Source organism: Pseudodesulfovibrio senegalensis (assembly GCF_008830225.1).
Lineage (GTDB): Bacteria > Desulfobacterota > Desulfovibrionia > Desulfovibrionales > Desulfovibrionaceae > Pseudodesulfovibrio > Pseudodesulfovibrio senegalensis.
Genome location: NZ_WAIE01000001.1, coordinates 1,138,054 through 1,194,768 on the forward strand (window position 1 = coordinate 1,138,054; position 56,715 = coordinate 1,194,768).

At 53.6% G+C, this 56,715-nt stretch carries 56 protein-coding genes and 2 tRNA genes (2 of these 58 cut by a window edge); 39 read left to right on the top strand and 19 right to left on the bottom strand.

The genetic code is table 11. The features are described 5' to 3' along the window. The 3 genes in view from F8A88_RS16035 to F8A88_RS05365 are tightly spaced (at most 6 nt apart) and all read right to left on the bottom strand, a layout consistent with a single transcriptional unit that may run on beyond the window. Positions 1–39, bottom strand: the 5' end (the start) of a protein-coding gene (locus F8A88_RS16035) for a J domain-containing protein (protein WP_151150039.1). It extends 750 nt beyond the left edge of the window; only the first 39 of its 789 coding nucleotides appear in the window; it begins with the start codon at positions 37–39; its stop codon lies off the left edge, out of view. A 6-nt stretch (positions 40–45) separates the two neighbouring features. Continuing rightward, positions 46–492 (bottom strand): YkgJ family cysteine cluster protein, encoded by a 447-nt coding sequence (locus F8A88_RS05360; RefSeq protein WP_151150040.1) that lies wholly within the window; start codon positions 490–492, stop codon positions 46–48. Next, on the bottom strand, positions 489–908 hold the full coding sequence (locus F8A88_RS05365; protein ID WP_151150041.1) for a CoA-binding protein: 420 nt from the start codon (positions 906–908) through the stop codon (positions 489–491). The genes F8A88_RS05360 and F8A88_RS05365 overlap by 4 nt, the downstream gene beginning before the upstream one ends. Before the next feature lie 79 nt (positions 909–987). Between F8A88_RS05365 and F8A88_RS05370 the strand changes: the two genes are divergently transcribed. Then, entirely contained in the window at positions 988–2,208 is a 1,221-nt protein-coding gene (locus F8A88_RS05370; protein WP_151150042.1) for a M24 family metallopeptidase, read from the top strand. A 52-nt stretch (positions 2,209–2,260) separates the two neighbouring features. Here F8A88_RS05370 and F8A88_RS05375 read toward each other — a convergent pair whose 3' ends face one another. Next, on the bottom strand, positions 2,261–3,451 hold the full coding sequence (locus F8A88_RS05375; RefSeq protein WP_151150043.1) for an iron-containing alcohol dehydrogenase: 1,191 nt from the start codon (positions 3,449–3,451) through the stop codon (positions 2,261–2,263). 31 nt (positions 3,452–3,482) lie between these two features. Further along, complete coding sequence (locus F8A88_RS05380) at positions 3,483–5,285, bottom strand: protein-disulfide reductase DsbD family protein (protein WP_151150044.1); 1,803 nt, start codon at positions 5,283–5,285, stop codon at positions 3,483–3,485. A 97-nt stretch (positions 5,286–5,382) separates the two neighbouring features. Between F8A88_RS05380 and F8A88_RS05385 the strand changes: the two genes are divergently transcribed. Beyond that, positions 5,383–5,458 (top strand) — tRNA-Lys (locus tag F8A88_RS05385). A gap of 431 nt (positions 5,459–5,889) precedes the next feature. Then, positions 5,890–7,956 carry a methyl-accepting chemotaxis protein gene (locus F8A88_RS05390; protein WP_151150045.1) on the top strand — a complete coding sequence of 689 codons (2,067 nt, stop codon included), beginning with the start codon at positions 5,890–5,892 and terminating at the stop codon, positions 7,954–7,956. A gap of 80 nt (positions 7,957–8,036) precedes the next feature. On the opposite strand, the gene F8A88_RS05395 is transcribed toward F8A88_RS05390, so the two are convergent. The 5 genes from F8A88_RS05395 to F8A88_RS05415 all read right to left on the bottom strand — a co-directional run bounded on the left by F8A88_RS05395 (position 8,037) and on the right by F8A88_RS05415 (position 13,565). Beyond that, positions 8,037–8,813 carry a putative metalloprotease CJM1_0395 family protein gene (locus tag F8A88_RS05395; protein WP_151150046.1) on the bottom strand — a complete coding sequence of 259 codons (777 nt, stop codon included), beginning with the start codon at positions 8,811–8,813 and terminating at the stop codon, positions 8,037–8,039. Positions 8,814–8,939: 126 nt separating this feature from the next. Beyond that, positions 8,940–10,316: a rhodanese-like domain-containing protein gene (locus F8A88_RS05400; RefSeq protein WP_151150047.1), complete on the bottom strand. Its 1,377-nt coding sequence runs from the start codon at positions 10,314–10,316 to the stop codon at positions 8,940–8,942. Between the two features lie 85 nt (positions 10,317–10,401). After that, positions 10,402–11,484 carry a hypothetical protein gene (locus tag F8A88_RS05405; protein ID WP_151150048.1) on the bottom strand — a complete coding sequence of 361 codons (1,083 nt, stop codon included), beginning with the start codon at positions 11,482–11,484 and terminating at the stop codon, positions 10,402–10,404. Further along, a complete protein-coding gene (locus F8A88_RS05410; protein WP_151150049.1) occupies positions 11,481–13,157 on the bottom strand; it encodes a Na/Pi cotransporter family protein in 1,677 nt (558 codons plus the stop codon). The genes F8A88_RS05405 and F8A88_RS05410 overlap by 4 nt, the downstream gene beginning before the upstream one ends. A 186-nt stretch (positions 13,158–13,343) precedes the next feature. Further along, positions 13,344–13,565 (bottom strand): hypothetical protein, encoded by a 222-nt coding sequence (locus F8A88_RS05415; RefSeq protein WP_151150050.1) that lies wholly within the window; start codon positions 13,563–13,565, stop codon positions 13,344–13,346. A gap of 96 nt (positions 13,566–13,661) precedes the next feature. Between F8A88_RS05415 and F8A88_RS05420 the strand changes: the two genes are divergently transcribed. Continuing rightward, positions 13,662–14,336, top strand: a complete 675-nt coding sequence (locus F8A88_RS05420) for a Crp/Fnr family transcriptional regulator (protein ID WP_151150051.1) — start codon at positions 13,662–13,664, stop codon at positions 14,334–14,336. A 55-nt stretch (positions 14,337–14,391) separates the two neighbouring features. Here the strand turns inward: F8A88_RS05420 and F8A88_RS05425 are convergent. Next, positions 14,392–14,467: transfer RNA gene (locus F8A88_RS05425), tRNA-Asn, on the bottom strand. Positions 14,468–14,742: 275 nt separating this feature from the next. On the opposite strand from F8A88_RS05425, the gene lysS reads away from it, so the two are divergent. Genes lysS through F8A88_RS05470 form a run of 9 tightly spaced genes read left to right on the top strand, consistent with a single transcriptional unit; the run spans position 14,743 to position 24,591 of the window. Continuing rightward, entirely contained in the window at positions 14,743–16,257 is a 1,515-nt protein-coding gene (gene lysS, locus F8A88_RS05430; protein WP_170283774.1) for a lysine--tRNA ligase, read from the top strand. Between the two features lie 42 nt (positions 16,258–16,299). Next, the gene (locus tag F8A88_RS05435) at positions 16,300–17,529 is read left to right on the top strand and encodes a lipoprotein-releasing ABC transporter permease subunit (RefSeq protein ID WP_151150052.1); all 1,230 of its coding nucleotides are present in this window, start codon (positions 16,300–16,302) and stop codon (positions 17,527–17,529) included. Beyond that, entirely contained in the window at positions 17,522–18,208 is a 687-nt protein-coding gene (locus tag F8A88_RS05440; RefSeq protein ID WP_151150053.1) for an ABC transporter ATP-binding protein, read from the top strand. Before F8A88_RS05435 ends, F8A88_RS05440 begins: the two co-directional genes overlap by 8 nt. After that, on the top strand, positions 18,195–20,915 hold the full coding sequence (bamA, locus tag F8A88_RS05445; RefSeq protein ID WP_241667349.1) for an outer membrane protein assembly factor BamA: 2,721 nt from the start codon (positions 18,195–18,197) through the stop codon (positions 20,913–20,915). Before F8A88_RS05440 ends, bamA begins: the two co-directional genes overlap by 14 nt. A gap of 17 nt (positions 20,916–20,932) precedes the next feature. After that, the gene (locus F8A88_RS05450; RefSeq protein ID WP_151150054.1) at positions 20,933–21,451 is read left to right on the top strand and encodes an OmpH/Skp family outer membrane protein; all 519 of its coding nucleotides are present in this window, start codon (positions 20,933–20,935) and stop codon (positions 21,449–21,451) included. A gap of 4 nt (positions 21,452–21,455) precedes the next feature. Beyond that, positions 21,456–22,502, top strand: coding sequence for a UDP-3-O-(3-hydroxymyristoyl)glucosamine N-acyltransferase (gene lpxD / locus F8A88_RS05455; RefSeq protein WP_151150055.1), 1,047 nt, complete (start codon positions 21,456–21,458; stop codon positions 22,500–22,502). Further along, complete coding sequence (fabZ, locus tag F8A88_RS05460) at positions 22,483–22,950, top strand: 3-hydroxyacyl-ACP dehydratase FabZ (RefSeq protein WP_421958077.1); 468 nt, start codon at positions 22,483–22,485, stop codon at positions 22,948–22,950. The genes lpxD and fabZ overlap by 20 nt, the downstream gene beginning before the upstream one ends. Beyond that, positions 22,950–23,759, top strand: coding sequence for an acyl-ACP--UDP-N-acetylglucosamine O-acyltransferase (gene lpxA, locus F8A88_RS05465; RefSeq protein ID WP_151150057.1), 810 nt, complete (start codon positions 22,950–22,952; stop codon positions 23,757–23,759). Before fabZ ends, lpxA begins: the two co-directional genes overlap by 1 nt. Positions 23,760–23,763: 4 nt before the next feature. After that, positions 23,764–24,591 (top strand): LpxI family protein, encoded by an 828-nt coding sequence (locus F8A88_RS05470; RefSeq protein ID WP_151150058.1) that lies wholly within the window; start codon positions 23,764–23,766, stop codon positions 24,589–24,591. Positions 24,592–24,645: 54 nt separating this feature from the next. On the opposite strand, the gene F8A88_RS05475 is transcribed toward F8A88_RS05470, so the two are convergent. The 4 genes from F8A88_RS05475 to F8A88_RS05490 are packed head-to-tail and all read right to left on the bottom strand — an operon-like array spanning position 24,646 to position 27,022. After that, the gene (locus tag F8A88_RS05475) at positions 24,646–24,891 is read right to left on the bottom strand and encodes an FmdB family zinc ribbon protein (RefSeq protein ID WP_151150059.1); all 246 of its coding nucleotides are present in this window, start codon (positions 24,889–24,891) and stop codon (positions 24,646–24,648) included. Positions 24,892–24,900: 9 nt separating this feature from the next. Continuing rightward, positions 24,901–25,266 carry a CGGC domain-containing protein gene (locus tag F8A88_RS05480; protein WP_151150060.1) on the bottom strand — a complete coding sequence of 122 codons (366 nt, stop codon included), beginning with the start codon at positions 25,264–25,266 and terminating at the stop codon, positions 24,901–24,903. A gap of 2 nt (positions 25,267–25,268) precedes the next feature. After that, the gene (locus F8A88_RS05485; RefSeq protein ID WP_151150061.1) at positions 25,269–26,141 is read right to left on the bottom strand and encodes a 4Fe-4S binding protein; all 873 of its coding nucleotides are present in this window, start codon (positions 26,139–26,141) and stop codon (positions 25,269–25,271) included. Then, positions 26,138–27,022, bottom strand: a complete 885-nt coding sequence (locus F8A88_RS05490; protein WP_151150062.1) for a nucleotide-binding protein — start codon at positions 27,020–27,022, stop codon at positions 26,138–26,140. Before F8A88_RS05490 ends, F8A88_RS05485 begins: the two co-directional genes overlap by 4 nt. Positions 27,023–27,307: 285 nt before the next feature. On the opposite strand from F8A88_RS05490, the gene F8A88_RS05495 reads away from it, so the two are divergent. From F8A88_RS05495 to F8A88_RS05505, 3 genes are all read left to right on the top strand, one after another. Continuing rightward, positions 27,308–28,168 carry a damage-control phosphatase ARMT1 family protein gene (locus F8A88_RS05495; protein WP_151150063.1) on the top strand — a complete coding sequence of 287 codons (861 nt, stop codon included), beginning with the start codon at positions 27,308–27,310 and terminating at the stop codon, positions 28,166–28,168. A 19-nt stretch (positions 28,169–28,187) separates the two neighbouring features. After that, positions 28,188–31,298 carry an AsmA family protein gene (locus tag F8A88_RS05500; protein WP_151150064.1) on the top strand — a complete coding sequence of 1,037 codons (3,111 nt, stop codon included), beginning with the start codon at positions 28,188–28,190 and terminating at the stop codon, positions 31,296–31,298. Positions 31,299–31,369: 71 nt separating this feature from the next. Then, a complete protein-coding gene (locus tag F8A88_RS05505; protein ID WP_151150065.1) occupies positions 31,370–32,770 on the top strand; it encodes a YhjD/YihY/BrkB family envelope integrity protein in 1,401 nt (466 codons plus the stop codon). Positions 32,771–32,806: 36 nt separating this feature from the next. Here F8A88_RS05505 and tgt read toward each other — a convergent pair whose 3' ends face one another. Further along, entirely contained in the window at positions 32,807–33,922 is a 1,116-nt protein-coding gene (tgt, locus tag F8A88_RS05510; protein ID WP_151150066.1) for a tRNA guanosine(34) transglycosylase Tgt, read from the bottom strand. Continuing rightward, the gene (nth, locus tag F8A88_RS05515) at positions 33,923–34,558 is read right to left on the bottom strand and encodes an endonuclease III (protein WP_151150067.1); all 636 of its coding nucleotides are present in this window, start codon (positions 34,556–34,558) and stop codon (positions 33,923–33,925) included. Positions 34,559–34,698: 140 nt separating this feature from the next. Between nth and cutA the strand changes: the two genes are divergently transcribed. The 12 genes from cutA to pal all read left to right on the top strand — a co-directional run bounded on the left by cutA (position 34,699) and on the right by pal (position 44,445). Next, a complete protein-coding gene (cutA, locus tag F8A88_RS05520) occupies positions 34,699–35,022 on the top strand; it encodes a divalent-cation tolerance protein CutA (RefSeq protein WP_151150068.1) in 324 nt (107 codons plus the stop codon). Positions 35,023–35,101: 79 nt separating this feature from the next. Beyond that, the gene (locus F8A88_RS05525; protein ID WP_151150069.1) at positions 35,102–36,034 is read left to right on the top strand and encodes a carbohydrate kinase family protein; all 933 of its coding nucleotides are present in this window, start codon (positions 35,102–35,104) and stop codon (positions 36,032–36,034) included. Between the two features lie 29 nt (positions 36,035–36,063). Then, positions 36,064–37,146: a phosphotransferase family protein gene (locus F8A88_RS05530; RefSeq protein ID WP_151150070.1), complete on the top strand. Its 1,083-nt coding sequence runs from the start codon at positions 36,064–36,066 to the stop codon at positions 37,144–37,146. 2 nt (positions 37,147–37,148) lie between these two features. Continuing rightward, entirely contained in the window at positions 37,149–37,721 is a 573-nt protein-coding gene (locus tag F8A88_RS05535) for an adenylyl-sulfate kinase (protein WP_151150071.1), read from the top strand. An 80-nt stretch (positions 37,722–37,801) separates the two neighbouring features. Beyond that, positions 37,802–39,151, top strand: coding sequence for a tRNA (N6-isopentenyl adenosine(37)-C2)-methylthiotransferase MiaB (gene miaB, locus F8A88_RS05540; protein WP_151150072.1), 1,350 nt, complete (start codon positions 37,802–37,804; stop codon positions 39,149–39,151). Further along, a complete protein-coding gene (locus F8A88_RS05545; protein WP_151150073.1) occupies positions 39,145–39,639 on the top strand; it encodes a bifunctional nuclease family protein in 495 nt (164 codons plus the stop codon). Before miaB ends, F8A88_RS05545 begins: the two co-directional genes overlap by 7 nt. A gap of 8 nt (positions 39,640–39,647) precedes the next feature. Further along, entirely contained in the window at positions 39,648–40,298 is a 651-nt protein-coding gene (locus F8A88_RS05550; RefSeq protein WP_151150074.1) for a histidinol phosphate phosphatase domain-containing protein, read from the top strand. Positions 40,299–40,424: 126 nt separating this feature from the next. Next, on the top strand, positions 40,425–41,114 hold the full coding sequence (locus F8A88_RS05555) for a MotA/TolQ/ExbB proton channel family protein (protein ID WP_151150075.1): 690 nt from the start codon (positions 40,425–40,427) through the stop codon (positions 41,112–41,114). Between the two features lie 12 nt (positions 41,115–41,126). Continuing rightward, a complete protein-coding gene (gene tolR, locus F8A88_RS05560) occupies positions 41,127–41,543 on the top strand; it encodes a protein TolR (protein WP_151150076.1) in 417 nt (138 codons plus the stop codon). Between the two features lie 45 nt (positions 41,544–41,588). After that, entirely contained in the window at positions 41,589–42,449 is an 861-nt protein-coding gene (locus F8A88_RS05565) for an energy transducer TonB (protein WP_151150077.1), read from the top strand. 4 nt (positions 42,450–42,453) lie between these two features. After that, a complete protein-coding gene (locus F8A88_RS05570) occupies positions 42,454–43,770 on the top strand; it encodes a DPP IV N-terminal domain-containing protein (protein WP_151150078.1) in 1,317 nt (438 codons plus the stop codon). A gap of 123 nt (positions 43,771–43,893) precedes the next feature. Then, positions 43,894–44,445, top strand: coding sequence for a peptidoglycan-associated lipoprotein Pal (gene pal, locus F8A88_RS05575; protein WP_151150079.1), 552 nt, complete (start codon positions 43,894–43,896; stop codon positions 44,443–44,445). A 68-nt stretch (positions 44,446–44,513) separates the two neighbouring features. Here the strand turns inward: pal and F8A88_RS05580 are convergent, their stop codons facing one another. Continuing rightward, the gene (locus F8A88_RS05580) at positions 44,514–44,993 is read right to left on the bottom strand and encodes a phosphatidylglycerophosphatase A family protein (protein WP_151150080.1); all 480 of its coding nucleotides are present in this window, start codon (positions 44,991–44,993) and stop codon (positions 44,514–44,516) included. A 2-nt stretch (positions 44,994–44,995) separates the two neighbouring features. Continuing rightward, entirely contained in the window at positions 44,996–45,646 is a 651-nt protein-coding gene (locus F8A88_RS05585; protein ID WP_151150081.1) for a Maf family protein, read from the bottom strand. A gap of 198 nt (positions 45,647–45,844) precedes the next feature. Between F8A88_RS05585 and F8A88_RS05590 the strand changes: the two genes are divergently transcribed. The 11 genes from F8A88_RS05590 to dgt form a co-directional block, all read left to right on the top strand. After that, on the top strand, positions 45,845–46,570 hold the full coding sequence (locus F8A88_RS05590) for an OmpA/MotB family protein (protein ID WP_151150082.1): 726 nt from the start codon (positions 45,845–45,847) through the stop codon (positions 46,568–46,570). Positions 46,571–46,583: 13 nt separating this feature from the next. Further along, positions 46,584–47,447 (top strand): motility protein A, encoded by an 864-nt coding sequence (locus F8A88_RS05595; RefSeq protein WP_151150083.1) that lies wholly within the window; start codon positions 46,584–46,586, stop codon positions 47,445–47,447. A gap of 197 nt (positions 47,448–47,644) precedes the next feature. Beyond that, complete coding sequence (locus F8A88_RS05600; protein WP_151150084.1) at positions 47,645–48,589, top strand: glucokinase; 945 nt, start codon at positions 47,645–47,647, stop codon at positions 48,587–48,589. Between the two features lie 94 nt (positions 48,590–48,683). Further along, complete coding sequence (gene gpt, locus F8A88_RS05605) at positions 48,684–49,166, top strand: xanthine phosphoribosyltransferase (protein WP_194163269.1); 483 nt, start codon at positions 48,684–48,686, stop codon at positions 49,164–49,166. Positions 49,167–49,280: 114 nt separating this feature from the next. Beyond that, on the top strand, positions 49,281–50,414 hold the full coding sequence (locus F8A88_RS05610) for a BMP family ABC transporter substrate-binding protein (RefSeq protein ID WP_151150085.1): 1,134 nt from the start codon (positions 49,281–49,283) through the stop codon (positions 50,412–50,414). Between the two features lie 16 nt (positions 50,415–50,430). After that, complete coding sequence (locus F8A88_RS05615) at positions 50,431–51,501, top strand: ABC transporter permease (RefSeq protein ID WP_151150086.1); 1,071 nt, start codon at positions 50,431–50,433, stop codon at positions 51,499–51,501. 16 nt (positions 51,502–51,517) lie between these two features. After that, positions 51,518–52,435, top strand: coding sequence for an ABC transporter permease (locus F8A88_RS05620; protein ID WP_194163270.1), 918 nt, complete (start codon positions 51,518–51,520; stop codon positions 52,433–52,435). Between the two features lie 3 nt (positions 52,436–52,438). Continuing rightward, the gene (locus tag F8A88_RS05625) at positions 52,439–53,983 is read left to right on the top strand and encodes an ABC transporter ATP-binding protein (RefSeq protein WP_151150088.1); all 1,545 of its coding nucleotides are present in this window, start codon (positions 52,439–52,441) and stop codon (positions 53,981–53,983) included. 33 nt (positions 53,984–54,016) lie between these two features. Beyond that, positions 54,017–54,784 (top strand): basic amino acid ABC transporter substrate-binding protein, encoded by a 768-nt coding sequence (locus tag F8A88_RS05630; RefSeq protein ID WP_241667350.1) that lies wholly within the window; start codon positions 54,017–54,019, stop codon positions 54,782–54,784. Positions 54,785–54,863: 79 nt separating this feature from the next. Then, on the top strand, positions 54,864–55,571 hold the full coding sequence (locus tag F8A88_RS05635) for an amino acid ABC transporter permease (RefSeq protein ID WP_151150089.1): 708 nt from the start codon (positions 54,864–54,866) through the stop codon (positions 55,569–55,571). Positions 55,572–55,655: 84 nt separating this feature from the next. Continuing rightward, a protein-coding gene (gene dgt, locus F8A88_RS05640) for a dGTP triphosphohydrolase (RefSeq protein ID WP_151150090.1) crosses the window boundary here: on the top strand, positions 55,656–56,715 show its 5' portion. It continues 221 nt past the right edge of the window; only the first 1,060 of its 1,281 coding nucleotides appear in the window; the start codon lies at positions 55,656–55,658; the stop codon falls past the right edge of the window.

Sequence of the window (56,715 nt, forward strand, 5' to 3'; positions counted from 1 at the left end):
AGCGACATTCAGTATGCGGCGGCATTCTTGCGGTTTCATGAGCGCCTACGATGCTTCCTCTTCAGACAAAAGGGCATTGGGATCAATGTCTGGATCGTGGCGCAGGATGTTTTCCCTGCGCAAGTATTCCTTGCCCTGACGAACGAATTCGGCATGACCGGCATCCGGATTGACCCCGGGACAGTATTCCTGAATCATCTCCCAACTCAGAGAGTCCACCAAGTTGCCCCGGAAGAATGGCCATGCACGGCAGATGTCCGGTCGTCCCGGATGCACGCTGCATCCGTTTTCGTAGAAGATGCAGTATCCGTCTTCGCCTGTTTTGAGGTTGTATTTGCCGTTGGTGAGCTGGGCGTATTGCTCCAGCATTTCATCGATTTCGAGGCCAAGGTGCTCGGCAAGGCGTTTGCGGTCCTTGGCGGACATGATGATGCCACCTTCTCCATGGCAGCAATGGCCGCACATGTGGCATTCGAATGCTGGCGCGCTCATTTTTTTACTCCAAGCAGGCTGACTTCCACCATGAGGCAGCGGTCTTCGTATACGGCAATGTCCTTGTCCTGAAGAATCTCACGCGCTTCCGGGCTGGTGATGCCCGATTGCATCCAGAACATTTTGGGCAGGGTGTCGAGTTCCAGCACCTCACGGGCGTGGCCCGGGCACCATTGGGAGGCCCGGAACAGGTCCACGCAGTCAATGGCCACGGGAACGTCTTTCAGTGAAGCGTATGTGGTCAGCCCCCAGACGTCTTGGCGTTTGGGATGCACGGGGATGACCGTGAAGCCGCGTTCGATGAGCGCCCGTCCCACGCCATCCACCGGACGGCCGGGCTTGTCGGACGCCCCCACGATGGCGATGGTCTTGACCTCGTCAAGCAGGGCGGCTAGCTCTTTATCTTTATTCTTCATGTAATCAGCCCTTTGTTTTTTAGGGATGGTGTACAGCAAATGCCTCCGGTTGCCTAGTGCCGGAACACGAGGAGTGTACATGTTTGAAGCGTTGTCCACGATTCCGAAAGAGGAGTTGGTCCGCAGGCATGAGGCCTGCCGTCATCATTTGCAGGCCGTGGCCCCCGGGGCGGGCGGACTGTTAGTTTTTTCACGTCTCAACATCTATTATCTGACCGGAACCATGGGACAGGGCGTACTTTGGCTGCCCCTTGAGGGCGATCCTGTGCTGATGATCCGCAAGGGAGTGGAGCGTGCACGGCTGGAGTCCGGGTTGAAAAACATTGTCCCGTTTCGTTCCTATTCGGACCTGCCCGGGCTGGCCGGGGATGCGGGCAGCCCGTTCACGAAAACCATAGCTGCCATCATGTCCGGGCTTACGTGGCAGCTTGGTCAGCTTTTGGCCGCCAAGCTCAAGGATTATTCCATCGTAGCGGGCGATCATGCGTTGACCCTGACCCGTTCGGTCAAGTCCGAATGGGAGCTTGAGATCATGCGCCGTTGCGGAGAACGCCATCACCGTTGTCTCTACGAACTGATTCCGGCCCGCATTCGTCCGGGCATGACCGAGCGGGAAATTTCCCATATTTGCTGGCAGGTGTTTTTCGAGAACGGGCATCAGGGGTTGCTGCGCATGCAGGCCCATGGCGAAGAGGCGTTTCTCGGCCATGTGGCGGCCGGGGATTCCGGAAATTATCCCAGCAGCTTCAACGGGCCGCTTGGACTGCGTGGCGAGCATCCCGCCGTACCTGTCATGGGGTATGCTGGCAAGATTTGGGAGCGGGGCGAGCCTTTGGGGTTGGACATCGGGTTTGTGGTGGACGGGTATCAGACCGACAAGACGCAGGTCTGCTGGGCCGGTTCATCCTCTGATGTTCCCGCAGACGTGCGCAGGGCGCAGGATACATGTATGGAAATACAGGCACGCACTGCGGCAATGGCTTGCCCCGGGGCAACGCCGGAAGAAATTTGGCTGGAAAGTGTGGTCATGGCGGAAAAGGCCGGTTTTGCCGAAGGATACATGGGGCTGGGCGGCAACAAAGTGCCGTTTCTCGGTCACGGCATCGGCCTGAATATTGACGAATACCCGGCCTTGGCCCGTGGATTCACCGAACCGCTTGAATGCGGCATGGCCTTGGCACTGGAGCCCAAGATCGGTATCGAGGGGATAGGCATGGTCGGCGTGGAAAATACGTTTGAGGTCACGCCAGCGGGGGCCAAAAGCATGACCGGCGACACGTTTGATATGGTTTTTGTATAGCCAAAAAAAGGGGCTCGCAATGAGCCCTTTTTTTTTGAATTGGTTTTTTCCGTTAGCTGTACGCGGCTTCGAAAATCGTAATCACGTCCTCGCGGGTCATTTTTACCGGGGATATCTCGAACAGGCGGCCCATTGTATCCAGCGCGTTGTCGGCAAGGGCCGGAATGTCCTCGGGCTTCATGCCGTAGTCCGAAAGATTCAATTCCGCCAATCCAACGGCACGGATCAATTCTTCCAGCATGGGGATAAATGCATCCATGAGCTGGTCTTCGGGAATGTCCACCTCCAGTGCATCGGCCATGGCCATGGCCAGATCTTCGATCCGTTCCACTCCCTGTTCCGCCAGAAAACTGAAATAGGCGTTGGAGAGCATGGTCAGTCCTGCTCCATGTGGCAGTTCCGGGTAAAATCCGGACAGGGCGTGCTCCATGGAGTGTTGGGATATGGCCACGGCTTGCGAAAGACTTATTCCTGCAGCCGTACTGGCCCAGGCGAGTGCTATGCGGGCTTCCATGTCTTCGCCGTCCGCAACGGCCCGGGGCAGGTAGTGGCAGATGAGGTGAATGGTTTCCAGTGCCAGCAAATCGGCATTGGGGCTTCGGACCGTGGAAAGATACGACTCCACGGCGTGGAAATAAGCGTCCATGCCTGTGCAGGCGGTCAGGAAGGGGGGCATGGAGAGCATGAGGTCCGGGTCCACCACGGCCATGATCGGATACATGGATTCGTGCCGGATGCCGATCTTTTCATTGCCGCCTGACTTGGTGATGACGGCCGAAGGTGTGACCTCCGATCCTGTGCCTGCGGTTGTGGGGATGGCCACCATCGGCAGGGCCGGGTTGTTCGGCTTTTTGTTTTTTCCGGTTCCTGCGGCAACGTAGTCCCAGAGATCACCGTCGTTAGCGGCCATGAGTGCAATGGCCTTGGCCGCGTCCAGAGTGGAGCCGCCGCCGAGTCCCACCACGAGATCGATTTCCTTTTCCTTGCAGATTGTGGCCGCTTCGGCAATGGAATCGGATTCCGGATTGGGTTTGATTCTGTCGAATACGAGCGATTGGATGCCGTGTTCGGACAGGAACCCCTGGGTGCGAGCCAGATAGCCGTTCTGGAGCATGATGCCGGATTCGCCGATGACGATCATGGCTTTTGTCCGGCCAGGCAACGCTTCGTGTGTACCAAGCTGTTTGAGTTCTCCGGGGCCGAAAATGATTCGTGTAGGCATATAGTGATTGAAGTGAAGCATTTCTGATTGTCCTCGTAAAAATGTTGATTGGCTATTTTGTATACGATTGCAGCAAGTTTTCAAGTTGCGTTTTCGTGAAAAGGTCTCGGAGTACGTGTGGCCGTTTCCCTTTGTCCTGCGTTGGGAAGACCGCGGCCGTGGGAATGCTCTTAGCCCCGAGTTCGTGCAGCAGACGCTCACCGTCCTGGTTGGGTTCGGTCAGGTCCACTTTGATGAATTGCACGTCGTAATCCGTTTGCCAACGGGTGATGTTCGATTCCGTCAGCACGGTACGTTCAAGCACCTTGCATGTAGGGCACCAATCAGCCGTGAAATCGACTACCATGACCTTGCGTCCCAGTTGTCGTGAGAATCTATGGGCGTCAAACGTCTGCCAGTGTTCGGTTTCGGAGGCAGGGACAAAGGCCCATGCTAGGGAGGCAGCCAGAATGCCGATGGCCGCTGCTCGAAGGGCAAGACGTTGCAGGCCGGTCTTGGCCGGGTTTGCCAAACCGAGAAGCCATGCTGCCGGCGCTGCAACCCACAGGATGAGCAGCGTTGGCAACACCCTGTCCTGCGGGAGAATGTTGATCAGGTAAATGCAGGTCCCGATCAGGAAAAAGCCCACGCCTTTTTCAACCAATGCGACCCATGGTCCGGGTTTGGGCAGGAAACGAACCAACCCGGGGCGAGCAGCCAACAGGACATACGGAACGGCCATTCCCATGCCTATGCTCAAGAAGACAGCCATAATTACCAATGGCGGCTGTGTGAGCGCCCAACCGAGAACGCCGCCGAGAAATGGCCCGCTGCATGGTGTGGCCAGCAGTGTGGCCAGCACGCCGGTGAAGAACGCTTGTGCACGTGGGTTTTTGCTATGTGTGCCTATTTTGAGATCAATCACCGGAAGGGAAAAAAGGCCGAAAAGGCTCAGGCTGAGCAGAAAAACCATTGCCGTGAGCGCTATGACCACTTCAGGGGTTTGGAAGATGACACCCCATGCCTGTCCTGTCAGGCCGAGCAGCAGGGCCAGGGCCGTAAACCAGGTCAGTATGCCGGCGGAAAAATACAGGTTGTGTTCACGAAACGCTTTGTTTTTGTTCTGTTCGTCATGGTGCGCGCTACTGGCCATCAGGCTACTCAGCTTGATGCTGACTACAGGAAGAACACACGGCATGACATTGAGTATGAGGCCTGCCAAAAGCCCCAGCAATATCGAGGAAAACATGCCGGTCACTTCGAGTCCCGGCTGTTGGTATACAGGCTCAAAACTCCATTGCCCGGTTGTTTTGGCCGCGGCTGGCTGTTGTGCAAGCAGTTGTTGGTATTGTGGCCACCATGGCATGTCATGGGCATCGGGCAGTTCTTCTGTCGCAATGCCCGTGTGCAGCGGGATATCGATTGTGCCGGGCATGCAGCTGGTGTCCGAGCAGAACAGGAGTTTGAGTTGTGCCTTCATTGTCAATGGTGTCGTCGTGCCTTGCGGGAGGGGGATGAACAACGCAAAGGATGTGTCATAGGTGTTGACCGTGAAATTCGGGTTGAGTGCGTCTTTTCCCGTTTTGCCTTCGGGGTAAAGAACCCGCAGTGCTTTCTGTTCTCCGGTGAGCTGTGCTTCAAGGGTGGTGGGAGTCCCAAGGTCGCCTGGAATGTGGGCATAGGTATGCCATCCGTCATGAAGGGTCACGTGCAGTACGGCAAGGAGTTGCGAGGAATCTGTTTTACTGATGGAGGCAACTTCCCAGCGGGTGTCTGCGGGTAATGAGGCCGGCTGGAATTGCGCTTGGGCATCGATGATGAAGATCACCAGCAAACATGTTGAAATAAAAATTGAAAAGCCGAATTTGCGAATCATGAAAAAAACTCCAAAAAAATTATTTTTCCTGTTGACAGGCGCAGGGCAGAAGCGTAGAAACTTTTTCTCGCGACGGGGGCGACTCCATAGCGACTTCGGGTCACTAGCTCAATTGGCAGAGCAGCGGACTCTTAATCCGGAGGTTCAAGGTTCGATTCCTTGGTGACCCACCACGAAGATTGGCCCGGCAACGAAAGTTGCCGGGTTTTTTCGTGTCTGCGAACATGCAGTTTGGGCGCGATGTGTATGAGTGCATTCTTTTTTCCATTCTCATTTGTTATAGCAAACAAAAATAAGTCAGGCATTATCATGCGTCAATGATCTTCATCCCCTTCCTTTTTCGTTCCGCCGCCTTGACTCCCTGAAATTGAAAAAAAATGACTTGCGCGATTCGCGCATCGTCATGTCCTGAAGTGGTTTGGCGCTTCAGTGGGATTTTTTTGCGTGATTGGCTGATTACGTATTTGATGTTTGCACGGATCTCGTAATGTGTCTTTTTATCAATTTATTCAGATGATTATTTAATATTTTTTTGTGGCACGGCCATTGCTTTGTATGGAGCTGTTGCGTGAATTGAATGAAAAACGCAGGAGTGAAGTGATATATGTCCGTCCGAAACAAACTGGTCGCCATTCTATTTGTCTGCATTGGCTGCTTTCTCATGATATTGACTGCATCCCAGATCGGGAAAAACATATCGGATAAATATACCGGCCTCATGGCGAATGCGCGTGATGCTTATGACGAAGTACTGCATGCAAGGTTCGACGAAAAAAGCTTTCAGATATTCAAGCAGCAAACGTACGAGGCAAACGCATATGAGCATGTGGACACGGCCATCGATTTGATGAAGTCCATTGCCATGCGCGACCCCGCAATGCAGTCGCAGTGTGACAACGCATTGCGACTGCTGGCGAAATACAGGGAAAATCTGAAACGCATGGTCGACGCAAACGTGGCAATCGGCCTGACTGAGGATACGGGGTGGCGCAACAGGTTCATCATATCCGCCCGCGAGCTTGAGGCGATATTCAAGGAAGTCGACAGCCGTGAGATCACGATCATTCTTTTGCAGATACGGCGGCAGGAGAAAAATTTCATTTTGCGCCGCACGGAAAAGTATTTGGAACGAATGAATGGCTGGGTCCATGCCATGCGTTCCGCTGTCGATGCCTCCGTCTTGTTTGACGCTACCCAGCGGGCCGCTTTCAACGCGAAACTGACGGAATATGAGCAGGCCTTTGAAGGGTACAGGGAAAGCCTGAATACCGAGGAATTCGCCCAGAGAGGTTTGCAGGCTTCCGCCGAGGCTCTTGAACCTGTGATCGTTTCTGTTCGGGACCACTATAAAACCGAAAGCGCAAGCGTGAGCCGGAATGCAGAGTTGGCTGTCTTCGGCATAGAGGGTGTGGCCTGTATCATTGTTCTTTTGGGTATGTTCTGGGTGCTGTTTTCCATCACACGGCCTCTTGCGGCCCTGCAGGCATATTCCAGAGCGGTTTCACAAGGGGATCTTGAAGCAAGCCCACAAGGTTCTTTCCGCCATGAGTTTAAAAGATTATGCGATGACATCATGGGCATGGTGTCCATGCTGCGTGAGCAACTGGCTGCGGTGCGGCAGAAGGAAAAAGAAGCACTGGAACAGGCCAAGGCAGCAGAGTCGGCCATGGTGGAGGCCCGACAGCAGGAAGAACGGGTTAAGGCCTTGTGGGAACAAATGGCGGAGGCCGGTCATCAGGCTGAAGGCATTGCGGACCGCGTGTCCGTGGCCACCGAGCAGGTTGCTTCCATGCTTGTGCGAATTCGTGAAGGCGCGAGGAGCCAGCATGAGCGGGTTACCGAGACAGCTTCGGCCATGGAACAGATGAGCGTCGTTGTGCTGGAAGTTAGCCATAATGCATCGCAAGCCACGGAGAGGGCCTCTGATGCGCGCGACAAGGCGGTCGAAGGGGCCGGACTGGTACGTGGGGCGGTTTCATCCATTGAGGATGTTCGCGGCTTTACAGACAGGATTAGCCAAGGGCTGGAAAAACTCGGTGTTCAGGTCGAGTCTATCGGTCAGGTCATGGACGTTATCAATGAGATAGCGGATCAGACCAATCTGCTGGCTTTGAATGCAGCCATTGAAGCGGCAAGGGCCGGGGATGCCGGGCGGGGGTTTGCGGTTGTTGCCGACGAGGTTCGTAAGCTCGCGGAAAAAACCATGGCGGCCACACAACAGGTCGAGCAGCACATCGTTTCGATTCAGGATTCGTCAGCACGCAATATCACCAGGTTTCGTGAGGTGGTTAATGTGGTTGAGCAAAGTGCCGTGCAGGCGCGTTCTTCGGGGGATGCTCAGGATAGGATCGTCAGTCTCGTTGAGCAGAATGTGGTCAATGTCGAGAGCATAGCCTCGGCTTCCGAGGAGCAGAGCACCGCTTCCGAACAGATCGCACGATCCACTGATGAGGTTCGCGAAATTGCGCAATCCTTTGTGACAAGCGTGGAGGAGGCCCATGAGGCTGTCGCTGAGTTAGTTGGTCTTTCTGATCAGCTGCGGAGTGGCATGGGCGAAATGCTTGCTGGAGGTGAATCCGCACAGGGAAGAGGTGACGCCGTTTCGGAGAACGTGATTCCTGAAGGCGGTCCTGTTGTTAGTGGTGTTTCGGGTATTACGAATATGCAATGATTCCCGCCTGATTTGGGCAGGAACATATGATAGCCGGTGCAGCCTCCGCCTTGGCTGCACCGGCACTGTCATGGATTTTTTTAGCAACAGGAGGAAAGGAACGAGCCGGGAAGTTGCAGTTCTGAAAAAGAGTAGGCCTGGGCAGCCCGTGCAAAGCGCTGGTTCGGAGCATCGGGGCCGTTCTGTTCCGTTTTTTCTTCCCTGTTTTTGTCTTCGGTTATGTCTTGTCGTGCCTCGGATTCCATTTGTGTGGCCTCGCTGGCCACTTTCTGGTCTTGGGCGGACGGCGTTGCCGGAGCCAGTGCTGCCTTGCGCACGATTTGTGCTTTTTCCAACGTGGCTTCGGGGTTGCCCGGAACAGGGGACGTGTCGATGTTTACTGAGCCACCTGTGGCGTATTGTTTGCCGTCAGGGCCGTCTTCATATGAGTAGCTTGCGCCGCCATGCACATGGGGGCCCCCTGCTGAAATATGGGCCTGTTCATGCGAACGGACTTCCTGATCCCTTTGTTGCAGTTCTCGAACGATCTGTTTTTGTTCAAGAGTGAGTTCCTGTTCCGATTTGGGGACGGACTCGTTCTTGGGTGAGGTCTCGTTGTCCTTTTTGTCCTGGCGGTCTTCCGTTTTACCGCTGGTGGCAACTTTGAGAGAGGGAGTGTCCTTTTGAGCGTCTGTCATTGTTGCGGCCGAACTATATTCCGGGCCTTGTTCATCGGACTTTGGCGATGTTTGACGCGTGGCGGCTTCTTGAGAAGCCGTCTGGATGGGGCGAGGGGAGCTATGCAATGTTTCCAGGCTGTTGAACAACGTGCCGGCCAGGGATGCGGTAAAGTTGTTTATTGAAGTGAACATGCGCATTTTCTCCGTTAAAATACTCCTTTTACGTCCTTCTTATCGGCAGGCTTCAGGAAATCTTTAGGGTTAATGCAAAAAAAAAGGCGCCTTTTTGCAAAGACGCCTTTGATGTGTGTGAATGTGGCGGAATCAGGCAAAGGGAAATCCAGCCTGGAGCCAGGCCATGGTGCCGCCCGCCGTGCCCCTGACGTCGGTGTAGCCGAGGTTCTGGAGGTGCGATGCGGCAATGTTGGAGCGGTATCCTGAACCGCAGTACACCACGTATGATTGGTTTTTGGGGCCATCAAACTTGTTGTCCATGATTTGCGGGAGCGGGACATGAGTAGCCCCTGCAACCATGCCGCCCTCGATTTCCGCAGGGGTACGTACGTCCAGAATTTGTACCTCCGGGGAGCCGATCAGGTCATGGAGTTCCTGCACAGAGACTTGGCCGAGCTTCTGGACAGGGCGGCCGCTGTATACCCACCCGGCAATGCCGCCGTTCAGGTAGCCGTGGATACGGTCATATCCGATGCGATGCAGCTCCGTGCACATGGCGTCGTAGTCCTGGCGGCTGTTGACCACCAGCAGGATGTCCTTGTCCGGTGCGACCACCATGCCCACCCAGTTGGCCAACTGTTTTTCAAAACCGATATTTACGGAGCCGGGAATGTGGAAGCCGCTGAAGGCCGCCGAGTCGCGAGCATCGATGATCACGGTATTGTCGTCAATGCTCTGCTCGAACAGGGGCGGATCCATGGCCTTGTCCATGGGACAGCTTTCCAGCAGCGGCGCGCCGTCCATGTTGGTGGTGATGATGTGCGTGAAGCTTTTGGGGCGTGTCGGGAAATTCTGGCTCATTTCCAAGGCAAAGGATTCGTAGCTGTCGAATCCGAGCATGGGGTTGTGGCGGCGTTCGAATCCAAGGGTCGAGCTTGGCTTCGAGCTCATGCCTCTTCCGCAAAGGGAACCTGCTCCGTGAGCCGGAAAGACTTCAAGGTGGTCAGGGTATTTTGCCAATTTAACGTACAGGCTGTTGTAGAGGTTATGCACTTGCTCGTCGAGTTTGGCTTCTCCCACAAGGTCGGGCCTGCCGATGTCGTTGACGAAGAGCACATCTCCCGTGAGGACCATCCACGGTTCGTCGCCGCGGGTTGAATCGGTAACCAGCAGGGAGAGAGCGTCCGGAGTGTGTCCCGGGGTGTGCAACACCTCAAGTTTGGCGTTGCCTACTTCAAAAGTGTCTCCCTCGGAAAGGGGAGTGAACGGATAATTGACCGGAGAGGACTCGTACATGCAGAGTTCACATCCGGTCAGGGCACGCAGTTCCTGATTGCCGCTGACGTGGTCGGCGTGTACGTGCGTGTCAACCACCCGCACTATCTTCATGCCTTCCTCGCGAGAGATGTCCAGATAGTCCTGCACGTCGCGTTTCGGATCAACGACGATCATTTCCTTGGCTCCGGGGCAGCCGATCACATAGGAAAAACACCCGAGTCCCGGGGTGAGGATTTGTTTGAAATACATATTGCCTCCGAAGAATATTAATTAGGATTCATTCCTATTAATAAGCCATTCTCCGGAAAGAAGCAATAGGGTTACGAAAAAAACACTATTGTTCGATCTGAATCAATTGCACGGCTTTTTTCTTGAAGCGGGACGCCAGATCCAGCAGACAATCCCCGGCAACGTCAAACGACGTCAGCTTGTCGGTGTTCCCGAGTGTTCTTCGGTATGACCACAATGATATGTAAAACATATCTTCGTCCGAGCAGTTCGTGCAGTTGGCGTGAACCAGATCGATGATGTTTTTTCTGATGCGTTCCCGTTCTCGTATGGCGTTTTTGAGCCTGTCGCTCGCTGCAGTTTGTATGGATTTGGGAGAGCGTTCAGCCAGAGATTCTTGAAAAAGTACGTTTGAGCGCTCAACAGCCCGGAGCGACTGTATATATTTAGCTGTCTGTTTGGTGATCTCGGGGTCGGCCGCAATGGCCTTGAAGATTTTACCCACATGCGAAAGCTCGGCAGCATTGACCCGATACATGTCCGAAAGATCGGCCTGATCCAAAGGGTGGGGCAATTTGTCGGCTGCATCGTTCACAGCGTCACCGAGTTGTTCGACGAAAAGGTCGGCATAGAGCGTGTAGAGGGCTTTGAGCGAAGCCGGGGTGAATACGTAGTCCAGAACTTGTGCGCGGGCTTCTCGCGGTTCCGTTGCAGAAACATCGATGCCGTCGAGGTTGCGCCCGAAGTGCATGTTCAGGTCGCGGAACGAGGTGCGCGTAAATGGAGCGTTTTCATCCTGTGCTGGCTGAAAGCGTTTGACAACATATTTGGCGAGGTTATCGATGAACGCAAACGTTATGGTGCCGTCTTCTTGTATGATTACAGGGCCTTCGTCCACAGTTGTGGTCGTGCCGTTGCCCTGGCCGGATTTTTCTGCGGCGGTGTTGTCTTCGTTGACAGCGCGGGTTGCATTGTGCGGGACGGAATCGCGAGCCGAATAGTCGGCCTCGGCTTTTTGTCCGTCCATGGTCCATTGGGGAGCGGCGTTGGAGGGGTGTTGTACCTGTGACCTGAATTCGGTGCTTTTCGTTTTTTCACGGTCCTTCGTGAACAGGTGCACGGCAAAGGCAATTGCACCAAGTGCTACAACAGCAAGAATTGCGGCCAGAATGCGTTTGGTGGCGTTCATGACTTCTCCGTCGCTTCAAGCGGTTTCCAGGTAAAGTTGTCTTGTTCAGCCTCATGGCGGCATGTTTCTGATATGTCACGTGTCTCAGCCCAATAGATGGAGCCCTTGATGGCCTGTTCGACCATGCGGCGTATGCTTGAATAATATTCAAGCAACTCTGCCATGTGGTCTATTTCCAGGGTCCCATTGGCGCCAGCCTCGAGCAGGGCGGATTTGAGTTCCTGGTATTTGTCCTGAAGTTTGCCCAGCAGATGCTCCAGGGATTCGAATTCTTCGGAGCAGGGAGTATGCGCCACATTGAGCATATCCTTGGCCTGTGTCTTGAATTCATAGACGAAGTCGTCGACTTGCCCCGGTATGATGTGATTGAGGGTCGGATGTTCACGCGATGTCCTGTGAATGATTTCCAGCACCGTGGAATAATATTGAATGACGCGAAGCATGCGCGGCAGGCCTTCTGCCGTCGGCAGCTGGAGATCCATTTTCTGAACATTTATGGCATAGGCTCGAATGGCTGCAATAAGCCCTTCCACGGCGGTGAGTTCCTTGAGAAGCGAGGAATAGCGGCAGCTGCTTGCAAGCACATGCTGGGCCATGGCCCGTGTTTGTTCACCGAGTCTGCCGAGTTCCAGATACAGGGCTTCCACAGCCAGAACCGGGGTGCTGGCAATATTCATGTCCAGATATTTGGGGACGGACGTTTCCGGAGCGTGGGTTCCGACCTTGCGGTTCAGCAGGTTGGTGAGTTGTTGTATGAACGGCGTGAACAGGCAGACACCCAATATATTGAATATGGTGTGAAAAAGGGCCAGCGTCATGGTGATGGACGGCTGATCCGACACGGCGTGCTGTACTGTTTGTATGATCCAGAGCAGAACCGGTAACAGCACAAGAGCCATGATTCCGGTGCCGAGGTTGAAAATTATATGTGCGGCCGCGACCTTCTTGGCATTGTTCGTCGCGCCGATGACGGATATTGCGGCTGTTGACGTTGTGCCGACATTGGTGCCTATGACGGCTGCGGCAGCGCATAACGGTGTGGTTATTCCCGAGGCCGCGGCCGTGAGCACCAGAGCCATGGCCGCGCTGGAACTTTGCATGATCAGGGTGAGCATGAAGCCGATTACGAGGAACAACAGGACGCTCAGAATTCCTTCGTTGCTTATTGTTCCGAGATCTATCATCGGCTGTACGGCATTGAAGGAGTCCTTGAGTACCTCGATACCGAGGAAAAACAAGCCAAAACCGGTAAGAGCGTCGCCAAAAGATGCCCGCCTCGTCTGATTTCCGCTGAGACGAAGAATGGCACCAATTCCTATTAACGGCAATGCAAGGGCTTTGATTTTGATGTCAAAACCCACAAGGGTTACGAGCCAGCCCGTTACCGTTGTGCCTATGTTGCTTCCGAAAATAACGCCAATGGATTGGTTCAATGTCATGAGGCCGGCGTTGACGAAACCGATGGCAGCAATCGTGACTGCGCTGGAAGATTGAACAAGGGCCGTGAAACAAAACCCCGAGGCAATTCCTTTTGCCGGAGTATTGGTCCATTGGCTGAGTATCGTTTTGAGTGCGGTTCCGGCAGCTTTGCGCAATCCGTTGGTCATGAGCCGCATGCCGAGTAAAAAAAGTCCCAGCCCGCCCACGAGCCCCGCGATGGTGGAAATGGTCATTATCGTGCAGTCCCCTGATGGCTTGATTCAATGCACGATTACCTTATTCGATTGTAAAAGCAAAGCAAATCGGAACCAGGAAGTCCGATTCTTGGCGAGACTGGAGGGGCTTGCCTTTTTGCGCAATAAAACCGGGAAAGAACGGAAGGAGGCTCTTTTCCCGAACGCTCCTTCCGCTATTGAGGGTCAATCTTCGGCACCTGCCCCCATTTCCAGTTCCCGGCAGTCCGGGTCGCTGCAGCAGTCTGCCTCTTCGGGCTTCAGGCAATTGACCCCGTTGGCCGCAGGTTCAGCAATGTACTTCTTGCCGCAATAACCGCAATGTACGTAAACGGGCTTGTACAGGCCGTCCCATTCCATGGTTTCCGCGTTGGAACAGTACGGGCAGGTAATGTTCAGACTCTTCATGCGTGCCTCCCTTGTTTCATGACTTGCACATTGAGTCTATGTCCTAAAAAAGTTTGGAGCATTGACTTGTGGTAAGCTCATTGTCATGAGTTTATCATGAATAAAAAAAATATGCTTTTGTCCGTGGATTTTTTTCGTGATCTTTCCGAGCCTGATATTCAGGTTCTTGCCGACAGGGCAGCTGTCCGTCGATACGGGGCCGGTGAACTGATCGTGGCCCACGCCGAAAAAGTGCGATCTTTTTATATGGTTCTGGAAGGACGCGTTAAGATTTATCGCAGTTCGCCCGAGGGCAAGGAGCAGACCTTGTACATATTCGGTCCGGGCGAACCCTTTTGCCTGTGCGCGGCTTTTTCCGATGAAGGGTACCCGGCCAGCGCCGCGTCTTTGACCCCGGCAACCGTGTTCAGTCTGCCTGGAGCCGAGTTCGAACGCATTGCCTCGGGACACCCCGCCATACTTTTCAATATGATGCAGGTCATGTCACGCCGCCTTAAAGGAGCCATGGATCTCGTGGATTCCCTTTCGCTCAAGGAAATTCCTCAACGCGTCGCACTTTTTTTGCAGCACATGCCCAGAGACGAGCAGGAGGCCGTCCAACTGGGCATGACACATCGGGAGCTGGCCAAGGTGGTCGGCGCTACTCCCGAGAGCCTTTCGCGGGCGCTGAAAAAGATGAACGGAGCAGGTTTGCTCAAGGTGCTGTCCGGAACAATCCACATTCAGGATGAACCGGGACTGAAGCTATTGGCGGAAGGAGAGTCGCTTTAGAGCGTGGCAAACGAAAAAAGGCTTTCAGGATAAACCTGAAAGCCTTTGATTTCTTTGGCTCCCCAGCACGGACTTGAACCGCGAACCTAGTGATTAACAGTCACCCGCTCTGCCGATTGAGCTACTGGGGAACAAGGTTGCGCTTGCGGCGCGAGAGGAGTATTTAGGCAAATCCAATTTGCCCGTCAAGCAAAAAAATGAATTTTCCTCAAAAAAAGTTCTGGTAGCCTGATGAGGTAATCTTTTGTATTTCTTGACTGCGTTACGGATTTGGCTTAGGGATTCAACGTCTCTTGTATTTTTCTAGACTTTTCGTTCTTCAAGGATCAATCAATTGTCAAACAACGGTAATAAAAAGCAAAAGAAGATCAAGCTGGCTACCAAGTCGAGCCATGCCCAGAAGTTCATGCCCATGCTGGAGGCCCTGCAGGCCAAGGATGAGCTGAACCCTGTCATCAAAACACGGGTGGAAAAGGCATGCACGCTGCTTGATGAAAACGTTCCCCTGTATCCCAATGGTTTCCAGCGGGACACGGCTATCTCTGATATAATCGAAGAGTTCAAGGACGTTGCAGGCGAAGCCCTTGAAGGAACCGAAAAACAGTTTTCCATTGCCGGGCGCGTTGTGGCTTTTCGCTCGTTCGGCAAGGCCACCTTTTTCCAGATTCAGGACCGTAGCGGCAGGATCCAGGTTTTCTGTTCCCGCGATGATCTCGGTGTTGAAGACTACAAGCTCTTCAAGAAGACCGACATCGGCGATATCGTCGGTGTTGTCGGTTCGTTGTTTCGCACCAAGACCGACGAGTTGACCGTCAAAACCGAGTCCTTTCAGCTTATCACCAAGTCCCTGCGTCCTTTGCCGGAAAAATATCACGGCCTCAAGGACGTGGAGATTCGCTACCGCCAACGCTATGTGGATTTGATCGTCACCCCGCGCACCAAGGAAATATTCATGGCCCGTACGGCCATTGTGCGCGAATTGCGGCATTTCCTGGACGAGAAGGGGTTCATGGAGGTGGAAACACCCATGATGCAGCCCATTCCCGGCGGCGCTACCGCGAAACCGTTTGAGACACATCACAATGCGCTGGACATGAAGCTGTACATGCGCATCGCCCCGGAACTGTATCTCAAGCGTCTGCTGGTTGGCGGTTTCGAGCGGGTTTATGAAATCAACAGGAATTTCCGGAACGAGGGAACATCCACCCAGCACAATCCGGAATTCACCATGCTTGAATTCTACTGGGCCTATGCCAACTTTGAGAACCTCATGGATTTGACTGAGGAAATGTTCTCGCGTGTGGCCAAGGTCGTAACCGGTGACACCAAGGTTACTTATCAAGGCGAGACCATTGATCTTTCCATCGGGGCTTGGACCCGCATGACTTTCCATGACTCTTTGGAGAAGATCGGCGGGGTTTCTCCTGATGTATATTCCGACTACGAGAAATGTAAGGAATGTGTGAAAGCGGCGGGCGAAAAGGTTGTCGAGGGCGAAAAGCTTGGCAAACTCCAGGCCAAGCTTTTTGACATTCGAGTTGAACCCAAGTTGATTCAGCCGCATTTCATTTATCATTACCCGACGGATATTTCCCCGCTTTCCAGAAGGAACGAGGACAATCCGGATATCACCGATCGGTTTGAGCTGTTCATGACCGGCCGGGAAATGGCCAATGCTTTTTCCGAACTGAACGATCCGGTCGATCAGCGCGGGCGTTTTGAAGATCAGGTCAAGGAAAAGGAAGCCGGGGACGAGGAAGCCCACTTCATGGATGAGGACTATGTCCGCGCCCTTGAATACGGCATGCCGCCTGCCGCCGGACAGGGTGTCGGCATCGACCGTTTGGTCATGTTGATGACTGACAGCGCGTCCATACGCGAAGTCATCCTGTTCCCGCTGTTGCGGCCTGAGGCAACCTAGGTTGATCTGGGTCCACTATGACGGCATTTGCCGCGGAGAATTATGAAATTTGAGACCTTTGTGGCCCTGAGGTATTTGTTTGCCCTGCGAAAGCAATCATTTATCTCGCTGATTTCTCTGTTTGCCGTTTTTGGCGTGGCCATTGGTGTGGGTGCGTTGATCGTGGTCATCGGAGTCATGAATGGTTTTTCCACGGATTTGCGAGACAAGATTCTGGGTGTAAACGCCCACATTCTGGTTTCTTCGGTCCGTGGCGGGATCAAGAATTACGAAGGTTTGGCCGAAAAGGCGAAAAAGGTTCCCGGTGTGGTCGGGGTTGCCCCGTTTCTTTACTCCGAGGTCATGCTGTCGTCGAGGTCTGGCGTCAAGGGCGTCGTCCTCAGGGGAGTGGAGCCGGAAACTGCCAGAGAGGTATTGAGCCTCAACGACGATATGGTGGATGGTTCGCTGGATGATCTGGATATACCGGGCGAACCTCCGGGGATCATCGTCGGGGCGCAGATGGCCAAACGATTGGGACTTGGTGTCGGTTCGCAGGTTAACCTGCTGTCTCCGGCAGGACGCAAGACCGCAGCCGGATATCAACCCAAGGTCAGCGTTTTTCGTATTGCAGGCATATTTCGGACCGGCATGTTCGAATATGATTCAACGTTGGGTTATGTGAGCATTACTGACGGGCGCAAGCTGCTGGGATACAGCGACGGGCTTGTATCCGGCCTGGAGATTCGGATCGAGGACCCGTTTGCGGCAGATTCCGTTTCCAAGGCCCTGAAGCACGAACTGGGCACGTTTGGACTCGTCATTCGGCACTGGAAGGAAATGAACGCCAACCTTTTTGCCGCATTGGAGCTGGAAAAGACAGCCATGTTCATTATTTTGGCCATGATTGTGCTGGTGGGATCGTTCAGCATCGTCAATACTCTGGTCATGCTGGTAATGCAGAAGACCAAAGACATTGCCGTGCTCATGTCCCTCGGTGCCAATGAATCCAGCATACGCAAGATATTTATGCTTCAGGGCACATTCATCGGCCTTGTGGGGACTGTTCTTGGATATGCCATCGGCGTTCCCGTCAGCCTGTTGCTCAAGAAATACCAGTTCATCCAGTTGCCCAAGAACGTGTATCCGACAGACTACCTTCCGGTGCGACTGGACATGTTCGATTTGACTGCCATTGGTGTGGCGGCCTTTCTTTTGTGTTTTCTGGCAACCATTTATCCGGCCAGAAGGGCGGCGGCATTGAACCCAAGCGAGGCCTTGCGCTATGAGTAGTCAGGCCGTATACAGCCTTGCCGGGGTGAGTAAGCAATATGAAGGCCCCATAGAAACTGTTTCCGTACTGAGCAATGTCAATCTTCATGTCGATTCGGGTGAATCCATTGCGATCCACGGCGCATCGGGGTCAGGGAAAACAACGTTGCTGCATATTATGGGAACTCTTGATACCCTTTCGGCGGGAAGTGCGAAATTTTGCGGCAGGGATATGGCCGCGTTGAATCAGAGGGAACGTGCCCGAATGCGTAACGACGAAATTGGTTTCGTATTCCAGTTCCATCATCTGTTGCCGGAGTTTTCCGCAGTGGAAAATGTGGCAATGCCCGGACTTATCGCCGGGACAAATTCGGATGAGATATATGACCGCGCCCGGGAAGCATTGATTCGGGTTGGCCTTGAGCATCGGTTGTCGCACAAGGTCACCACGCTTTCCGGAGGTGAGCGGCAACGGGCAGCCATAGCCAGGGCGGTTTTGATGCGTCCTGCTGTTATTCTGGCTGACGAGCCTACGGGCAGCCTGGACGAGAAGACCGGGCAGATGGTCGGCGAGTTGCTGGCCTCGTTGAATGAGGAGATGGGGACGACCCTCGTGGTCGTTACACATAATAATGAATTGGCCTGCATGATGCAGCGACGTTTGGAACTGCGTTCAGGAGAGCTGTATGCTGAGCATTAGGGTTCGCGCCTGTGGGGTGGCGTTTCTCGTACTATTTTTTGTTTCGTTCATGGCAAGCGTTTCCATGGCTGCACCGGTTGGTGATGACGTTCGGGTGGCCGTGTTGCCGTTCGACGTTCATGCTGGGGACGATCTCGCCTATTTGAATGAAAGCCTTCCGGAGTTGCTGTCAGACAAGCTGGCCGAAGCCGGTTTTGACGTAGTGCCTCAGGCTGACGTCAAGAAGATGCTTGAGGAACGAGGCGTGGCCAATGTTTCCGACAAGTCTGCCCGGGAAATAGCGTTGGCCCTTGGTGCCGGATTTTCCGTATACGGTACCCTCAATCAGATTGGCGAAACAATTTCGCTTGATGCCAGGATTGTCGACGCATTTGACGACGAGCCCGCATACAAGGCTACTGTGAATAAACAGGGGCTCATCAACCTGTTGCCCGCTGTGGACGATCTGGTCGTTCAGATGCGGTCTGGTCTGTTGCGTCAGGACGTTGTGGCCGAAGTCGACGTTGAAGGCACAAAGGTTCTGGACAAGGAAGTGGTGCTCATGCGCCTGCCCTTGGACAAGGGCGACCTGATTACGGCCAAGGCAATCAATACGGCGCTCAAGAGCGTTTACGAACTTGGCTATTTTGACAACGTCAAGGTCAAGGTTTCGGATGTGTCCGGCGGAAAGCGCGTTGTGTTCGAGGTGGTCGAGAAGCCGCGCATTCAGGCTATCGGCGTTGTCGGTTCTGACGCCATCGACAGTGAAGACATTATTGAGGCCATTTCCACCAAAAAGGGCGGGGTGGTCAACCCCCGTGTCCTTGCGGACGACATCAATACCATTCGTGAGATGTACCGCAAGGAGGGTTACTATAAAGCCAAGGTTTCCCACGAAATTGAAACCGGAGAGTCCGGTCAGGCCCGTCTCAACTTTGTTATTGATGAAGGCAACAAGCTGTATATTCAAGAAATTGTTATCGACGGAGCCAAACAGATCGATCCTGACGACGTCAAGGATCAGCTGGCCCTTCAGGAGCGTGGCTTCCTGAGCTTCATTACCAACTCCGGTGTGCTCAAAGAAGAATTCCTTGAACGCGATACCGCGGCCATCATGGCCTATTACAACAACCATGGTTTTATCGAGGCTCGCGTCGGACGCCCCGAAGTTGATATCAAGGACGACGGCATCTATGTGACCTTCCGCGTATGGGAAGGAGAGCGTTACAAGATGGGCACAGTCGGTTTCAGGGGTGATCTTATCGACGACAATGCCACGTTGCTTGATGTGGTTAGCGTGGACCAGCTTCACGAGGACGACGATTACTTCAATCGTTCCATTGCCCAAGAGGATATCAAACACATCACGGAATATTACAACAATGCAGGATATGCCTATACGGACGTATCCATGAAGCTCAACGACAATCCCGAGACCAAGGTCGTTGACGTGATGTATACCATTTCCAAGCATCAGAAGGTTCATATCCGTCGGGTATTGCTGGAAGGCAATATCACCACTCGCGACAACGTCATCCTTCGGGCCATGCGGCTTGCGGACGGCGACCAGTTCAGCGGCACCAAACTGAACATGTCCACGAGAAAGCTTGATCGGCTCGGATATTTCGAATCCGTCAACGTGACTCCGGTTCAGACCGGTAACCCCGATGAAATGGATCTGCTGGTCAAGGTCAAGGAAAAGCCCACCGGGAACTTTGGTGGTGGCGTGGGGTATTCTACCTTTGACGGGGCTTTCATCGGAGCCAACATCGGTGAGAAAAACCTCTTCGGCAAGGGCTACAGCCTGAACCTCGCCGCACAGCTGGGTGAAAAGAAAACCGCTTTTGATCTGGGTTTCTACAACCCCATGGTTTACGACAGCAATCTTGGTTTCGGTGCCCGCGCCTACAACAAGCAGCAGGATCTCGACGACTATGAACGCGACTCCGTGGGATCGACGTTCAGGCTCCATTATCCGCTTGGTAACTATACCAGCGTTGATGGTGAATATGCCATCGAGCACTATGAAATCCATGATGTTTCTTCCGATGCCGATTCCGACATCAAGGACGACGAAGGAACGCACCTGCTCAGTTCGCTTGCTCTCAAGCTCAAACGCGATACCTTGGATAACCGTGAATATCCCACTTCCGGATATGTCTGGACCGGCAAGATGACGTATGGTGGCGGATTGATCGGTGGTACGGATAACTTTGTCAAATATACCATGAAAACAGACTATTACCAGGACCTCTTCTGGAAGACCGTGTTCCATTGGAAGGGGTTTGTTGGGTTTGTTCATGAGAACATTGACGGTGGTGAGATTCCTTCCGACCAGCGCTTCAAACTGGGCGGCATCGATTCGGTCCGAGGTTATTCCAAGCGCAAGATCGTTGCCATGAAGTCGGACGGTTCTGACAAGATTGGCGGCGACAAGGCGTTTTATACCAATTTGGAAGTAATTATTCCCGTGAGTGACGATTGGGGCATTCAGTTTGTGCCTTTCTTCGACTTGGGGAATGTATGGAAAGAGGGCGAATTCTGGTTTGACTCGGTGGAGCGATTCAACGAAGACGGACCTGATTTCGGGCTTTACAAGAGTGTCGGAGCCGAAGTCCGTTGGAATTCTCCGCTTGGCCCCTTGCGAGTCAGCTACGGTATGGGACTTGACGACCTGTACGACAGCAAGGAACAGGTATTCGACTTTTCTGTGGGCCAAACGTTTTAAACAAAAAAGGAGTCACAATGCGTAAAATCATATTCATTGCAATTGCCGCGACCCTGCTGTTTTCCGCAACGGCATTTGCCGCCTCGAAAATTGCCGTTGTCAACGTTCCTCAGGTTCTGGGAACTTCACAGCCTGCCATGGAAGTAAAGGCCCAGCTTGAAGCCAGCGTTAAGAAATATCAGGACATTCTTCGTGCCAAGGCCGTTGAAATTCGTGATCTGCAGGCCAAACGTGAAAAGCAGAAGAAGATTCTGAAGCCCGAAGCCCTTGAGTCCATGGATAAGGACATTCGTGAAAAGGCTTTCAAATACAAGGAAAGCCAGAAGGAATATGACGCCAAGCTCAAGGAACAGCAGGCTGAACTCAAGCGTCCCATGTACGTGATGCTGGAAAAGGTCATTGACAGCTATGCCGCCAAGAATGGTTATGACATCGTGGTCAATGAAGTCCCCGGCGTGCTTTACGTGTCCAAGAACAATGACATCACTGCCGCCGTCATTCAGGAATTCAACAAAGCTTGGAAGACCAAAAAATAGTACCATGACATTGTCGCTCAGCTCTATTGCCGAGCAATTGGGGCTTGAATTCACAGGCGAAGACAAACAAATCACCGGGGTCAACACGCTGGAAAAGGCGGGCCCCGGTGACGTCTCGTTTTTGGTCAACCCCAAGTATGCACGGCTGCTTGAAACTACCTCGGCCGGAGCGGTCCTTACCGGTCCCGATTATGCTGACAGGGTTCAATCGGCCCTGATCAGTTCAAACGTCTATCTGGATTTGGCGAAGATCGTTAAGTTGTTTGAGGTGCCACAGGGACGCATGTCAGGAACAAGCGAACTATCCTGTGTGCATGAATCTGCCGATATTGCCGAATCAGCTACTGTGTACCCGTTTGCCTTCATTGGTGAAAATGCACGCATCGGAGAAGATACCGTCATTTTCCCCGGATGTTATGTCGGGGAATCCACCGTTATCGGCAGGGAATGCATAGTTTATCCCAATGCCGTTCTGATGGGTGGTTGCGAACTCGGTGATAATAGTATCATTCAGCCAGGTGCCGTGATCGGAGCAGATGGCTTCGGCTATGCACAGACTCCGTTTGGACACATGAAAATTCCGCAGATTGGTAAGGTCTGTTTGGGCGACAACGTGGAAATTGGCGCCAACACAGCAGTAGACAGGGCTGCGCTTGACGTGACTTCGATAGGCCCTGGAACCAAGATCGATAACCTTGTTCAGGTTGGCCATAATGTCCAGATGGGCAAACATTGTCTTGTTGTCGGGCAGGTCGGCATCGGCGGTAGCACTACCATAGGAGATAATGTGGTTCTGGGCGGTCAGGCCGGCATTGCCGACAATGTGACCATCGGGTCCAACGTCAAGGTTGGTGGCCAGGCGGGCATCAGCAATCGTCTTGATGATGGCAGTGTTGTGTCGGGGTCACCGAGTATGCCCTATTCCACTTATCTCAAGGCCATGGGAGTATGTGCCCCGAAGTTGCCCGATCTTTTCAAGAAGGTGAAAAAGCTCGAAAAGCGTCTTGCCACTCTTGAGGAAGCGCAAGGAGATGATCATGACAAAACATGATGATATTATGGATATCCGTCGCATCATGGAATTGCTTCCGCATCGGTATCCCTTTCTTTTGGTTGACCGGGTGGTTGATTTTGTTGCCGGTGAAAGCCTCAAGGCCTACAAGAATGTCACCTTCAATGAAGGTTTTTTTCAGGGGCATTTTCCCGGACTGCCGGTTATGCCCGGTGTATTGATTCTTGAAGCACTCGCACAGACCGGTGGGCTTTTCGTCATGCACACGATCGATGAACCGCTTGGAGACCGTGTGTTTCTTTTTGCGGGGATGAACAAGGTCAAATTTCGCAAGCCGGTTGTTCCCGGAGACAAGCTTGATCTCAATGTTTTCTACATCAAGAATAAAATGAATATCTGGCGTATGCGCGGTGTTGCCGAGGTCGACGGCGTTGTCGTCGCCCAAGGCGAATTTACGGCATCGGTTGCCAGCAAAGGGGATATGTAGTGGCCTCTCAAATCCATTCCACGGCGGTCATCGACCCCAAGGCAGAACTGGGCGTTGATGTTTCCATAGGGCCGTATTGTGTTGTCGAGGCTGATACGAAAATCGGCGACAGAACCATTCTTGAACCGTTTTCCCTGGTCAAGCAATATACGGAGATGGGCGCGGACAATCACATCCATCCCCATGCCTGTATCGGCGGCGAGCCTCAGCATACCGCGTTCAAGGGAGAAAAGACCTGGGTACGCATGGGCGACGGCAACAGCATCCGCGAATGCGTGACCATTCACCGGGGTACTGTGCAGGGCCACGAGCAAACCGTGGTGGGTTCCGGTTGTCTTTTTATGGCGTATGCGCACATTGCTCATGACTGCGTTGTTGGCGATGGTGTGATCATGGCCAATTCGGTCAACCTTGCCGGCCATGTGGAAGTGGGCAGAAAAGTCATCATCAGTGGAATGTCTGCGGTGCAGCAATTCGTCAAGATCGGTGATTATGCCTTTCTTGGCGGTGCCAGCGGCTACAAGCAGGATGTGCCTCCCTACATGCTTGCCCATGGCGTTCGCGGCATGTTGTACGGCCCCAACCTGATAGGTTTGCGGCGTAACGGTTTTACCGCCGATACCTGCAAGGCCTTGAAAAAGGCATACAAGGTCATTTTCCGTTCCGGCATGACCAAGAAACAGTCGTTGGAACAGGTGGAGAACGAATTTGGCAGTATTCCGGAAATCATGACACTGATCACCTTTATTCGTGACAGCAAGAATGGTGTGACTCCGGCAGCCAACAAGAATGGCGGCGAGGCGGCCTGAAATTATGCAGGGTGATTCCACGGTAATCGGCCTTGTCGCAGGCGGCAGGCAGTTTCCGCTGCTTGTGGCCAAGGGCGTGAAAGAGCATGGCCACAAGCTGGTCGTGGCCGGATTCACCGGTCATTCCAACATGGAAGTGGCCGCGTATGCCGATGTGTGGAAGGAGCTCAAGCTGGGCAAGCTCAACAAGCTGATCAAGTATTTCAAGGAAAACGGTGTGTCCAAGGTTGTCATGGCCGGAACCATCGACAAACCCAAGATCATGGATGTCCGGCATCTGGACATGCGGGCCATAAAGTTGGTTTTCAAACGCAAGGACAAGGGGGATGCTGCCATCCTCGGCGCTCTCGCCGCCGAGTTTGAGGCAGAAGGAATGCCTGTGGCACAAGCCCACGAGCTTGTTCCCGAGTTGTTGTCTCCGGCAGGCATCATGACCCGCCGCGAACCCAGTGAACGGGAGTGGGAAGATCTTCGATTTGCCTGGAAGCTGGGCAAGGAATTGGGGCGCATGGACATAGGTCAGTGTGTTGTTGTGCGTGAGGGAATTGTTGCGGCCGTGGAGGCCCTGGAAGGCACGGACGAAACCATACGGCGCGGTTGTCGTTATGGTGGCAAGGAGTGTGTCGTGGTCAAGGTGTTCAAGCCGGGGCAGGACGTGCGAGTCGATTTGCCGAGCCTTGGGCTTGATACCCTGAAGATAATGATCGAGGGCGGGGCCAGTTGTCTTGGCTACGAAGCCGGGAAGAGTTTGTTTTTCGATCGGGATGATGCAACGCGCCTAGCGGATGAAGCCGGAATGGCTATTGTCGGTCTGCGTCCCGAAGACATCTGATTGTTTTTGAGTGACGATATAAAAGAAAAGGGGGCCTTTTGGCCCCCTTTTCTTTTATTGATTTTTGCCACAGCATGTTCCGGGTACGCATCCGTTTTTGCCCGGTGTGGAACCGCAGCACCCATGGCCGGCGCCATCCGGAAATGCTGGTGTTTCCCTGCCTGTCAATGAAGAGGTGGGGGAGAGCAACTTTTCCGTGTTTGAAGAACCGCATGCCGGACATGGCGGCTTGTTTTCGAACGAGGCTATTTCTTCGAATACGTGTTCGCATTTATGGCAACGATATTCAAAAATGGGCATGCTGCCACCTCAGGCGAAGATGTTTTCCGGCATGTAGGGATGCGTTCCTTCAATGACTTCCACCCCGGCCTTGGCCCTTATTTTGCGAATCATATCATCCTTGTGCGGACAGTGTTGGAAAACACACGGAGCGATGTGGATCTTCGTGGGTTTTTCATCCATGGGCGCATTCCAGAGCTTTACCTGTGCAAGGCGGGTGACGATTCCCGCTCCGGGACAGCCGCCGCAGTTGAGCAAGCCCATTATCTCAGCATCGGTATCCTTGTAACGGGCAAACTCTCCTTCGCGCTTGTTGAATCCAACAAAGCACCGGGAACACCCGATGCAGATGTCGTCCATGGTGTTTTTGCAACCAATGATGAGTATCTTTTCCATCACTATTCTCCACTGATCTCAAGGTATTGAGCGAGTCGACCCCACATGCCGGCAATATCCTTTCCAAGCCCGTCCGGAGCGTATTCCGCAACGGTTTGTCCATGAATCTGCGCTTCAGTGAATGCCGTATCGTAGGCGAGTGACCCCAGAACCGGAACATTGGATTCCTTGCAGAATTCCCTGAGTTCATTTTCCAGGTCCGGATTGACTCCACATTTGTTGATCACGGCAACGCAGGGAATCTTGAAGTGGGTTGTCAACTCGTGAACCCGTTTAACATCATGTACGGCGGAAACAGTGGGCTCGGCCACCAGAAGACAGGCGTCCACGTCCGACAGTGAGGCGATCACCGGACACCCCACACCGGGAGAACCGTCCACGATCACCATTTCCGCTCCCTGTTCCTCGGCGATCTCTTTTGCCCGTTTGCGAACGGAAGTAACGAGTTTTCCCGAATTTTCCTCGCCGATGCCCAGTTCGGCATGTACCATGGTGCCGAATCGGGTTTCGGAAACATACTGATAGCCGCACATGCGTTCTTCCATTATGGCCGCGCCTTGCGGGCAGACGAATTCGCACACGCCGCACCCTTCGCAATGCTCCTTGATGATAGAGAAGTCGCGGGAAATGGCATCAAACCGGCAATGGTCTGCGCAGATGCCGCACTGGATGCACAGGTCCGGGTCGATGGTGGCCAACTGCCCGCTGTAGAAATCAATGCTTTCCAATTTCTTGGGGTGCAGAACCAGATGCAGGTCGGCTGCATCGACATCGCAATCCGCAAGGACTTTTTTGGGACCGAATCCGGCAAGTGCGGCCGTGATGGATGTTTTGCCGGTGCCTCCCTTGCCGCTGATCACAACAAGCTGTTTCATGCGGCACCTCCACGGGCTGCGTTGACTTCCATTTCAATAGCCTTGGCGATGGATTCTATTTGTTCGCGATATTCCGGGAGGGCTTCCACAAGCAGTTTGCCCTGGGAATAGGCGGATGCTGCCTCAAGGCTGTGGGGCAGGCTTCCCAGAAGATTGATGGATTCCTTTTCCAGATATTTTTCCACTTCGTCATCGCCCATGCCTGCACGGTTGATGACCACTCCAAAAGGAATTTCGAGTTTCCGGAGAAGGTTTACCGCAATTTTCAAGTCATTGAGTCCAAACGGAGTCGGTTCGGTGACAAGAACGGCAAAGTCCGTACCTTCCAGCGATTCGACAACCGGGCAGGTGGCGCCCGGGGGACAGTCCAGAATCCTTATGTCCGGAGACCCCGCTTCGGCAAGACTGCGTGCCTTGACCTTTTTGATGAGTGGGGGCGCCATTGCCTCGCCGATACGGAGCAGGCCCCTATGGAAAATGATGTTGCCTTTGGTGCCGCGTACCGAAGTTCCGAGTTCGCGATGTGATTCGATGATGGCTCCGGCAGGGCAGGCCAGATCGCACAGTCCGCAACCATGGCATAATTCCGAAAAGGCCATGACAGAGTCGACCATCCATATCAACGCCTTGAAACGGCACAACTCAATGCATTTTCTGCATTCTTCGCCAATGCATGCATCTGTATCGATATCCGGTACAGGGACCGTCTCAAGACGCTCGTCGGTCCATTCTGGGGTGAGAAAAAAGTGGGCGTTCGGTTCTTCGACGTCACAGTCGAGAAAAGAAACGCTCTTGCCTTGTTGATCGAAATACGCGGCCAGATTGGTGGCAACGGTTGTTTTGCCCGTGCCGCCTTTGCCGCTTGCTATGGCTATTTGCATTGATATTCAGATCCTGTTCGTTCAGGTTTTTGCACATCCGGTCTCAATCCTGGCCGTTTATTCGGGGCAGGATGCATCCATAACATAGGTGCTTCGAATGCGTGAAGCAATGGGTGTGCCAAAAAAAAGATGCGCTTTTTCAGTATATTGTTTGAGAGAGCTGTTTCTTATGGCGTATTGTGCGCCGGGCTCGCTCTTTTGTCGGGCGCAAAGTGCGCAGTTGATTCTCGTGGTCATAAATGTTTGAAATGTCGTGACGTTAAATTGATACTATAAGGAATTTATATGAAGAGTTCTCTTGATTGCCTGCCCTGTTTCATGAAGCTGGCCATACGGTCGGTCAGGCAGGCGTGTCCCGAAGATGAAAATCTTCAGTTGGCAGTGGTGTCCGCCTGGTGTGCCAAAATGGCCGAACTTGATCTGACGCTTTCCCCTCCGGCCATCGTGCGTGAATTGTCCGGTCTTGTTTGCGAGATGACCGGGTGTGGCGACCTGTATGCTGAAGATAAAGACATGACCAACCAACAGATACTTTCTATGTTGCCGGATTTACAGGCATTGGTTGAGAAAAGCAGGAGTCCCATGCTTACGGCTTTGGAACTTGCCATAATCGGAAATTTCATTGACCGCGGGGTTGAGGTGGCTCATGACTGGCGCGAGGAACTGCAAACCATGGCCGAGACCCTGGACCCTGTAACCGTGCAGTCCTTTCTGGACGCTGCTGTTCCCGGAGCCGATGTTTTGATTCTCGGAGACAACGCCGGTGAAATCGTATTGGACACATTGCTTGTACGCGAATTACAATCCCGTGATTGTAATGTGACATATGTTGTCCGCGGCACCCCGGTGCTGAACGACGCAACCTTGGAAGACGCTGAAAAAGTGGGCATGACAGAGTTGTGTACTGTGATTGATAGCGGTGTGGATACCCCCGGCACAGTCTTGGATCGTTGTCGTCCCGGCTTTCTGGAGCGTATGGAGCAGGCGGATGTGATCCTCAGCAAAGGGCAGGGCAATTTCGAGGCCCTGTACGAACAATGGGACGGTCCTGTCTATTTTGCCTTCAAGGTCAAATGCCCTAAAATTGCGGGGCATACAGGACTTGATGTCGGGCAATCCATGTTCGGAACGGCTCCGAAGCTTTAACCGGAGAATCTGACAAACCATGTTTAAGACGTTCGGCAAAATAGCATTTGCCTTCATGTGCGGCCTGATTCTTTCGGCTGTTCTGCTCTTGGTATGGTTGTCCGAATATATTGATTCAAAGGAATTCCGCAACGATTTCACATCTGCGCTGAGCAGTGCCGTTGGACGCGAGGTTGTCTTGAACGGCGAGCTGGATATAGCCTTTTATCCGTGGCTCGGCCTGCGGGCATATGACCTTTCCGTTGCCAATGAGCCCGGATTTGCGAGGGAATCGTTTGTTCACATGCAGGACGTTTCTGTGGGTGTGCGGCTTATCCCTCTTTTTTCGCGCAAATTGGTGATACGCACCGTACTTGTTGACGGCATGCATGTGTATTTGATGCGTTCCAAGGATTCCCGGGTCAACTGGGATGATTTCAATTTCGACTACAAAAGTGAAACCGAAAGCTTGTCATGGTTTTCAAGCATTTTCATTCATGGTGTTGAGATTGAGAACGCCGAATTGCATTTCAATGATGCCGTGACAGGTGAAAACCTCACACTCAAGGGGCTTTCAGCCCATCTGGGTGCATTTGCTCCGGGTGATTCCGTGGGCGTGACGCTTGAGGGCGTGTTCCGAAGGCAGCATGAAAATTTCAAGGTACATGCGGCGTTGTCCGGCTTGTTGCATACGGATTTTTCCACTCCGGGGAAATTATTTGAAAAAACCGTCCTTGAATTTGACGCCACAGGCGGCAAGCTTCCATCCGGGAAGCCGCTCAAAGGCGTGGCCACCATTGCCTATAATGCTAATGACGGAACGCTCTGGCTCAAGGATTTTCATGTGCGGATGGCCACGGTGGACATGGCAGGACAAATCACAGTCCACCATTTGCTGGAGGATTTCAACGCAACCGGGAGCATCCATGTCGAACCGTTTGATCCGGTCCCGGTTCTGCGTTCCTTCGGCCTGACGCGTTCCTTGAAATCGTTGGGGGAAATTGGCGCAGTGCATGGCGAAATCGCCATGAATGCAGATAAGGACGGGGTTTCGCTACATATACAAAAAAGTACGCTGGATACCCTTTCCCTGTCCGGAGTGGTGGCGCTTCATGATTTCAACCGTCCTCGGTATTCCTTTGATCTTGTTGCACCACATGTTGACCTGGATCGGTATCTGCCGCTTTTCCGGACGGGAACGCCTTTTGTCTGGGGCGACTTTTCCCTGCCGTTCTGGAAGACTCTCAATGCCCGGGGAAAACTTGCCATTCAGCGTTTTTCCGCCGTGGATACGGTCTTTTCAGACGTTGCGGCAACACTGGATGCGTCCGACGGCACCGTTCATGCCGAGGCAAAGACCACGGTGTACGACGGGCGGCTGCATGCAAAAATGGACGCCGTGATCTCCGGAAAGAGTACCGCGCCGGATATGACCCTTGCCGTGTCTGCACAGGGAATGAGCATGCGTTCCAATGCAATGCCCTTTGCCAGAGGCGAATGGGGAGAGGTTGAGAGTACGGCTAATGCGGAAATGCGTTTTTCCATGAACCATGCCACATGTTCGCCCGACAGCGAGTCTGCTGATGCTTTGCGTCAGTCTCGCCTGCAATACACCGTGTATTCCCCATCTGTTTTGCTGCATCTGCATAAATCCGGCCTCAAGAGGCATTTCAGGGAATTTTCCGCAAAGGGAGCCTTGGTGGGCAGCAAAGGCAATGCTCCGGGGTTCACCTTTGAAACAACCGGGCATTTTTTGGCCCTCGGCAAAAGGGATGCCCAACAACTCAAGGCCTCGTTGCAGGGACCGTTGATTGTGGACAAGGACTTTCAGACCGTCCGGTCAAGTGGGGTGCGGACGGACTTTGCTGATTCCGGATTTGAGCTTCCGGCGGCCGCAGTTCCTGCTGCGACTTCGGCAATGATTTCCTGGGACAAGGATTTGCATACGGTTCGTTTGGCTGATGTTGCCGTGTCTGCTTACGGAAGTTCGGCCACGGGCTCTATTGTCGTAACCAAGCCTTTCGACGAGCTTGTGCACTGCAAGGGAAAGGTTGTTGTGGCAAAAACCGATCTCAAGAGAATACTCGAGGACAGCGGCATTGATGTATACCGCATGGCTGACGACAGCGCCTTGAGGGCCCTGTCGTTGCAGGGGGCGTTTTCCATTGAAAACAAGGCGCTTTCCTTCGGCGACGTAAAAATCGACGTGGACGGCACTCCTGTTTCCGGGAAATTGTCCATGACGTTGGCTTCTCACCCGAGATTTGATTTTGATCTGAAGGCGGGCAAGATAGATTTGGACCGATACCTTCCTCCGGACCGCAAGGCCGATATCAAGAAGTTGCGTGCCGGGATTGATGAGGATGCCCCGCCCGTAGACCTGCCCCTCGAGACTTTGCGTTGGTTGAACCTGCACGGTCCCGTGTCCATTGAAGAATTCGTTCTTGAAGATGTACGCCTGTCAAATCTTAGTGCCGTGGTGAGCGCGGAGAGGGGTGTTATTTCTGTCTCTTCGGCCAAGAGCGATTTTTATGGAGGAACTGCCGACGGAGAGTGGACCGGAAAGGTGTTTGAAAAGCACCTTGAAACCGCCGTCGATCTCAAACTCAAATCCTTTGAGGCCGGTCCCATGCTCAAGGACGTGGCCGGACGAGACTATGTTCGCGGTGTGACCGATGCCGATATTCTGCTGCGATCAACGGGCAGAACTGATGACGACATAGTGGCTAATCTGGATGGAAGTATTGATTTGAAGATAGGCAAGGGATCGTTCAAGTTCACCAACTGGGGCGAAAAAAAGCCCCCGGCGACCGAAAAGCAGGCCGAGGCCATTCGCAGGCGGACGGCGTTTCGGTCCGCAACGTCTGAATGGACAATCAGCAAAGGATATTTTCATCTGGATGATTTGGATGTTGATTCATCCATCATGCACTGTTCGGGCAGTGGCGGGTTCAGTCCGTCCGAAGAAACGATTGACCTGAGCGTCAAGGCGGATTTTGTTGCGGTGCCGAGTGTGACCGTGCATATTGTCGGCCATATTGAGGACCCGGAGGTGAAAATGCCGGGCGGCAAGATCGTGACCGACACCATCAAGAATATCTTCGGACTGCCGCAGCGGTCCTTCCGATTTTTGCGGGACTTGTTCTTTTAGGCCGATATGTGCTTATCTGCCCGCCAAGGCAGTTGAATCACGAATTGTTTGCACAGCAGGGGATGTGACGCATGAGCGCAGCAAGGATGAAGCAGTCTTCCGATCAGTTGAAACACCAGTTGTCCCAGGGAATCTGGGTGCGCGATACCCCGGAAACGCCACGGCCTTTGCGCATGGCAAAAGGGGTTGCCCGTTGGGGGTACCTGACGTTCTACGGTTTCTTTCAGGACCAATGCATCATTCGTGCGGCAGCACTGACCTTTACCACCATTCTTTCCATTGTGCCGTTTCTGGCCGTTGCCTTTTCCATTTCCAAAGGGTTCGGGGTTCAGAACTCGAATTTCATGAAGACCATGATTCTCAAGATGACGACGGGCAACACCATCGTCGCTGAAAAAATAATTCAGTACATTGACAGAACCAACGTGCAGACCCTTGGCTGGATCGGTATCGCGACCTTGCTCTTTACCGTGTTTTCATTGGTCGGCACCGTGGAAAAGGCCTTCAATACCATCTGGAACGTGCAGCGAGGCCGGACAGCGTGGCGCAAGGTGTCGGATTTTTTCCCGGTGATTTTCATCTGTCCAATTATTTTGCTGGTGGCGTCCAGTTTCAACGTCAGTCTCCAGAAGCAGGAAATGATCACCCGGTTGCTGAGCATTTCGGCCATCGGCTACATGGAGGCGCTTTTGTTGAAGCTGGCGCCGCTGCTGCTTATCGTTGTTGCCTTCGCCTTCCTGTATATTTTCATTCCCAACACCAGCGTCAGGCTGTCCAGCGCGCTCTTGGGCGGTGTGCTTGGCGGTTCGCTGTGGCAGGTGGCCCAATGGATCTACATCAACTGGCAGATCGGCGCGGCCAAATACAACGCCATTTACGGCAGTTTTGCCCAGTTTCCGCTCCTGCTCATGTGGATATACATCAGTTGGGTTGTGGTTCTGCTTGGGTGTGAGTCAAGCTACGCCTGGCAAAACGTCAATTCGTTCGTCAAACAGCGCTTTTTTGGCAAGGCCAGCGCTTTGGAGCGTCAAAAGATAGCCGTGCTCATGATGAGTTTTCTGGCACGTCGTTTCAGCCGCGGAGAGGCGTTGCCCTCGGTGGAAGAAATCTCGGACAGGCTCATGGCCCCGGCCCCGTTGATTTCCGACCTCTTCGATGTCATGCACAAGGCCGGTTTGACTGTACGCACGGATAATCCCGAATGCGAGATATATGCCCCGGCACGGGAGCTGCGCGACATACGTGTGGTTGAAGTCATCAGCGTGGTCAACAGCGATGGAGGCGGCAAGACCGGAGGTGTTTTCGACAAACGTTTTTCGTTCATCGACGATACGTTCGGAGGGCTGGGCGAATCCGTCAGAAGCAGCCAATCCAACCTGACTTTGCTGGAATGTGCGGACTTGCTGCCCGATGTCTATGCCGGGCCCGACAAGGAATTCAATTGCGAAAAAACGGCGCAGGCCAAGGACTGAATCCTGCCTGCGCCGTGTATATTCCTGATATGATGTCTATGCCGCGTAGGCGTCTTCGTAGCGGGCTTTGAGCTGCGCAAAGGTTCCGTTTTCAATGGAATCGCGTACCTGCTGCATGAGGTCGAGGTAGAAATACAGGTTGTGATAGGTGTTGAGCCTGTAGGAAAGCAGCTCCTTGGACATATACAGATGCCGCAGATAGGCCTTGGAAAAATTGCGGCAGGTGTAGCAATTACAATTGGGATCCAGCGGGCTGTCGTCTTCCTTGTAGGCGGCCTTCTTGATGTTGATCTTGCCTTGTGAGGTGAACAGGGTGCCGTTTCTGGCATTGCGCGAAGGCAATACGCAGTCGAGCATGTCCACGCCTGCGGACACTGCTTCCAGAAGGTCCAGCGGAGTGCCCACCCCCATGAGATAGCGGGGCTTTTCCGCGGGCAGAAGCGGTGCCGTGTGGTGCACCTGTTCGTACATTTCCGGTATTGATTCCCCCACGGAAAGGCCGCCGATGGCGAACCCCTCAAAGGGCAGAGAGCACAGCTGTTCTGCACTGCGGGTGCGCAGATCCTTGAAAAATCCGCCTTGCACGATCCCGAACATGAGTTGGTCTCCGCTTCCGGCCGGATACCGTTCGCGGCACCGTTTGGCCCAGCGGGTGGTCATTTCGAGACTTTTCTCCGTATAGCCCCGGTCCGCCCCGTACCCCACGCACTCATCCAGAACCATCATTATGTCAGAACCGAGATTCATTTGGATTTCAATGGCTTTTTCCGGAGAGAAGAAATGCTTGGAGCCGTCGATATATGAACGGAATTCCACGCCTTCCTCACTGAGTTTGCGTATCCCCTTGAGGCTGAAGACCTGAAATCCACCGCTGTCCGTGAGGATGGGCCGATTCCAGTTGGAAAATTTGTGCAGTCCGCCTCGTCGCGCAACCAGTTCGTCTCCGGGACGCAGATAGAGGTGGTAGGTGTTGCCGAGAATGATTTGGGCATTCATCTCTTCAAGATCCTGCGGACTGAGGCTCTTGACGGTTCCCTGCGTGCCAACAGGCATGAAAATCGGGGTTTGTATGTCGCCGTGAGCCGTGCTTAACGTGCCGCGGCGGGCATTGCCGTCCGTGGCGTGCACAACGAAAGTGCCGGGTTTGGTCATTCAATCAACTCCATGTTTCGGACAAATGTCCGCCAGTTCGCATTCTCCGCAACGGGGAGAGCGGGCATTGCAGACCTCGCGCCCGTAGTAGACGAGGAAATGGTTTACATCGCCCCATGTCTCGCGGGGATAAAGCGGCATCAGGTCTTTTTCTATGCGGACGGGGTCCGTATTTTTGGTCAGTCCCATTCGGTACGTGAGCCGCTTCACGTGCGTATCAACGGCAATTCCTTCATGGATGCCGTAGGCGTTGGAAAGCACGATGTTGGCTGTCTTGCGCGCCACGCCGGGAAGAGAAATCAGGTCGCTCATGGTCGAAGGAACCGTGCCGTCAAAAACGTCCATGATTCGCGCGGCAGCGTTTTTCAGATTCTTTGCCTTGTTGCGGAAAAAACCGGTTGAACGCACCGCCTCTTCCAGTTCTGCAATGTCGGCAGCGGCCATGTCGCTGATGCTCGGCCAGCGTTTGAACAGAGCCGGGGTCACCTTGTTGACCCGCTCGTCCGTACACTGGGCGGCAAGTACGGTTGCCACCAGCAATTCCCAGGCGTTGGTCCAGTCCAGAGCCGGTTCAGGGGCAGGATATCGCTTGGCCAGTCTGGAATAGATTTCCAGAGCCCGTTCCTTTTTGTTCATGATGATTCGACCTCGCTGTTGACTCGGCGTATCCGTTAGCATTGGTATTGACGACTCTCAAGCCATAATTGCAGGCGTGTACGCGTTTGTGGGAGTGTATGAACGTATGTTGTTCGCAAAAAGCATGGAGGGAAAATCGTATGCAGTACGAGGAAACGGTTTTATATGTGACGGCCAAGGATGTGCAGGATGCAGAACGTATGGGCAGGGTGTTGGTTGCAAAACGTCTTGCCGCTTGTGTCAACATCCTGGGCGGCATGCGGTCGGTATATCGCTGGAAGGAAAAAATTGAAGTTGGGCACGAAGCCGTACTGCTGGTGAAGACAACCCGTAAAGCGGCCAAGAGGGCACTGGAGATGATTGTTGAGTTGCATGAAAACGAAGTCCCGTGCGTGATGAGTTTTCCTGTCGTGGACGGGCATGGGCCTTTTTTGCACTGGATCCATGCGCAAGTCGGTGAGTAACACGATTTTTTCTTTCGGTATTTGACAGGGCGACACGATGGCCGTACCTTTTCGCCACTCAATACCTCAGGAGGAATTCGTGAAAGTATACGTTACCGGCTCTTTGGCCTTTGACCGCATCATGACGTTTCCCGGCAAGTTTTCAGACCACATCCTGCCGGACAAGATTCATATTCTCAATGTCTGCTTCGTGGTCAACGGACTGGATGAAAAGTTCGGAGGAACAGCCGGAAACATTGCCTACAGCATGGCGTTGATGGGTGAAAAGCCCGTGATTCTCAGCCAGGTAGGCAAGGATTTCGCCCTGTACGACGAATGGCTGCAAAAACACGGGTTGCCGGTTGAAGGCATTCGCACCATTGACCATGAGCATACTGCGGGTGCATATATTACTACAGACATGTCCGACAACCAGATCACGGGCTTCAACCCCGGGGCCATGTGTCATTCCTGCGCGTATGACATGTCGAATATTGATAATAATTCCCTGGCCATCATTTCTCCGGGCAATGTGGAGGACATGGTCGGACATCCGGAGTATTATCGTGAAAAAGGCATCCGGTTCATTTTCGATCCGGGCCAGCAGATAACCACTCTGGGAGGGGAAAGGCTGGGAAAGGCGCTGGACGGCGCGTTCATGCTCATCACAAATGACTATGAGTTGCAGATGGTCATGAACGATACCGGACTTTCCCGTGAGCAGTTGCTGGACAAGGTCGGCATGCTGGTGACCACGCTTGGCGAAAAGGGTTGCCAGATTGTGACCAAGGAAGGCGAAGTCGCAATTCCTGCGGCAAAGGCCGCCGAGGTGGTTGATCCCACCGGAGCAGGAGACGCGTTCCGAGCCGGACTGCTCAAGGGACTTTGCCTTGAAAAGGATATCGAGACCGCCTGCCGCATGGGCGCGGTGAGCGCAGCCTATTCCGTTGAAAAGCGTGGAACTCAGGAACACGGATACACGTGGGACGAGTTCTGCAAACGGTACGAGGAGAATTACGGTCCCCTTGGCTAGCGGATCGACGCTCCTCGAAGGAGGACAGCGTGATCAAATTGCACAAGGAGAACATCGAGGATTATCTCAGGCAGGTTTTCGGAAAGGACGCAAAACTTGAAAGCGTCGGATCCATCGGCAATCTTGATGAGCAGGGGATGAAGAGCTTCGGCTACGGAAAACCCCTGCTCATTCGTTTTCTGGTGCATGGCAAGCCTCGTGAAGCCGTGCTTTCCACCATGAAGGGCGACAAGTACGGACACCAGTTTTATTGGGACCGTGCCGCCATTCTCATGTTCCAGTTCGAGACCTCCAAGCGCATGAAGCGTCACGCCCAGCCGCTGGCCCTCGGATATGTGGACCGTTCGAATCGTTTCAATCCCATCCGCAAGCCCAAAGAGTTTTTCATGCTCAATGAAAAGCTTTCCGGGCATGACTATTTTCTTGATCTGAACAGAATCGCCGAAAGCGGGCTGCAGGACGGCGACGAGCAGTTGGCCCGTGATTTCGGTTCGTGGCTTGCCGAAGTGCACGCCAAAAAGAAAAAGGACGACGATCTTTATTTCCGCAGAATACGAAACCTTCTTGGAGCCAGCGAGTGCATCCTGGGGCTGGTGGACGAGGCATATCCTCACCCATATGCCTTGTACCCTGACGACGGATTCATTGCTCTGGAAAAAAAGTTGATCGACTGGCGTTGGAAATTGCGCGGCTATGCTGATCGGCTGTGCGCAGTGCACGGCGATTTTCATCCATGGAACGTTCTGGTTGATGACGACGGCTCGTTTTCGGTGCTGGACCGCAGCCGGGGCGAGTGGGGCGAGGCAGCAGGCGATCTTGCGACCATGGCCCTGAACTACCTGTTGTGGAGCCTGGGGACGCACGGCAAGCTTGGTGGAGCCTTTGAACGTCTGTATATGGCCTATTTTTCGGAATATCTGGAAACGACAGGCGATGAACAGGTGCTTGAAGTCATTGCCCCGTTTTTTGTTTTTCGCTGTTTGGTCATTGCTTCACCGGAATGGTATCCGGATCATTCCGACGAGACCCGATACGGATTGTTTCGTTTCATGGAGAACGTTTTGGAAGAGGATACTTTTGATTGGCAGAATATCAACCGGTACATGGAGTAGGTATGGCCGGATGCGCCATATGGTTCGTGGGCCTGCCCGGTAGCGGCAAAAGCTCCATTGCCCGGTGCGTGGCGCAGGTGTTGGAGCAGCGAGGCTTGCCCGTGCGGTATCTGGAAATGGATGCGCGCCGAAAGGCCTATTTCCCGAATCCGCAATATACGACCAAAGAGCGCAGGCAGGCTTATGATCTTTTCGTAAGTGAAGCGGCACAACTGGTCGAGCAAGGGCATGTGGTGATCATGGACGGCTCGGCGCCGAAACGATCCATGCGTGAGGCCGCGCGCAAACAAATTCCCGTGTTTGCGGAAATGTTGGTGCGTTGTCCGGTGCGTACGGCCATGGAGCGGGAAGCGTCCCGTCCTGCCGGGAAGGTTATGGCCGACCTGTATGCAAAGGCTTTGGAGCGTAAGCGTACCGGACGACAATTCAAGGGTCTTGGACAGGTCATAGGCGTGGATGTGCAGTTCGAGGACAACACGAATGCGGAATTCGTATTGGAAAATGGGGAAATAACAAAGGAGGAAGCCTGCCAAAGGGTGTTGGCATTTCTGGACACCTGGCTTCACAATGCTTAGGTTGTGTGGTCCACGCGGGGTGTCCGCGTGCAACCATTCAACCCGGCTGCCTTGCGGCGGCGCAACAAGGTTCTTTTTCAATGAAATTTCACATAACCACTTTTGGTTGTCAGATGAATGTGCACGACTCCCAGTGGCTTGCACGGGCTTTGGAAGCCCGGGGATGGGAACAGGCCGACGAGAGCGGCGCACAGGTATATATCGTCAATACGTGCAGCGTGCGGGATAAACCCGAACAAAAGGTTTACAGCGAACTCGGGCGCTTTGCGGCCCGCGCAGCCAAGGATTCCACGGTTTTTGCGGCTGTCGGTGGATGCGTGGCCCAGCAGGTGGGTGAGGGCTTTTTCAAGCGTTTTCCCTACGTGCGCCTTGTGTTCGGTACCGATGGCATTGCCACGGCTCCCGACGCCCTTGAACGTATTGCCGAGGGGGCCGAAGATCGGATAGCGCTGTTGGATTTTGATGAGATTTATCCCGAGCGGGACATGGCCACCGGAACCTGCTCCGATTTGCACAAGAACCGGCAAGCTTTTGTGAACATCATGCAAGGGTGCGACAATTTCTGCACATACTGCATTGTGCCTTTCACGCGCGGACGGCAGAAATCGCGGCATCCTGATCAGGTCTTGGCAGAATGCCGCGGATTGGTGCGGGCCGGGGTTCGCGAGATAACTCTATTGGGACAGAATGTGAACAGTTTCGGGCAGGACAAGGGCGGCGTTGGCGTGACTTTTGCTGAACTGCTGCGCATGGTGGCTGAAATTCCCGGATTGGACAGGCTTAGGTTCACGACGTCGCACCCCAAGGACATCGCTCCCGAGGTGATCGAGGCCTTTGGCAAATTGTCGAACCTCTGCCCGTCGCTCCACTTGCCCATGCAGGCCGGGTCCGATGCCGTGCTCAAGCGTATGGGGCGAAAATATGACCGCAGGCGTTATTTGAGCATCGTGGACGGATTGCGGCAGGCGCGTCCTGATATTTCGTTGACCACGGACCTGATTGTGGGATTCCCCGGCGAAACCGAGGAAGATTTTGAGCAGACCCTTGAAATGGTTGAACGGGTCGGCTTTGAAAGTAGTTTTTCATTCAAATATTCGGACAGGCCCGGTGTTGCCGCCCTGAAGTTTTCGCCCAAGGTGGAGCCGGAAGTGGCGACGAAAAGGCTTGATCGCTTGCAGAAATTGCAGAATGATATTACTAGAAAATGTCTAAAGAATTTGGTGGGGCGTCCCGCCGAGGTCCTCGTGGAGGGCAAAAGCCGCAGGCAGGACGGTCTGGGCATATTCTGGCGGGGACGTGACGCATCATGGCGTGTGGTGAATTTTCGCTATGATTGCGACGACGATATTGTCGGCTCCATGGTCCCGGTAACCATAACCGAGGCCAAGAATCATTCCCTGATAGGGGAAAGGACAGGTGAGCCATGGTAGTCATGAACATATTCGGCATGGCTCTGGACGAAACCAGCAAGGCGCCCATTCTCATCCTCAAGAACGAGGACGAGACGCAGGCCCTGCCCATCTGGATCGGTGCCGTGGAGGCCATGTCCATTTCCATGGCGTTGAACAATGTTCCGTTTCCCCGTCCCATGACTCATGATTTGTTGTTGTCATCAATACGCGCCTTGAACGGCTCGATTGTCCGAACGGATATTCTCGAGATTCGGGAGGGGACGTTTTTTGCCGAGCTTGTGCTTGAGCAGAATGGCAAGGAAATTCGCCTGGACTGCCGTCCTTCTGACGCCATTGCCGCATCGGTTCGTGCAGAGTCTCCGATTTTTGTCGCCAACGCTGTCCTCGAGTCGGCCGGGGTGAGCGGCGAAATGCTGGACAAGAAGATCGTACACCGTGAAGACAGTGGCAAGTGGAAGGATTTGCTCGACTCCCTTGACGACACGGAAACCAAGTACAAGATGTAGGCTTTTTCATGATTGATTTGCATACTCATTCCACCTTCAGCGATGGCGAGCTTATTCCCGCGGAATTGGTTCGCCGGGCCCGGGTCGCAGGATACAAGGCCATTGCCATAACCGACCATGCTGATTCCGCGAATATGCGGCACATACTTGAGTGTGTGGCCCCTTTTGCCCGCAACCACGGACATTATTTCGATATCACGGTCATTCCCGGCGTGGAATTGACCCATACGCCACCGAGCCTGATACCGGAAATGGTTGCTGCCGCACGTGCGGCCGGAGCAAAGATCGTGGTCATGCATGGGGAAACCGTTGTGGAACCGGTGGCCCGCGGCACCAACCTTGCCGCCATTGAAGCCGGAGTAGACGTGTTGGCACACCCGGGACTCATTACGGACGAAGAAGCAGCTCTGGCCGCGCAAAACGGCGTTCTGCTGGAAATAACCACCCGGGGCGGACACAGCTATACCAATGGTCATGTTTTGGCCAAGGCCAGGGAACACGGAGCCGGGTTGGTCATCAACAACGATGCCCATGCTCCCCGGGACCTCGTGGATGAAGACATGCGCAAGGCCATTGCGTTTGGTGCGGGCATGAGTGCGCAGGAATATGGTCAGGCGCAACAAAACGCCTGGGACCTGGTGCAACGCTTCATGCGTTGACCATTCCTACGTATTGTCACCGGAATGGCGTGACGGGCGGAGGGCGGTGCGGCTACAGTGGTTGCGCCGAGATCAACAAAATTGCGGGATGCTGCATCCCGAACAAGGAAACCGGGGATACCGACAATGAACTTTCTTCCCGAAGGCAACATGTTTCAAGTGCTGTTGGGCGCTACACTCGCCGTCAAGATTGTCCTTCTCTTTTTGGGAGCCATGTCACTGTGGAGCTGGACCATCATTTTTTATAAATCCATCACCATTCTTTCGGCGCGCAAGCGTATTGCGAACGGTTATGATCGATTTATTGCCGCAGGGGACCTTTCCGCAGCCCTGAAATCCATCGGTGACGGCAATTCTCCTCTTTCCCGGGTTGGCAGCATGGCGGTCAAGGAGTTTCGCAAACTGGAAAAAGCGGACATTGACCGGGAACGTAAGCGCATGCTGGTCAAGGATACCCTGCGCCGCACCTTGCGTCAGGGCATCAGCGCGGAAATGCGTCGTCTGACGCGAAATCTGCCGTTTTTGGCCACATGTGCCAACGGTGCTCCGTTTATTGGCCTTTTTGGCACGGTCTGGGGCATCATGCATTCGTTTCATTCCATCGGCCAACAGCAGTCAGCAGCCCTTGCCACGGTGGCTCCCGGTATTTCCGAGGCGCTTATTGCAACGGCTATCGGTCTTGCCGTGGCCATCCCCGCAACCATCGCCTACAACTTTTTCCTGGGCAAACTTACCGAGGTGGAAACCGGAATGATCGATTTTGCGGGCGCCTTCCTCAACCGGGCCGAGCGTGAAATCGCCTGGGCGCAAAAGTAGGGGGCTTTGACCATGGCGCTCAAGACAGGCAACGGATTCCTTGCTGAAATCAACGTGACGCCCTTTGTGGACGTGATGCTGGTCCTGTTGATCATTTTCATGGTTACAGCTCCACTCATGACCCAGGGGGTGGAAGTGGATCTGCCCACCACCAGAACAGTCAAGAATCTTCCTCAGGACAAGGACCATCTGGTGCTGACCGTGAAAAAGGGTGGCGAGATGTTTCTTGATGAGTACAGTGTTAAATTTGAGGATTTGGGTGACCATCTCAAGCGACTTGTGGCCAACCAGAAAAAACAGCTTTTCCTGCGGGCCGATAAAGAAGTGCCCTATGGAGTTGTTGTTGACGTTATGGGTGAAATCAAGGCCGCAGGCATCGACAAGCTGGGCATCGTTGCCGAGCAGAAAAGGGATAAAAACAAGAAATAGACACGCTGGTCCCGGTTCGGGAGTCCGACCGGCGGCGGTGCCAATATGCAGACATTAGGTTTTTTTCTTTCCATCCTCGTTCATGCCGGTGTTCTGGCTGTGGCTATTTTTGTGGCCTCCAGCCATACTGTTCCGGTCAATCTGGATAGGCCGGTGTATACGGTGGATCTCGTGAGTCTGGCTCCTCCGCCGGCGGTATCCGTATCCAGCCCCGAAATTCCGGCGGATCAGTCTTCGCTGGCCAAGGTTAAATCCGAGCCGGAAACAAAGACTGAGGCCATCCCCGAAGTCAGTTCGGAACCTGAGCCCAAGCCGGAGCCGAAAGCCAAGAAAATCAGCGAGAAAAAGGAAAAACCCAAAAAGGTCGTTGTAAAGAAAAAAAAGAAACCCGAACCCAAGCCTGAGCCGAAACCCGAGCCAAAGCCCAAACCTCAAAAAACGCGGAAGCAACTTCTTGCCGAGGCCATGAAGGATGTGAAAAAGGATGTCAGGCAGCAGGAACGGCAGGAGAAACGAGCCGTTCGCAATGAGCTTGCCGCCATCCGCAAAGCCGAAGGTGATACGGTATATGCCGATGGAACCGAAGGCGGCGTTGTCGGGGGAACACCCGGCGGTACCGGTTCGGGGTTGAGTCAGGTATATGCTTCCATTGTGGGTGAAGCCATCAAGAAGAATTGGCGTTATCCGGCCCTTGCCGGAGACAGGAATCTGGTGGCCACGGCGGCAATGGAGCTCGGAAATGACGGCACTATTTTGTCGTCACGGATCACGGTTTCATCCGGCAATGCCGAATTTGATTCTTCGATACTCAGGGCCATCCATGAAACCGAACGTGTGATCGCCCCTCGAACAGAACGCGACAAACGCATTCTGATCAACTTCAATTCACAGGAAATCCCGGAATAGAATCATGAAAAAGAAAAGCACCATACTTTTTTTGCCCGCTTTGTGCCTTCTGCTGTTTGCGGTTTCTGCCCAGGCTCAGAAGGCCTTGACCGTCGATATTTACGGCCCGGGACAACGGCTGGTCAACATGACCATGTTGCCACCTCGCAGCCTGCGGGAAGGGGCGCCCGTGCCTGCTGCAGCGCAGGAATTTGAATCCCTTGTCCGCAACAACTTTTCATACATTCCTTTTCTCAAGGATATCCCCATGTCTTCGCTGCTGGGCGGCAACCCCAGCAAGGGGGTGAAAGGCAGCCAGGTTGATTTCAAGCCCCTGCAGCTTGCCAAGGTCGATCTCGTGATGACCACAGGCTGGGACGGCAGCAATCTTGAAGTTCGCGTATTCGAAACCTTCAGCGGACGCATGGTCGTTGGCAAGGCGTACGGACAGGTGGCAGGCAATGCGGCCATCATACGGGTTGCGGATCGTTTCAGTTCCGTGCTTTTGCAGGAGCTGTGCGGCAAAAAAGGCTTTTTCGAGTCGCCCATCGCTTTTGTCAAGCAACTGGGCAAGAGCAAGGAAATCTATACAGTCCTTCCCCAGGGACGCGACCTGACCCGCATCACCAAGTTGGGGGGATTCAATCTCAGCCCCACGTGGAGTCCCAACGGGGACAAGCTGGTTTTTACGCACATCGGCGCAACCAAGCATTCGCTGGGCGTCTGGAATTCCGCAACCGGCAAGGTGGGACTGACCAACAAAGGGCTTGGGCAATCCGTGATCAGTCCGGTTTTCTTGGACCAAAAACGTGTGGCCGTAACCCTGAACAAGACGGGCCATTCCGACATCTATCTCCTGGATGAAGGATTCAAGCCTATCAGGACCTTGGTAAAAAGTTCGTATATTGACGTTTCTCCCAGTTTTGACCGCACCGGAACGCAGATGGCATTCACTTCTGGCCGTGCGGGCAACCCTCATGTTTATGTCTTGAATCTCAAGACAGGAAAGCTGCAGCGCGTAACAATCAACGGACGCTACAACACTCACCCCTGCCTGAGCCCCGATGGCAAGTACATTGCCTATACGCATCTGACTTCCGAAGGACACAGGATATTCCTTCATGATATGCGTACGGGCAGGGAAACACAGCTCAGCTTCGGGCCGGGAAACGACGAATATCCTGCGTTCGGCCCGGATGGCTACTTCATTGCCTTTGCTTCCGATCGGTCCGGTGAATACAAGTTGTATCTGACTACACGCCATGGTGATACTCCCAAGATTTTGCAGACCGGTGCCGGTGCGGCATTCGCTCCTGCATGGGATACATCGTTACAGCGTTGATACGATTTTGCCGGAGTACTTGATTTTTGTTCGATTAAAGGTACACCTATCGGTAACCCCGGTGGGACGGTGTTGGACCAAATATTTATGATGTGCGCAACACGCGCCTTGTAAGGAGTTGTCATGAAAATCAGATTCTGCCTCGCCACCATTGCCCTGTTGGGGCTGGTTGCTTTTGTCGGTGCCGGTTGTTCCAAGAAAAGCACTTCCAGCATGCCTCCCGGAGCCACTCAGGTTAAGGTTGAGGACAAAAGCACCTATGAGGAACCTGCTCCCGCCCCTGTTGAGCCGCAGGTCGATGAAAGAGCTCTTGCCGCCGAGGCCAAGGCCCAGGCTGTCGAAGAGCTGGCATTTACCATCAACTTCGCCTTTGATTCCTATGAACTCAACGATGACGCCCGCGCCACGCTTGGCAGAAAGGCTGCCCTGATGAAAACGTATCGTGATTTGACCATGGTCATCGAAGGGTATTGCGACGAGCGCGGCACTGAAGAATACAACCTTGCCCTTGGAGAACGGCGCGCGCGTGCCGCTTTCGAGCATATGGTCATTTTGGGGGTTGCTCCCGAACGCATGAGTGTTGTCAGTTTCGGCGAGGAACGTCCGGTTGATCCGGGACACAATGAAGCCGCGTGGGCAAAGAATCGTCGCGACGAGTTCAAGATATCCCAATAGTTTTGCCAGAAAAGCAAAAGGCCGTCTTCTTCCGGGAAGACGGCCTTTTTTTGTTGGGCGTTGTTGGCTCAGGCTGAATACAGGCGGGAGAATAGTATAACCGCCCAAAGAGCAAGGGCCGCATAAGCACCGGCCACACCGTCGTCGATCATGACCCCGAATCCTTTCGGGAAGGCGGTTTCTGCCTTTTTTACGGGCCATGGCTTGAAGATGTCGAATATGCGGAACAGCACAAAAGCGGCCAACAGTTGCCACGCAGAAAGCCAGATAAAGGGCAACATGGCCAGCCATTGGCCGAACAGTTCGTCCACGATCACGCAGCCGGGGTCCTTGCGTCCAAAATGGATCTCGGCCCGCGTACAGGCCCATGAGCCGATTACAAACAACAAAGCCAGTATCAGCAGTCGAAAGGGCGTTGTGAACGGCATGAACAGCCATGGGGCGACGAGAATGGAGGCTGCCGATCCCCATGTGCCCGGCATTTTGGGCAGATGCCCGATGGGGCCAAGCGTGGCAATGTTCACGGCGATCCTGTCTGTAATGCTCATGGTTACTCCTTGGTGTGGGGTGGCAAGTCCATGTTAGGCTGTACAATGCCAGCTTTGAGCAGAGAATCCAGCACTTCTGCTACCGGTAGTCCAACCACATTGCTGTATGATCCGTGAATTTCGCGGACCATGAACCCACCGATCCCCTGAATCGCATATGCTCCGGCCTTGTCCATGGGCTCGCCAGAGGCAATGTAGGCCATGAGCTCCTCTTGTTTCGATTTACGCATCATCACGTCCGTTTTGGCAGAAAACAAGACGGGAGACGGGGCGGTTGGGAGCATCAGGCAGCACCCGGTAATGACATGGTGCGTATTGCCGGAGAGGGCTTCCAGCATATCCAGCGCGTCTTTTTGGGATGTGGGCTTTCCCATGATTTGTTCATCCAGAACCACAATGGTATCCGCGCCGATCACCGCCGATTGCGGATATTCATGTGCCACATCCCGTGTCTTGAGCAGGGCCATGCGCTCCGCGTAATCACGCGGTTTTTCATGGAGAAGGGGCTGTGGTTCGTCCATGTCGCTGGCGTGAACCGTGAAATTCAGACCGGCCTCCGATAACAGTTGTTTTCTGCGGGGCGAGCCGGAAGCCAGTACCAGAGAGGATACGCTGGCAAAAGGGCCGTGGAAAGAATTGTCATACGCTTTCATAGGGGAAACTCATCCATGAAAAAAAGCTCCACGTCAACGATCCGCAGATGCTTGAGATCGGTCATGGCAGAGTCGAAAAAATGGCGCACTGATGAGCAGTATTTTTCAGAGTGAAAATAAACTTATTAATTACATAATGTTATTCCTGTGGCGTGTATTTTGCTTGCATGGTGTTGAATACAAATATCTGGAGTGATCATGAACAACTTGCAACGGGATTTTACAAAACCATTTGATGTCGCAGCCCTGCAAGCCAACGTTCCCTCGCCGGACAGTGCGGGGCGTTGGGCCGTGCCTTGGGCTGATCTCATGATGGTCATGTTTGTCCTGTTTGTGGTCATGTTTATTTATTCCCAGACACATCAGGACGTTAAGGTTTTGTTTAGCGAGGAAACCGCACAGACCATTGAAAAGACCAGTTCACTTGACCCGTTAATCGGATTGATAGGTCAGATTTCGGGGTTGGCGGCCGATGGTGGCGGGTCTGATTCGGTCCGCATGCCGGTGAATGAAGTTCTTTATAAATCAAAAGGTAACGGAATCACCGTAATTCGCGACAATAATGACAGCGTGCGCATCACGTTGCGCGGTGATCTGTTTTTTGAAAACGGACAAAGTGGATTGGCAAAAACCGCTGACCAGTATCTTCGTGAGATCGCCGATGTTGTCCGGGTATCCACGGGTTCTGTTCATGTAATCGGGCATACCGACGCACAAGAACAAATGGGTTCGGACAGTTTTTTGCTCTCGACCAAACGCGCTGCTGACGTTGCCGCCTATTTTATCGACACTTTTGACATGTCGCCCGACAGGTTCGTTATTTCCGGGCGCGGTGCGTACAGGCCGGACGTGCCTTCCACGGACGATGCCAGTCGTTCAATGAATCGGCGGGTTGAAGTCATACTTTTGACCGACAGGATTTAGCAGGAGGAAAACCATGCTCAGAAAAAACGTGGCAGGAATTGCCCTCAGTCTCATCATTTTCGTTAGCAGCTTCTTGCTGACCGGACATGCTGCCGCCTATTGGAATCTTGCGGCATTCATTGTCGTTGTTTCCGGGCTGAGTGCTGCCATCCTGCTCAGCTATCCATTTGACCGGTTGACTAGTGCCTTTCGGGTTGCCAGAAACGCATACTCTTCGGATCAACCCAAGGCTCACGAATTGGTGCATACGCTTCTCGACCTTTCTGTAAAGAGCAAAGTGGATGGCATCCTCTCTCTTGAGAAAAACGAACAGCAGGCCACTTGCTCTTTTTTGAAAAACGGCCTGATTCTGTTGGTGGACAATTACAAGGAAACGGAAATTCGCGAATGCCTGAACACGGAAATGGCATTTTTTCACCAAAGGCGCATGCAGAGCGAGCGGATTTTCCAGACCCTTGCCCGCACGGCACCGGCATTCGGCGTGGCCGGAAGCGTTATCGGCCTGATCGGTTTGCTCATGGGCATCAACGACACTGCCGTCATTCTCAGAAATATTCCGGTGGCGTTTATTTCCACGCTGTATGGTCTTGTTTTGGGCAACCTCGTGTTTGCGCCCATGGCAGAACGGATCAACCACAGCACGCGTTGTGAATTGCTGAATCAGAAATTGGTACTTGAAGGCGTTGTAGCCATCAGCAAGGAGCAGAATCCTTACAAGTTGGAACGCAAGCTGGCCTCCTTCCTGAGTCCCAGCGAACGTACGGGGAATACTGAAGCGTTGCGAAGCATTACTCGTAAATATGTCCAGCGCAAGAATCAGCCAGTGGAACCAAAGGGAATGCCTGAAGAGGGTCTTGACTTGGCTCAGGCATCCTGAACACAACGGTCATCCTGCATGGTTTGAACGGGAAGTCTCTCATGAGGCTTCCTGTTTTTTTTGTGAACGTCTGCATATGGTGGAGCATTATTGATCAATATGCGGAAAGGAACTATATCCTGCAGTCGCCCAATGGGGTATGTGCCTGATTTCTTTTTTTACGTACTATGCTATCAGGAAATGCAGGAGTATTGTTGATGAGTCATATTCTCGCCGCAGATATCGGCGGAACCAACAGTCGTTTCGGAATTTTCGAAGCTGAACCCGGCCGACAACCCCAATTGAGGGATACTGTTTGGCTGCGCACGCATGACGCCGGTTCGTTTCGCGAGTTGTTATCCATGTTGCCCGAAGCCGGCCTGTCCATTCCCTTGGAGGATGTGGCCGCTGCTGTTTTTGCCGTGCCAGGGGCTGTTTTGAACGGTTCATTGTGCATACCCCCCAACGTGGCGTGGAATATCAATCTGGACGATATTCCGGAACTGAAGGGCAGGGCGGAGTTGATCAATGACTTTGCGGCGCAGGCTTTTGCCTGCCGCACCGATGCCGTGGCCGATGCCCTTGTGATCCAGCAGGGAAAGCCGGCCCCGGGAGCAGCTACTGCCGTTATTGGGGCCGGAACAGGCCTGGGCCATTCCGCACTGATTCAAGAACATGGCCGGTATCATGCCGTGCCATCCGAGGGCGGACACATGGCTTTTCCTTTTGTGGGCAGGGAGGAAGCCCGTTTTGAAGTTTATGCACGATCCGTGACCGGAAGGAATTTTTGCGATGGTGATACCGTGGTAACCGGCTCTGGACTTTCCCTGATTCATCGGTTTCTGACCGGAGAGGAGCGCTCTCCGGCCGAGGTGGCTGCATCGTTGACTCCTGACTCAGAAACCTGCCGCTGGTTTGCACGATTTTATGGCCGGGTTGCCAGAAATTGGGTTTTGGCCACAGTGGCTTGGGGAGGGCTGTTCATTTGCGGTGGGGTTGCTGCCAAGAATGTCATGTTTGTGACCTGTCCCGAGTTTCTGGATGAATTTCATTCTTTTCCGAAGTATCAAAAGGTGCTGGCGCAAATGCCCATCCGCCTGAACACCAATGAGCAAAGCGGACTTATGGGTGCAGCCCTGTGCGCAGCACAGGTGCTCGATTGAGAGGCGACATGGGGAGGCCTTTTCTGGCTATTGAAAAGTCTGGCGGAAGCGATTAACAACCCCTTTTCCAAACAACTTCAACAAGGGAAAATTCGTGGCTGATCCAAATCGTTACAACAAGATGTTTCCGGTTTCCTGGGAACAACTGCATCGCGACTGTCGGGCCTTGGCCTGGCGTCTGGTTGAGCAGGGGCCTTGGAAGGGCATTTATGCCATCACCCGCGGCGGACTTGTTCCGGCTGCAATCATTGCACGCGAATTGGAAATCCGGCTAATCGATACCATCTGCGTCTCCAGTTACGACTGGCAGTCGCAGGGGCAGTCCAGCATCCTCAAAAGCGTTGAAAACGACGGAGAAGGCTGGCTGCTTATCGATGATCTCGTGGATACCGGGCGTACGGCAAAGCTGGCGCGGGACATGGTTCCCAAAGCTCATTTTGCCACGGTGTACGCAAAGCCAGAAGGCCGTCCCACTGTGGAAACATACATTACCGAAGTGAGTCAGGATACCTGGATTCTGTTCCCGTGGGACGCAGGACACCAGTTCGTGCAGCCCATCGTGCAAAACGTGGAGTAAGCCACAGGGTAACATTACCCTTGTGGTTTCAGGGGATTGTGGTTATCAAAATCTGTTGGGTGTTGCGTGTTTCAAACACCCTGAAATTGCCCAATCATCAATACGGAGGAATCAATGAAACAGTCCATGAGACTTTTGGTCGCAGTCATGGCCGTCGCGGCCTTGATGCTGTCGTTGGCCGCCTGTGGACAGGCGCCGGAAAAGGAAGTGAAAAAAGCTGAAAAACCGGCTGCCGAGAAAAAGGAAGAAGCCAAAAAGTTCAAGGCTGGCTTCGTATATGTATCGCCAGTTGGTGACGCAGGCTATTCCTATGCGCACGATCTTGGCCGCAAGGCTGTCGAAAATCTCGGCTGGGTTGAGACCTCCTATGTTGAATCCGTTGCCGAAGGCGCCGACTCCGAGCGTGTCATCCGCAACATGGCCCGCAAGGGATTCGACGTGATCTTCACTACCAGCTTTGGTTACATGGATCCGACCCTGAAGGTCGCCAAGGAATTTCCCGAAGTCAAGTTCATGCATTGCTCCGGCTTCAAGAAAGCCCCGAACATGAACAACTATTTCGGTCGTATTTATCAGGCCCGTTATCTTACCGGCATGGTGGCAGGCGATATGACCAAGAGCAACATCATCGGCTATGTTGCAGCCTTCCCCATCCCCGAGGTCATTCGCGGCATCAATGCCTTTACTCTTGGCGTGCAGGCTGTGAATCCCAAGGCCGAGGTTCGCGTGGTCTGGACCAAGACCTGGTATGATCCGGCACTGGAAAAAGATGCCGCCATTTCTTTGCTGGACGTCGGTGCAGACATCATCGCCCAGCATCAGGACTCACCCGGCCCGCAGGAAGCTGCTCAGGAGCGTGGGGTATACTCTGTCGGTTACAATTCCAACATGGCTCCTTTTGCGCCCAAGGCTCACCTGACCGGCGCAATCTGGAACTGGGCTCCTCTGTACGTGGAAACCGTCAAAGAAGTGAAGGACGGCACCTGGAAGGGCAACCAGTCCCTGTGGTGGGGAATGGAAAAGGGTATTGTTGACCTGGCTCCTTATGGCGACATGGTTCCCGAAGAAGTCAGGAAGCAGGTTGATGCCAAGAAGGAAGAAATCAAGAACGGCACATTCAAGGTCTTTGCCGGTCCCATCAAGAACCAAAAGGGCGAAGTCGTAATTCCTGAAGGCCAGTCCGCCACCGACGAGCAGATGCTGGGCATGACCTGGTTTGTCGAGGGTGTGATCGGAACCACGGAATAGTGTGGAAAAAAGATCAATGATAACGGGTTTAAAACTTAGAAAAAGAGATGAACCCTGGAAGTGGGGCGCCTTGGTTGTTTTCCTGGGCGCCCTGCTCATTTCCCTCGTGGCCAGCGGTTTGCTTCTTGCCGGGCAAGGGAAGGACGCGTTCGAAGGGTTCAGAATCCTGTGGGAAGGCAGCTTCGGTCACGTATGGGCTCTCGAAGGGGCCTTGCTCAAATCCATTCCGATTTTTCTCTGTTCCCTCGGCGTGGCTGTTACGTTCCGCATGCAGATATGGAATATCGGGGCCGAAGGACAATTTGCCCTTGGAGCTATTGGGGCCACGTGGATGGCGCTTTCTTTCCCCGACTTGCCCATCTATCTGCTTTTGCCGCTGATGTTCTTCATGGCCTTTGTGCTTGGCGGCTTGTGGGCTGCCATCCCCGGGGCATTGCGCATCAAGCTCAAGGTGAATGAAATCATTTCCACCTTGATGCTCAACTACATCGCCATACTGTTGCTGGATTATCTGGTTTTCGGCGTGTGGAAGGATCCAACCAGTTTCGGCTTCCCTATGACTGCTGAATTTTCTCCCAATGCGACCATCCCGGCATTTGGGGCAACCAAGCTGCATTGGGGTATTCTGGTCTGCGTGTTGGTCGGCGTCATCTTCTGGGCCTTCATGCGCTACACCCGCCTTGGGTATGAACTCAAGGCCAGCGGCCAGGGGCCCAGAGTGGCCCGGTATGCCGGCATGCCGTATGGTTTTCTGGTCATGTTCGTCATGTGCGTTTCCGGCGGACTGGCCGGCATCGCCGGTTGTGTCGAGACATCGGGCGTGGTGGGAAGACTGCAGCCGAGCATCATGGTCGGTTATGGATATACGGCCATTGTTGTTGCCTGGTTGGCGCGGCTGGAGCCCTTGAACATTGCCTTTGCCTCATTTTTATTGGCGGCCCTTCGTGTGGGCGTGGAGAATTTGCAGCTGGAAATGCAGATTCCGGCTGCATTCGGTGAAATCATGGAAGGAATGATCCTGCTTTCCGTTCTTGCGGGTCAGTTTCTCCTTGCCTACAAGTTGGAACGGAGGACGCGGTCCGAGTAGGGCGGCGTGAGATATTATGCAGGAATTGATCGTACCGTTACTCAATGCCACCGTACAGTCGGGAACGCCGATTCTTTTTGCCACGCTGGGCGAAATGATGACAGAGAAAGGCGGCGTTCTGAACCTCGGTGTTGAGGGCATACTCAGTTTTTCGGCCTTGGCTGCGTTTGTGACCGGATACACGACAGGGTGTCCCTGGCTTGGTTTTGTCATGGGCGGTTTTGCCGGTCTGTTGCTGGCCATGGTTCATGGATTCGTCTGTATCTCCTGCCTTGGCAACCAGGTTGTATCCGGACTTGCGTTGACAATTTTGGGCCTCGGGTTGACCCGTTTTCTCGGCACCCCGTACATCGGCCTGGCCACAACAGGTTTTGAAAAGGAAGCCTTACCCTTTTTCAGCTCCATTCCGTTTTTGGGTGATATCTTTTTCCGGCAGGACGCGCTGGTGTACGTCTCCTACCTGATCCCGGTGCTGTTCTGGTTCTTTTTCCGGCGCACCAGTCTGGGCATGGCTGTTACGGCCACGGGCGAATATCCGGCCGCAGCCGCGGCAGCCGGACTCAAACCTGTCCTCTTGCGCTATTTTGCCGTTGCCATGGGCGGATTCCTGATCGGGCTGGGCGGAGCGTACCTTTCGCTGGCCTACACGCATTTGTGGACCAACGGCCTTTCCGGCGGACGCGGGTGGATTGCCGTTGCCTTGGTCATATTTGCCTTCTGGCGTCCTGGGCGGGCGGTGCTGGGCGCATACCTGTTCGGCGGTGTCATGGCATTTCAGCTTCGACTGCAGGCATCCGGAACCAACGTGCCCTCGTCGATCCTTTTGTCCCTGCCGTATGCGCTGACCATCATCGCGCTTGTTTTTTCGGCATGGAAGCGCAAGCATTCCGATATGCCTGCCGCCCTGGGTACAAATATCGAGCCGGAGGGGTAGGACATGGGAACCAAAACATTTACCAGGCCCCCTCGTAAACCGGTTGCCGATGGCGAGCGTCCGGTTGTCGAGATTTGCGGCATCACCAAACGGTTCGGCAAGGTTGTGGCCAACAACAACATCAACCTTGACCTGTACGCCGGTCGCATCAAGGCATTGCTCGGCGAAAACGGAGCGGGCAAGAGTACGCTCATGAGCATGCTGGCGGGACGTTACAAACCGGATGAAGGCCATATCAAGATCGACGGCCAGATCATGGATTTTTCGTCGTCGCGCGAAGCCATTGAAGCCGGGATTGGCATGGTCTATCAGCACTTCATGCTGGTCGAGTCCATGACTGTGGCCGAAAATGTCTTGCTGGGCCAGACCGGCGGTTTTTTTGTCAACCATCGCGAGATGGACAAGCGCGTGACCGCATTGGCCGAGCAATATGGGCTTGATGTGGACCCGGCGGCCAGAGTCTGCGATTTGTCCATGGGCGAAAAACAGCGTGTTGAAATTCTCAAGCTGCTATATCGCGAAAGCAGGATTTTGATATTTGATGAACCCACGGCCGTACTCACCCCGGACGAAACAGTGCGTTTGTTTGACGCATTGTGGAAGATGGCGGAGCAGGGCAAGGCCATTGTTTTCATCAGTCACAAGCTGGAAGAAGTGCTTTCCATAGCCGATGACATTGCGATTCTTCGTCGCGGGGTCATTGAGGGCGAGGTTGATCCCGACAGTATCGAATCCAAGGCCGATCTTGCCTGCCGCATGGTTGGCAAGGAAGTAATCCTTGAAATTGATCGCAATCCCATGCCGCCCGGTGAAACGGTGTTGGACATCCGTGATCTTTCCGGCATGGGATTGGACAACGTAACCCTTGCCGTGCGGCAAGGGGAAATCGTCGCTCTTGTCGGCGTGGCCGGGAATGGTCAAAAAAGTCTTGTTGAGGCGGTCTGCGGCCTTCGCAAGCCTCCTCAGGATACCATATTCATCAGTGGGAAGCCGTGGCGACAGTTTTTTGAAGAGGCTTCATGGCGCAGGGCACTTTCCTATGTGCCTGAAGATCGTCTTGGCTTGGCCACGCTTCGGGATTGCGACATGGTTGATAACGTGTTGCTGACAACCCGCAAGGGATTTGTGATCGGTCCGTGGCTGGACAAGAAACGTGCGTCCAGCGAAACCTCGGATCTGGTGCAGAAATTTGATATCAGACCGGGAAGAACCCAGGCCTTGGCCTGGCAGCTTTCCGGCGGAAACTTGCAAAAGGCGGTGCTGGCTCGCGAATTGTACCGTGAACCGGTGTTGATCGTTGCGGAGCAGCCTACTCAGGGACTGGACATCTCGGCAACCGAAGAAGTCTGGAACCGTCTTTTGGAGGTTCGTGGGATGGCCGGTGTGTTACTGGTGACCGGAGATTTGAACGAGGCCTTGCAACTTGCCGACAGGATCGCCGTCATCTACCGGGGGCGGATTCTGGGGATGCTTGATGCCGACGAAGATGCCGTTGCCGACAGAATCGGGCCGCTCATGGCTGGTATTGAGGAAACCGCCGGCGCATAGTGCGCCTCATCGTGTTTGAAAAAGGAGAGAGATATGCTGTCCGCTATCAAAAAAACCGTTGTCATGTTTTTGGCCGTGGCCGTTTTTCAGGCTGCCGCCTTTGTTTGTGCCCAGGATGCCTCTGCAGAGCTGTGGGATTCCATCCAGAAAAATGGCGTCATCGTCATCGGCAACAGCCCGGACTATCCGCCGTATGAATCCATGGACGGAAATACCCGTGTGGGTTTCGACATCGACATCATGAATGCCATGGCCGAAAAGATGGGCATCAAGGTCGAATGGAAGACCATGAGTTTTGACACCATCATTGCTGCCGTGAACATGGGCAATGTGGACATCGGTTTTTCCGGGTTCAGCGTCACTGAAGACCGCAAGAAGAGTGTGGATTTTTCCACCCCGTATTTTGCATCCGGTCAGGTGATCGTGGTGCGCCCCGGTTCCTCCATCAAGTCCGGAGCCGACCTTGTGGGCAAGAAGATTGGCGTCCAGCTGGGCACTACCGGTCAGGAAGCTGCGGAAAAGATTGAAAACGCCGAAGTGATCAAACCGGAAACTTACTCCACCGCCTTCATGATGCTGAAGAGTGAAGCGGTTGACGCTGTGGTGGCCGATATTCCGGTTGCCAACGAATACGCCCAGAAACAGGGTTTTGTCATCGCACCGGAAAAACTGAGCTACGAAGAAAACGCAATCGTCATTCCCAAGGGAAACCCCAAGCTTGTCGAAGCCCTGAACAAGGCTCTGGCAGAGGTTGAACAGGAAGGCACGCTTGCCAAGCTCGTCGAAAAGTGGATGAAGTAATTATCATTGCGAATGAAACAGGGCCGGGCATCTGTTGTGCCCGGCCCTTCCATCTTTCAATCCTTCACGGAGAGCCGGTGTGGATTTTTCACTGATTTTTGAGCATTATGATCTCTTTCTGATGGGTGCACTGAATACCTTGAAAATAACCATGGGCGCGTTGCTCATGGGGCTTTTTCTTGGAACGTTTGCCGGTGTGTTCCGCATCAGCCGCAGCTGGTGGCTTCGTCTGGGAGCCGATACCTACATACAACTCATCCGCGGCACGCCCATGTTGCTGCAGATATATTTCTTTTTCTTCGGACTGCCGCAGTTGTATCACGTGCTGACCGGCGGACGCATGCCGCAGGATCCCTTGTGGCTCGGCATGATTGCTCTGGGCATCAATTCCGGCGCATACACTGCCGAGATCATTCGCGCAGGCATTCTCTCCATTAACAGAGGGCAAATGGAAGCGGCCCGCTGTTCGGGATTGAGCCACCGCCAGGCCATGGTTTTCGTTATTCTTCCGCAGGCGTTCAAGCGAATGATACCACCCCTTTGCAACGAGTTGATCGTTCTGCTCAAGGACTCGTCGCTGGTATCCGTTGTCGGGTATGGGGAGTTGATGTTTACGGCCAAGGTGTTGGGAGCCAAGTATTATACATACGTGCCGTTCCTGCTTGGCGTTGGTCTCATCTACCTGACCCTGACCTTTACCTTTGCCAAATTGCTTGATCGTCTCGAAAGAAAATTGAGTGAAGGCAGTTCACGGGACGATAACAACATGGTGCTTGACCTCGGTTGATGTGAGCCCCTGAGGCGCCGGAGACACTGCTTCGGCGCCTTTTTCGTGGTGCTAATTTTGTCCGAAGGAAAATGGGATCTCGTCATGAACAATACGTTTTACACATCGTTTGATACGGAATTCTTTGGTCGCGGACAGGACAAGAAACTCAAGACCAGAACTCCTTTTGAGCAGGATCGGGACAGGATCATCTATTCGCCGGCTTTTCGGCGTTTGCAAAACAAGACCCAGGTATTCCTTTCCGGCGAATACGATTTTTACCGCACACGGCTCACCCATTCCATTGAAGTTTCCCAGATCGGTCGCTCTCTGTGCAATCATCTGAACAGGTCTTCGACTCTGCTCGGGCCGGAGTATTGCATCGACCAAGACCTTGTGGAATCGGTTTGCCTGGCCCACGACATCGGGCACCCGTCCTTCGGCCATGCGGGTGAGGCCGTATTCAATACGATGATGCAGGAAAACGGAGCCGGAGGATTCGAGGGTAATGCCCAGAATCTGCGTATACTCGTGGATTTGTTTTATCGTTCCGGGAGCGAATGGTCCGGAATGAAACCGACCCGTGCCTTTTTGGACGGCATGCTCAAGTACAAAACGTTATTTCGGGATTCCGCGAAGAAAAAGCATCACTTTCTGTATGACCAACAACAGGAAGTGGTGGATTTTGTCAGTGGGCCGCGTCCGTTTCGGGAAGAGTTGGCCACGGAAGAAGAATTGAATACCTTCAAAAGCGTGGAATGCCAGATTATGGATTGGGCCGATGACATCGCCTATAGCATTCACGACATTGGGGACGGCATTCAGGCCGGTTTTATTACGGTCAAGGGAGTCCGACGCTGGCAAAACGAGCATGAGGACTCCCTGAACATACAGGAAGCACGATTCGTGGATGAATTGTGTGCGGCCATGCTTGAAGATACCCATAGCCGTTTTCTCGGGCGGCTTATCGGGGAATTCATTCGCAGCACCACGCTTGAGGAACGCGATAATTTCATGGTTGCGCATACGAACCGCTACCGTTACGCCGTGGTTCGCGATCAGGGGCAGTGCCAGCGTTGCGAACTGCTCAAAAAAATGGCCATTGAGCTGGTGTTTCATACGCCGCAAGTCCACCAGCTGGAATACAAAGGCGGACACATTCTGC

Bases quoted from the DNA above. Each gene is read 5' to 3' on its own strand.
- F8A88_RS05360 (WP_151150040.1), bottom strand. From the start codon at position 492: ATGAGCGCGCCAGCATTCGAATGCCACATGTGCGGCCATTGCTGCCAT.
- F8A88_RS05365 (WP_151150041.1), bottom strand. From the start codon at position 908: ATGAAGAATAAAGATAAAGAGCTAGCCGCCCTGCTTGACGAGGTCAAG.
- F8A88_RS05370 (WP_151150042.1), top strand. From the start codon at position 988: ATGTTTGAAGCGTTGTCCACGATTCCGAAAGAGGAGTTGGTCCGCAGG.
- F8A88_RS05375 (WP_151150043.1), bottom strand. From the start codon at position 3,451: ATGCTTCACTTCAATCACTATATGCCTACACGAATCATTTTCGGCCCC.
- F8A88_RS05380 (WP_151150044.1), bottom strand. From the start codon at position 5,285: ATGATTCGCAAATTCGGCTTTTCAATTTTTATTTCAACATGTTTGCTG.
- F8A88_RS05390 (WP_151150045.1), top strand. From the start codon at position 5,890: ATGTCCGTCCGAAACAAACTGGTCGCCATTCTATTTGTCTGCATTGGC.
- F8A88_RS05395 (WP_151150046.1), bottom strand. From the start codon at position 8,813: ATGCGCATGTTCACTTCAATAAACAACTTTACCGCATCCCTGGCCGGC.
- F8A88_RS05400 (WP_151150047.1), bottom strand. From the start codon at position 10,316: ATGTATTTCAAACAAATCCTCACCCCGGGACTCGGGTGTTTTTCCTAT.
- F8A88_RS05405 (WP_151150048.1), bottom strand. From the start codon at position 11,484: ATGAACGCCACCAAACGCATTCTGGCCGCAATTCTTGCTGTTGTAGCA.
- F8A88_RS05410 (WP_151150049.1), bottom strand. From the start codon at position 13,157: ATGACCATTTCCACCATCGCGGGGCTCGTGGGCGGGCTGGGACTTTTT.
- F8A88_RS05415 (WP_151150050.1), bottom strand. From the start codon at position 13,565: ATGAAGAGTCTGAACATTACCTGCCCGTACTGTTCCAACGCGGAAACC.
- F8A88_RS05420 (WP_151150051.1), top strand. From the start codon at position 13,662: ATGAATAAAAAAAATATGCTTTTGTCCGTGGATTTTTTTCGTGATCTT.
- lysS (WP_170283774.1), top strand. From the start codon at position 14,743: ATGCCCATGCTGGAGGCCCTGCAGGCCAAGGATGAGCTGAACCCTGTC.
- F8A88_RS05435 (WP_151150052.1), top strand. From the start codon at position 16,300: ATGAAATTTGAGACCTTTGTGGCCCTGAGGTATTTGTTTGCCCTGCGA.
- F8A88_RS05440 (WP_151150053.1), top strand. From the start codon at position 17,522: ATGAGTAGTCAGGCCGTATACAGCCTTGCCGGGGTGAGTAAGCAATAT.
- bamA (WP_241667349.1), top strand. From the start codon at position 18,195: ATGCTGAGCATTAGGGTTCGCGCCTGTGGGGTGGCGTTTCTCGTACTA.
- F8A88_RS05450 (WP_151150054.1), top strand. From the start codon at position 20,933: ATGCGTAAAATCATATTCATTGCAATTGCCGCGACCCTGCTGTTTTCC.
- lpxD (WP_151150055.1), top strand. From the start codon at position 21,456: ATGACATTGTCGCTCAGCTCTATTGCCGAGCAATTGGGGCTTGAATTC.
- fabZ (WP_421958077.1), top strand. From the start codon at position 22,483: ATGATCATGACAAAACATGATGATATTATGGATATCCGTCGCATCATG.
- F8A88_RS05470 (WP_151150058.1), top strand. From the start codon at position 23,764: ATGCAGGGTGATTCCACGGTAATCGGCCTTGTCGCAGGCGGCAGGCAG.
- F8A88_RS05475 (WP_151150059.1), bottom strand. From the start codon at position 24,891: ATGCCCATTTTTGAATATCGTTGCCATAAATGCGAACACGTATTCGAA.
- F8A88_RS05480 (WP_151150060.1), bottom strand. From the start codon at position 25,266: ATGGAAAAGATACTCATCATTGGTTGCAAAAACACCATGGACGACATC.
- F8A88_RS05485 (WP_151150061.1), bottom strand. From the start codon at position 26,141: ATGAAACAGCTTGTTGTGATCAGCGGCAAGGGAGGCACCGGCAAAACA.
- F8A88_RS05490 (WP_151150062.1), bottom strand. From the start codon at position 27,022: ATGCAAATAGCCATAGCAAGCGGCAAAGGCGGCACGGGCAAAACAACC.
- F8A88_RS05495 (WP_151150063.1), top strand. From the start codon at position 27,308: ATGAAGAGTTCTCTTGATTGCCTGCCCTGTTTCATGAAGCTGGCCATA.
- F8A88_RS05500 (WP_151150064.1), top strand. From the start codon at position 28,188: ATGTTTAAGACGTTCGGCAAAATAGCATTTGCCTTCATGTGCGGCCTG.
- F8A88_RS05505 (WP_151150065.1), top strand. From the start codon at position 31,370: ATGAGCGCAGCAAGGATGAAGCAGTCTTCCGATCAGTTGAAACACCAG.
- tgt (WP_151150066.1), bottom strand. From the start codon at position 33,922: ATGACCAAACCCGGCACTTTCGTTGTGCACGCCACGGACGGCAATGCC.
- nth (WP_151150067.1), bottom strand. From the start codon at position 34,558: ATGAACAAAAAGGAACGGGCTCTGGAAATCTATTCCAGACTGGCCAAG.
- cutA (WP_151150068.1), top strand. From the start codon at position 34,699: ATGCAGTACGAGGAAACGGTTTTATATGTGACGGCCAAGGATGTGCAG.
- F8A88_RS05535 (WP_151150071.1), top strand. From the start codon at position 37,149: ATGGCCGGATGCGCCATATGGTTCGTGGGCCTGCCCGGTAGCGGCAAA.
- miaB (WP_151150072.1), top strand. From the start codon at position 37,802: ATGAAATTTCACATAACCACTTTTGGTTGTCAGATGAATGTGCACGAC.
- F8A88_RS05545 (WP_151150073.1), top strand. From the start codon at position 39,145: ATGGTAGTCATGAACATATTCGGCATGGCTCTGGACGAAACCAGCAAG.
- F8A88_RS05550 (WP_151150074.1), top strand. From the start codon at position 39,648: ATGATTGATTTGCATACTCATTCCACCTTCAGCGATGGCGAGCTTATT.
- F8A88_RS05555 (WP_151150075.1), top strand. From the start codon at position 40,425: ATGAACTTTCTTCCCGAAGGCAACATGTTTCAAGTGCTGTTGGGCGCT.
- tolR (WP_151150076.1), top strand. From the start codon at position 41,127: ATGGCGCTCAAGACAGGCAACGGATTCCTTGCTGAAATCAACGTGACG.
- F8A88_RS05565 (WP_151150077.1), top strand. From the start codon at position 41,589: ATGCAGACATTAGGTTTTTTTCTTTCCATCCTCGTTCATGCCGGTGTT.
- F8A88_RS05570 (WP_151150078.1), top strand. From the start codon at position 42,454: ATGAAAAAGAAAAGCACCATACTTTTTTTGCCCGCTTTGTGCCTTCTG.
- pal (WP_151150079.1), top strand. From the start codon at position 43,894: ATGAAAATCAGATTCTGCCTCGCCACCATTGCCCTGTTGGGGCTGGTT.
- F8A88_RS05580 (WP_151150080.1), bottom strand. From the start codon at position 44,993: ATGAGCATTACAGACAGGATCGCCGTGAACATTGCCACGCTTGGCCCC.
- F8A88_RS05585 (WP_151150081.1), bottom strand. From the start codon at position 45,646: ATGAAAGCGTATGACAATTCTTTCCACGGCCCTTTTGCCAGCGTATCC.
- F8A88_RS05590 (WP_151150082.1), top strand. From the start codon at position 45,845: ATGAACAACTTGCAACGGGATTTTACAAAACCATTTGATGTCGCAGCC.
- F8A88_RS05595 (WP_151150083.1), top strand. From the start codon at position 46,584: ATGCTCAGAAAAAACGTGGCAGGAATTGCCCTCAGTCTCATCATTTTC.
- F8A88_RS05600 (WP_151150084.1), top strand. From the start codon at position 47,645: ATGAGTCATATTCTCGCCGCAGATATCGGCGGAACCAACAGTCGTTTC.
- F8A88_RS05610 (WP_151150085.1), top strand. From the start codon at position 49,281: ATGAAACAGTCCATGAGACTTTTGGTCGCAGTCATGGCCGTCGCGGCC.
- F8A88_RS05615 (WP_151150086.1), top strand. From the start codon at position 50,431: ATGATAACGGGTTTAAAACTTAGAAAAAGAGATGAACCCTGGAAGTGG.
- F8A88_RS05620 (WP_194163270.1), top strand. From the start codon at position 51,518: ATGCAGGAATTGATCGTACCGTTACTCAATGCCACCGTACAGTCGGGA.
- F8A88_RS05625 (WP_151150088.1), top strand. From the start codon at position 52,439: ATGGGAACCAAAACATTTACCAGGCCCCCTCGTAAACCGGTTGCCGAT.
- F8A88_RS05630 (WP_241667350.1), top strand. From the start codon at position 54,017: ATGCTGTCCGCTATCAAAAAAACCGTTGTCATGTTTTTGGCCGTGGCC.